This window comes from Opitutaceae bacterium TAV5, assembly GCA_000242935.3.
Lineage (GTDB): Bacteria > Verrucomicrobiota > Verrucomicrobiia > Opitutales > Opitutaceae > Geminisphaera.
The window spans coordinates 7106291-7163961 of record CP007053.1 but is presented as its reverse complement, the minus strand read 5'-3'; the positions used below and the strand labels follow the sequence as shown (position 1 = coordinate 7163961).

General features: G+C 64.6%; 47 protein-coding genes and 1 tRNA gene (1 of these 48 cut by a window edge). 19 read left to right on the top strand and 29 right to left on the bottom strand.

From position 1 onward, the window contains the following. From OPIT5_30255 to OPIT5_30210, 10 genes are all read right to left on the bottom strand, one after another. A protein-coding gene (locus OPIT5_30255) for a TonB-denpendent receptor (GenBank protein ID AHF93811.1) crosses the window boundary here: on the bottom strand, window positions 1–688 show its 5' end (the start). Its footprint begins 1442 nt before the window's first position; the window shows 688 of its 2130 coding nt (coding positions 1–688); it begins with the start codon at window positions 686–688; its stop codon lies off the left edge, out of view. A gap of 183 nt (window positions 689–871) precedes the next feature. Then, window positions 872–1639 carry a hypothetical protein gene (locus OPIT5_30250; protein ID AHF94939.1) on the bottom strand — a complete coding sequence of 256 codons (768 nt, stop codon included), beginning with the start codon at window positions 1637–1639 and terminating at the stop codon, window positions 872–874. Window positions 1640–2104: 465 nt separating this feature from the next. Continuing rightward, window positions 2105–3001 (bottom strand): hemin ABC transporter substrate-binding protein, encoded by an 897-nt coding sequence (locus tag OPIT5_30245; protein ID AHF93810.1) that lies wholly within the window; start codon window positions 2999–3001, stop codon window positions 2105–2107. Between the two features lie 45 nt (window positions 3002–3046). Continuing rightward, the gene (locus OPIT5_30240; GenBank protein ID AHF93809.1) at window positions 3047–3553 is read right to left on the bottom strand and encodes a hypothetical protein; all 507 of its coding nucleotides are present in this window, start codon (window positions 3551–3553) and stop codon (window positions 3047–3049) included. 32 nt (window positions 3554–3585) lie between these two features. After that, window positions 3586–4128, bottom strand: coding sequence for a hypothetical protein (locus tag OPIT5_30235; protein AHF93808.1), 543 nt, complete (start codon window positions 4126–4128; stop codon window positions 3586–3588). Window positions 4129–4153: 25 nt separating this feature from the next. Next, window positions 4154–5557, bottom strand: a complete 1404-nt coding sequence (locus OPIT5_30230; GenBank protein AHF93807.1) for a hypothetical protein — start codon at window positions 5555–5557, stop codon at window positions 4154–4156. After that, window positions 5554–6237 carry a biopolymer transporter TonB gene (locus OPIT5_30225; GenBank protein AHF93806.1) on the bottom strand — a complete coding sequence of 228 codons (684 nt, stop codon included), beginning with the start codon at window positions 6235–6237 and terminating at the stop codon, window positions 5554–5556. The genes OPIT5_30230 and OPIT5_30225 overlap by 4 nt, the downstream gene beginning before the upstream one ends. Before the next feature lie 89 nt (window positions 6238–6326). Further along, window positions 6327–6770 (bottom strand): biopolymer transportern ExbD, encoded by a 444-nt coding sequence (locus tag OPIT5_30220; GenBank protein ID AHF93805.1) that lies wholly within the window; start codon window positions 6768–6770, stop codon window positions 6327–6329. A gap of 43 nt (window positions 6771–6813) precedes the next feature. Beyond that, entirely contained in the window at window positions 6814–7257 is a 444-nt protein-coding gene (locus tag OPIT5_30215; GenBank protein ID AHF93804.1) for a biopolymer transportern ExbD, read from the bottom strand. Window positions 7258–7326: 69 nt separating this feature from the next. Continuing rightward, window positions 7327–7983 carry a flagellar motor protein MotA gene (locus tag OPIT5_30210; protein ID AHF93803.1) on the bottom strand — a complete coding sequence of 219 codons (657 nt, stop codon included), beginning with the start codon at window positions 7981–7983 and terminating at the stop codon, window positions 7327–7329. A gap of 167 nt (window positions 7984–8150) precedes the next feature. On the opposite strand from OPIT5_30210, the gene OPIT5_30205 reads away from it, so the two are divergent. Next, window positions 8151–8226 (top strand) — tRNA-Glu (locus OPIT5_30205). A 50-nt stretch (window positions 8227–8276) separates the two neighbouring features. On the opposite strand, the gene OPIT5_30200 is transcribed toward OPIT5_30205, so the two are convergent. From OPIT5_30200 to OPIT5_30185, 4 genes are all read right to left on the bottom strand, one after another. After that, on the bottom strand, window positions 8277–10061 hold the full coding sequence (locus OPIT5_30200; GenBank protein ID AHF93802.1) for a cation transporter: 1785 nt from the start codon (window positions 10059–10061) through the stop codon (window positions 8277–8279). 203 nt (window positions 10062–10264) lie between these two features. After that, the gene (locus tag OPIT5_30195) at window positions 10265–10849 is read right to left on the bottom strand and encodes a hypothetical protein (GenBank protein AHF93801.1); all 585 of its coding nucleotides are present in this window, start codon (window positions 10847–10849) and stop codon (window positions 10265–10267) included. Window positions 10850–10954: 105 nt separating this feature from the next. Further along, entirely contained in the window at window positions 10955–11530 is a 576-nt protein-coding gene (locus OPIT5_30190) for a methyltransferase (protein AHF93800.1), read from the bottom strand. Between the two features lie 161 nt (window positions 11531–11691). Next, the gene (locus OPIT5_30185) at window positions 11692–12768 is read right to left on the bottom strand and encodes a LacI family transcriptional regulator (GenBank protein ID AHF93799.1); all 1077 of its coding nucleotides are present in this window, start codon (window positions 12766–12768) and stop codon (window positions 11692–11694) included. A 128-nt stretch (window positions 12769–12896) separates the two neighbouring features. Here OPIT5_30185 and OPIT5_30180 point away from each other — a divergent pair, with 128 nt between their 5' ends. The 7 genes from OPIT5_30180 (at window position 12897) to OPIT5_30150 (ending at window position 25398) form a co-directional block, all read left to right on the top strand. Further along, on the top strand, window positions 12897–13751 hold the full coding sequence (locus OPIT5_30180; GenBank protein AHF94938.1) for a hypothetical protein: 855 nt from the start codon (window positions 12897–12899) through the stop codon (window positions 13749–13751). A gap of 24 nt (window positions 13752–13775) precedes the next feature. Continuing rightward, window positions 13776–14429 (top strand): hypothetical protein, encoded by a 654-nt coding sequence (locus OPIT5_30175; protein ID AHF94937.1) that lies wholly within the window; start codon window positions 13776–13778, stop codon window positions 14427–14429. Window positions 14430–14506: 77 nt separating this feature from the next. Further along, a complete protein-coding gene (locus OPIT5_30170; GenBank protein AHF93798.1) occupies window positions 14507–17131 on the top strand; it encodes a hypothetical protein in 2625 nt (874 codons plus the stop codon). Window positions 17132–17172: 41 nt separating this feature from the next. Further along, the gene (locus OPIT5_30165; protein AHF93797.1) at window positions 17173–18297 is read left to right on the top strand and encodes a hypothetical protein; all 1125 of its coding nucleotides are present in this window, start codon (window positions 17173–17175) and stop codon (window positions 18295–18297) included. Between the two features lie 28 nt (window positions 18298–18325). Beyond that, the gene (locus OPIT5_30160; protein AHF93796.1) at window positions 18326–21811 is read left to right on the top strand and encodes a hypothetical protein; all 3486 of its coding nucleotides are present in this window, start codon (window positions 18326–18328) and stop codon (window positions 21809–21811) included. 213 nt (window positions 21812–22024) lie between these two features. Continuing rightward, a complete protein-coding gene (locus OPIT5_30155; protein AHF94936.1) occupies window positions 22025–24181 on the top strand; it encodes a hypothetical protein in 2157 nt (718 codons plus the stop codon). Window positions 24182–24306: 125 nt separating this feature from the next. Next, on the top strand, window positions 24307–25398 hold the full coding sequence (locus tag OPIT5_30150; GenBank protein AHF93795.1) for a beta-lactamase: 1092 nt from the start codon (window positions 24307–24309) through the stop codon (window positions 25396–25398). Here OPIT5_30150 and OPIT5_30145 read toward each other — a convergent pair. The 6 genes from OPIT5_30145 to OPIT5_30120 form a co-directional block, all read right to left on the bottom strand. After that, complete coding sequence (locus tag OPIT5_30145) at window positions 25386–26795, bottom strand: protease Do (GenBank protein ID AHF93794.1); 1410 nt, start codon at window positions 26793–26795, stop codon at window positions 25386–25388. The genes OPIT5_30150 and OPIT5_30145 overlap by 13 nt on opposite strands. Window positions 26796–27089: 294 nt before the next feature. Next, window positions 27090–28070 carry an aldo/keto reductase gene (locus OPIT5_30140; GenBank protein ID AHF93793.1) on the bottom strand — a complete coding sequence of 327 codons (981 nt, stop codon included), beginning with the start codon at window positions 28068–28070 and terminating at the stop codon, window positions 27090–27092. Between the two features lie 152 nt (window positions 28071–28222). After that, window positions 28223–29170 (bottom strand): ribose-phosphate pyrophosphokinase, encoded by a 948-nt coding sequence (locus OPIT5_30135; protein ID AHF93792.1) that lies wholly within the window; start codon window positions 29168–29170, stop codon window positions 28223–28225. A gap of 169 nt (window positions 29171–29339) precedes the next feature. Further along, window positions 29340–30389, bottom strand: coding sequence for a UDP-3-O-(3-hydroxymyristoyl) glucosamine N-acyltransferase (locus tag OPIT5_30130; protein ID AHF93791.1), 1050 nt, complete (start codon window positions 30387–30389; stop codon window positions 29340–29342). A 237-nt stretch (window positions 30390–30626) separates the two neighbouring features. Next, entirely contained in the window at window positions 30627–32033 is a 1407-nt protein-coding gene (locus OPIT5_30125) for a hypothetical protein (protein AHF93790.1), read from the bottom strand. Beyond that, window positions 32030–32233: a hypothetical protein gene (locus OPIT5_30120; GenBank protein ID AHF93789.1), complete on the bottom strand. Its 204-nt coding sequence runs from the start codon at window positions 32231–32233 to the stop codon at window positions 32030–32032. The genes OPIT5_30125 and OPIT5_30120 overlap by 4 nt, the downstream gene beginning before the upstream one ends. A 154-nt stretch (window positions 32234–32387) precedes the next feature. Here OPIT5_30120 and OPIT5_30115 point away from each other — a divergent pair, with 154 nt between their 5' ends. After that, window positions 32388–35126, top strand: coding sequence for a peptidase U32 (locus OPIT5_30115; protein AHF93788.1), 2739 nt, complete (start codon window positions 32388–32390; stop codon window positions 35124–35126). 32 nt (window positions 35127–35158) lie between these two features. Here the strand turns inward: OPIT5_30115 and OPIT5_30110 are convergent, their stop codons facing one another. The 6 genes from OPIT5_30110 to OPIT5_30085 all read right to left on the bottom strand — a co-directional run bounded on the left by OPIT5_30110 (window position 35159) and on the right by OPIT5_30085 (window position 45222). Continuing rightward, window positions 35159–36172 (bottom strand): neuraminidase, encoded by a 1014-nt coding sequence (locus OPIT5_30110; protein ID AHF93787.1) that lies wholly within the window; start codon window positions 36170–36172, stop codon window positions 35159–35161. A gap of 8 nt (window positions 36173–36180) precedes the next feature. Continuing rightward, window positions 36181–36888 (bottom strand): lysophospholipase, encoded by a 708-nt coding sequence (locus OPIT5_30105; protein AHF93786.1) that lies wholly within the window; start codon window positions 36886–36888, stop codon window positions 36181–36183. Between the two features lie 189 nt (window positions 36889–37077). Continuing rightward, complete coding sequence (locus OPIT5_30100; GenBank protein ID AHF93785.1) at window positions 37078–38058, bottom strand: xylose isomerase; 981 nt, start codon at window positions 38056–38058, stop codon at window positions 37078–37080. 15 nt (window positions 38059–38073) lie between these two features. Beyond that, window positions 38074–40995: an alpha-L-rhamnosidase gene (locus OPIT5_30095; GenBank protein AHF93784.1), complete on the bottom strand. Its 2922-nt coding sequence runs from the start codon at window positions 40993–40995 to the stop codon at window positions 38074–38076. Continuing rightward, window positions 40992–43928 carry a hypothetical protein gene (locus tag OPIT5_30090; GenBank protein ID AHF94935.1) on the bottom strand — a complete coding sequence of 979 codons (2937 nt, stop codon included), beginning with the start codon at window positions 43926–43928 and terminating at the stop codon, window positions 40992–40994. The genes OPIT5_30095 and OPIT5_30090 overlap by 4 nt, the downstream gene beginning before the upstream one ends. A gap of 16 nt (window positions 43929–43944) precedes the next feature. Next, window positions 43945–45222: a hypothetical protein gene (locus tag OPIT5_30085; GenBank protein ID AHF93783.1), complete on the bottom strand. Its 1278-nt coding sequence runs from the start codon at window positions 45220–45222 to the stop codon at window positions 43945–43947. On the opposite strand from OPIT5_30085, the gene OPIT5_30080 reads away from it, so the two are divergent. Further along, on the top strand, window positions 45221–45313 hold the full coding sequence (locus tag OPIT5_30080) for a hypothetical protein (GenBank protein AHF94934.1): 93 nt from the start codon (window positions 45221–45223) through the stop codon (window positions 45311–45313). The genes OPIT5_30085 and OPIT5_30080 overlap by 2 nt on opposite strands. Before the next feature lie 21 nt (window positions 45314–45334). On the opposite strand, the gene OPIT5_30075 is transcribed toward OPIT5_30080, so the two are convergent. Beyond that, the gene (locus OPIT5_30075; protein ID AHF93782.1) at window positions 45335–46060 is read right to left on the bottom strand and encodes an N-terminal cleavage protein; all 726 of its coding nucleotides are present in this window, start codon (window positions 46058–46060) and stop codon (window positions 45335–45337) included. A 131-nt stretch (window positions 46061–46191) separates the two neighbouring features. Beyond that, window positions 46192–46986 (bottom strand): hypothetical protein, encoded by a 795-nt coding sequence (locus OPIT5_30070; protein ID AHF94933.1) that lies wholly within the window; start codon window positions 46984–46986, stop codon window positions 46192–46194. A 179-nt stretch (window positions 46987–47165) separates the two neighbouring features. Here OPIT5_30070 and OPIT5_30065 point away from each other — a divergent pair, with 179 nt between their 5' ends. After that, window positions 47166–47987, top strand: a complete 822-nt coding sequence (locus OPIT5_30065; protein ID AHF93781.1) for an AraC family transcriptional regulator — start codon at window positions 47166–47168, stop codon at window positions 47985–47987. Window positions 47988–48376: 389 nt separating this feature from the next. On the opposite strand, the gene OPIT5_30060 is transcribed toward OPIT5_30065, so the two are convergent. Next, on the bottom strand, window positions 48377–49375 hold the full coding sequence (locus tag OPIT5_30060; protein AHF93780.1) for a UDP-glucose 4-epimerase: 999 nt from the start codon (window positions 49373–49375) through the stop codon (window positions 48377–48379). Window positions 49376–49465: 90 nt separating this feature from the next. Between OPIT5_30060 and OPIT5_30055 the strand changes: the two genes are divergently transcribed. From OPIT5_30055 to OPIT5_30020, 8 genes are all read left to right on the top strand, one after another. Next, window positions 49466–50707, top strand: coding sequence for a beta-ketoacyl synthase (locus tag OPIT5_30055; GenBank protein ID AHF93779.1), 1242 nt, complete (start codon window positions 49466–49468; stop codon window positions 50705–50707). A 24-nt stretch (window positions 50708–50731) separates the two neighbouring features. Beyond that, window positions 50732–50989: an acyl carrier protein gene (locus OPIT5_30050; GenBank protein ID AHF93778.1), complete on the top strand. Its 258-nt coding sequence runs from the start codon at window positions 50732–50734 to the stop codon at window positions 50987–50989. Window positions 50990–51062: 73 nt separating this feature from the next. Continuing rightward, window positions 51063–52655, top strand: a complete 1593-nt coding sequence (locus OPIT5_30045) for a phytoene dehydrogenase (GenBank protein AHF93777.1) — start codon at window positions 51063–51065, stop codon at window positions 52653–52655. Window positions 52656–52702: 47 nt separating this feature from the next. Further along, entirely contained in the window at window positions 52703–53296 is a 594-nt protein-coding gene (locus OPIT5_30040) for a mechanosensitive ion channel MscS (GenBank protein ID AHF93776.1), read from the top strand. A gap of 43 nt (window positions 53297–53339) precedes the next feature. Further along, entirely contained in the window at window positions 53340–54635 is a 1296-nt protein-coding gene (locus OPIT5_30035) for a hypothetical protein (GenBank protein AHF93775.1), read from the top strand. 64 nt (window positions 54636–54699) lie between these two features. Beyond that, window positions 54700–55893, top strand: coding sequence for a trans-2-enoyl-CoA reductase (locus OPIT5_30030; GenBank protein AHF93774.1), 1194 nt, complete (start codon window positions 54700–54702; stop codon window positions 55891–55893). Between the two features lie 22 nt (window positions 55894–55915). Further along, window positions 55916–56416 (top strand): D-tyrosyl-tRNA(Tyr) deacylase, encoded by a 501-nt coding sequence (locus OPIT5_30025; protein AHF93773.1) that lies wholly within the window; start codon window positions 55916–55918, stop codon window positions 56414–56416. A 223-nt stretch (window positions 56417–56639) separates the two neighbouring features. Then, the gene (locus OPIT5_30020; GenBank protein ID AHF93772.1) at window positions 56640–57569 is read left to right on the top strand and encodes a hypothetical protein; all 930 of its coding nucleotides are present in this window, start codon (window positions 56640–56642) and stop codon (window positions 57567–57569) included. Window positions 57570–57671: the final 102 nt, after the last annotated feature.

Here is a 57671-nt window from a genome sequence, read left to right as displayed (position 1 = left end):
CGGAGGAAAACGGAACCGTGGCATTGGCGCGGACGCTGCCGCCCCAGCGGTCGGCGACGCGCTTGGTGATGACATTGATCACGCCGCCCATCGCATCGGAACCGTAGAGCGAGGACATCGGGCCGCGGATGACCTCGATGCGCTCGATGGTTTCCAAAGGCGGGAGTTGGTTGCCTTCGCTGACGTAGCCGGCATTGTCGTTGCCCCGGGGAAGGCTGGTGCGGCTTTCGCGCGAGCTGAGGCGTTTGCCATCCACCAGGATCAGGGTGTATTTCGCATCCATGCCGCGGATCGAGATGTCCTTCGAATTGCCGGAGCCGGGAACCACGGTGACGCCGGGGATTTCCATCAAGGCGTCGGTCACTTCGCGGTAAGGCAGAGCTTCGAGCTGCTCGTGGGTGACGACGCTGATCGAGGCGGGGGCATACTTGACCTCCTGCTCACGGCCGGCGGCGGTGATGACGAGTCCGTCGAGAGTCACCGCGGGTTCATTGGACTCCGCCGCCGGAGAGCCGGCTGGCGGAGTTTCGATGACCTCGACCTGCGGTGCCGCAGACGGGGTTGTATCAATTCCGGAGGCCGAAGGAGAGTCGGCTGCCAGTACAAGGCCGGTGAACCCGAGGAATATACCGATACGAAGCCCTTTTCGGGCGAGGGAATATGAGTTGAGCTGGTAATTGCTATCCATGATCAACTCTGAAAACAAGACTCAGTCTCGACAAGGAACCAGCCCGATGACTGTCCATTCGCGGCAAAATCCATTCAATCCGGAGCACAAGGCCGTTTTATATTGCCATATGTTGGCAGCAGGTAAATGCGGTCGGGGAATTCGCCGGTGATCTGGCCGGTGTCATGCCGCCGGCCAAACGGATCAGGCGGGATGCCGGCCTCTCGTATATCCGGGAGGGTGCTTCGTATGTTTCTTGAAGAAGCGACCGAAGTTGGAGGGGGGGTTGAAGCCGAGTTGATACGCGATTTCGCTGATGGTCAGCGTGGAGTAGTGAAGCAGGCGACGGGCCTCGAGCAGGAGGCGATGGGAGATCAGGTCGTTGGGGCTGCGTCCGGTACTCTGGCGCACCGCGCGCGAAAGCGTGGAAACCGAGACCTGCATCAGGGCGGCATAGTCTTTCACCCGGTGCTTTTCGGAAAAATGGTGTTCGACCAGCAGGGAGAATTCCCGGGACAGGTGCTTGGCGGCGGCCTCCGGTTCTTCTCCGGAAGTCCGGTTTTCGGCATGGCGGGCGCACTGGATGAGGATGAACTCGAGCAGGGCTCTCAGGCCGTGGTCCCGGTAAGGGCCCGGGCGTGTATATTCCCGCAGCATGCTTTGGCAGGCCTGGTCGATGCCCTCCCGATCTTCCGGGGGCACCGGGATGATCGGCCGGGAGGTAGCGGGATCGAGAAACGGGAGGCCGGCGTGTTCGCCAGCCAGAGCCGGGCGCGAGGCGAAAAGACGTGTATCGAAGGCGATGATATACCCGCGGACATCCTCGGAAAAATCCCATGTATGCACTTGGCCGGCAGGGATAAAGACGAGCGTGCCAGGCTCCACATCGTAAACTTCGAAATCGCTGTGGTGGCGGATCTGCCCTTCGGTAAACCAGAAAATCTCGAAGAAGTCGTGACGATGGTGATCCATGAACACGGGTTTCCTGTATTTCGCCGCGAAAGCACGAATGGCGCAGAGGCCGTCAAGGCAACCCGGCAGGCGGGGAATGTTCCGCCTGGCTACCCGGGGACGGCGTGCCTGTGGCCGACGAACCGGAGCGGAATATTCAAAAACGGGACGGGAAGCATGCACGATAGCCAAATGACAGGAAACGGAACCAGGACCCAATCCCGGGACCCAAAAGCAAAAACCATGCGAGCCTTCCCCGCGGTGCAGCAGAAAGAGAGGAAAACCCGGGAGGCCGGAGAGCCCGGTCTCCGGAGTCACTCCCGGTCAGGTCGCCCTGCTTCCGGAAGCGGGAGCAAAACGGGACCGGCAGGGATTGAATCCGCGAGGTTTCGTTTTTATGTCCGTGAGGAGTGGACTCTCTCCACTGCCCGCATGGCGCGTTGAGGCTGCGCGGAGGTGGAGAGAGCAAGGGAGGCGGTGGAGGGATTACTTCGACTCCGGGTAGAGCTGGCGGTGGAGTTTTTCGATGTGGTCGGGGAAGCGGGTGCCGATCCAGCGGATGTTGTTGTCCACGGTGAAGGCGGCGCGGTTTTTGCCGGCCGGGGTGAGGTTGACACCGGAGATGGCGAACACGGCATCCATGTTGCCCATGGCGGCGACGCCGCGTTCGAGCAGGATGAGGGCGTCGGGCGAGGCTTGCACGAGGGCTTCGGCGGTGAGGGGTTTGGTGCCGGTGGTGAAGTCGGCGGCATTGCGCGCGCCGGCCAGCTCGATCAGCCAGTGGGAGCCGGTGTTGCGGCCGTAGATGAAGGCTTTGCCGGGGCCGTGTGTGTAGAGGAAGAAGACGTTTTTCTTTTTCGCAACCTTGGCGTTGGCGGCTTCGATGGCCGCCATCCGGGCGTCGATTTTTTCGACGATGGCCCGGCCCTCGGCCTGTTTGTCAAAAATGGAGGCGACAACGGCGACGCGGCGTTTCAGTCCTTCGATGCCATCCTGCGCGGAAGGTTCGAGGACGAGCACGGAAAGGCCCGCGGAACGGAGCTGCGCGGGGGCGGGGTCGAGCAGCACGTCGGCGGTGCCGAGCACGAGGTCGGGTTTGGCGGCGATGATGGCCTCGATGTTGGGACGGTAGGGGTGGCCGAAGTTGGCGATCCCTTTTTCCGCCGCATCGGGAATGATGCCATGCGTGGCGACATCCGTGCCGACGATGCGGGAGGCTTCGCCGAGATCCTGGAGAATCTCATAGTTGGATGTATTGAGAGACACGATACGACGGGGATTGTCGATGGTGACGGTGACGTCGTCGTGGCTTTTCAGGGAAAGGCCGAAAACGGGAAGGCTGAGCGCCGGAAGGAGGAGGGCGGTTAGTATGGTGCGGTGCATGATGTTGGTGACGGGAGGGAGGAAAAGAACAGGGGGAGAAGGGCGTTATGGGCGGGATTGCCCCGGCTGGCCGGTGCGGTCGGCGATGAGGGTGACGAGGCGCTGGTTTTCCAGATCGAGGGTGCGACGGGCGACCTGCGCCTCCTCGAGTTTTTGGGCGGCTTCGAAGACGGCGATGCGGGTGGCTTCGCGGTCTTTTTTGAGTCGGGCGAGCTGTTGTTCGCGTTCGGCGACGGTGGTCTTCAGGGTCGCCACTTCGGCTTCGAGGGCGGCCGTCTCTTCGGCGATGCGGCGACTGTCGGCTTCCCATCTGGCGATGCGTTCGGCTTCGCGACGGGCTTCCCCGGCGGCGCGTTCGGCGGCGCGACGTTCGGCGTCCTCGCGGGCTTTTTTTTCCGCGACGGCGCGCTCGGCGGCGGCGGCGGCTTCGATGCGTTGCTGCTCCGTCTGGCGGGCCAGCTCGGCGGCGGCGGCGTCCTGGGTGTACTGCCAGAAAAGCCCGCCGAAAATGGCGAGGAAGATGACGGGAACGATGATGTAAAGGCGGTTCATCGAATTGCGGAATGCGGATTGCGGAGTGCGGATTATGGAGCGACGGGCGCGGCCGCGGTGAGGCGGGTGGCGGTGGCGGCGAGGCGGGTCCGGTCTTGCCGGGCCTCGGCGAGGTAGCCGGTGAGGAAGGCCTGTTCGGCGGCGATCGCCTTGAGCTCGCGCTGGTATTTTTCGAGGGCGTCGGCCTCGGGCGGGATGTCCTTCTCGAGGCGCTGGAGGGTGCGGACGAGCTGGTCGCGCTGGCTGCCGGCCTGGTCGCGGCGGGCGAGGGCGGCGTCGCGGGCGGCCTCGCGTTCGCGGCGGCGGGCTTCGCGTTCCTCGCGCTCGCGTTTCCGTTTTTCCTGGGCGGCGATGGCTTCGGCATACGCGATGCGGCGGGCCTCCTGCTCGGCGGCGATGCGCTGGCGCTGCTCCTCGATGCGCGCGGCGGCTTCGGTGCGCTGGCGTTCCTTCCAGGTGGCGGCGTGCCGCCAGTAAAAGCCGGCAAAAACGGCGAGAGCGAGCAGGGGCGCGACAGTGTAGAGTGCCGAGGGTCGAAGGCTGAAGGCGGATGATTTGGCGGGCGGGCGGATCATTGGTAATCGGGTGTTTTTTCAGCTTTCAGTTTTTCAGTCCTTCGGTCTTTTCCGTGAGGGCTGCTTTCAGGCGGGCGAGTTCTTCGGGGCGGGAGTCGGGAAACGTGGCGGCGAGATCGACGGCCCTGGCGGCCTCGTCGTAGCGGGCGAGTTCCCAGGCGAGGAAGGCAACCCAGGTGTGGGCGAGGCCGGGTTTTTCGACAGAGCCTTTGGCGAGGCCGGCGCGGGCGGTGGCGAGGGCCTGGTCGGGATGGCCGGCGCTGTAGAGAAGCTGGCTGGCCTGGAGGTCGAGCTGGCCTTCTTTCGGGAAACGGGCGGTCGCGGCGGCGTAGGTTTCGAGGGCGCGGTCGGGGCGCTCGATGCCGAGCCAGGCGGCGGCGAGAAGCTCGTAGTTGCGGCGGGTTTCCTCGATGCGGCCGTCGCGCAGGCCGGCTTCGAGGAGGGCGATGGCGTGTTCGGGTGAGCCGAGGTTGAGGTAGAGGCCGACGAGGTTCTGGTTGTCTTTCGGGGTGTCGAGCGCGCCGTGTTTTTGTGCGCGTTCGATGGCATGGATGGCCCGGAAACTGGCGGAGCGGGCGGCGGAGGGGCGGTCGGGTTCGCCGGCGGCGGCCACGGCGGCGACATTGAGCCAGGCGCCGGCGAGCTGGCTCCAGTAGCCCTTGTTGGCGGGGGCGACGGCGACGAGGCGTTCGAGCGTTTCGGCGACTGCGGCGGGGTGGCCGAGTTGCTGGTGGGCGGCGAGGAGGATGACAAAAAATTGTTCGCCGGGGACCGCGGTGAGGGCGAGGCCGCGCCCGGCGGCGGCGAGGGTTTCGCTGAGGATGGCCTTGTCGGGCGCGGCAGGATCGGCGGTGGCGAGCGCGTAGAGCAGCGAGGCGAGGAAGGACTGGTATTCCGGAGTCGGCGGCGTGGGGGGAGGGGGGGCGGTTTGCCGGAGATAGTCGAGGGCGCGCCGGTAGCCGGCGCGACGGTCGGCGGGCGTGGCGGTGGCGGGCAGGCCGGAGGCGAGGGTGTAGTGGAGCTGTGCGAGGGTGCGGAGAACGTCGAGGCGGGTGGCGGGCGTGAGCCAGGCGGCTTCGCGGGGGGCGCGGGCGGTGTGGGTGGCGTCGAGCGCGAGGATGTTTTCGAGCGGCGGGATGGCGGCGGCCCAGGCGCTTTGCGAGAGGAGCATCTGCGCCTGGAGTTGTTGCAGGACGAAGCGGTCGTAGGTATCGGGTTTGGTATCCGGGAGGAGGCTGGCGATGAGCGCGAGCGCGGCGGGGTAGTTTTTGGCCTCGGTGGCTTCGCGGAGAGGGCCGAGTTTTTCGGAGAGCGCGTAGCTGACCTCCGGCGCCGGGGCGTCGGCCCGGCAGGGAAGGCCGGGCTGAAGGCTGAAGACCGAAAAGAGAAGGGCCACGCGAACGAGCGTCGGAAGGGAGGAAGATGTCATGGCGCGTCTCCCAGGTTGAAGGTGAGGGTGATCTGGACGTTGGACGTGTTGACCGCGGCGCCGCCCTTGCGGCCGGGTTTGAATTTCCAGCGCTGGATCGCCTGGAGGACGGGTTGCTCGAATCCGGGATGACTGCTGCGGAGGACGCGGGGCGCCCGCACCTCGCCGCGCGAATCGACCACAAACGCCACGAGCACCGAACCGGAAACGCCTTCGCGGCGAAGCTGGTACGGGTACTCGGGTCGGATTTGCATGATCGGCACGGGCTTCTGGTCGAGAGAGCCGAAGTCGAACAACGTGCCGAGTCCGCCGGGCCCGGCGGTGCCGCTGCCGGGGCGTCCGGCGGGCACCGCGATCAGGCCGGTGGGGACGGACGGGCCGGGCGGGGGCGGCGGCTGGATGTTTTGCACGAAGGCGGTGGGATCGACGACGACGCTGGGAGTGTCGATCAGCGAAGGGGGCGCAACGGCGTCGGGCGCTCCGCCTCCGGCCTCGGTTTCAGTGTAGTCGACGGTTTCGGGTTCCTCGGGCTCCTCGGGCGGCGGGAGCATGACCTCGAGCGTGGGGATTTCTTCGACCGGCGGCGGCGCGGCCGGCGTGGAGCGCCACTGGCCGCTGAAGGCGAGGCCGGCGTGGAGCGCCACGGAGACGAGGAGAGCGATGAGCAGGTCGCGGGACACGGAGAAATGCGGAATTCGGAATGCGGAGTGCGGATTGACTGAAAGAGGAGGAGCCGTGCGGGTCGGATTCGGTTGCGGTTTTGCGCGCCTCACCGTCCGGTGGCGCGCCAGGCGGTTTCGACGGACACCTGGCTGATGCCGGCGAGGCGGACGTCGTCGAGAATGCGGATGAGGTTGCCGTAGCGGGCGAGGTCGTCGCTGGACACGAGGACGCGCGGGCTCGCGGCGGTGGCGCGGTAGTGTTCGAGGCGCGGACGGACTTCGGCGAGCGGGATGAGTTCGCGGTTCCAGTACGCGCTGTCGTTGGCGGAAACTTGCAGGATCACCGCTTCGTCGTCGGCCGGAGGCGTGGGCGCGGTCTGCGCCTGCGGAAGCGTGACCGGGAGGGACTGGATTTTGTTGAGCGAGAGGGTGAAGAGGACGAAGGTGGCCAGCAGGAAAAAGATCACGTCGATCAGCGGGATGATCTCGATGCGGGCCTTTTTGGCCGGAGCGGCAACGGTGGCGGCGGGTTGCTGGAAAAGGGAGGACACGGCGGAGATGGCGGACAGGGAGCGAGGCGCGTACAGCGGAGGATTACGGTGCGGCTTCGGTTGCAGAACGGATGCGGGTTTCGAAATGGACGCGGGTGAAGCCGGCCTTGCGGGCTTCATCGACGACGTAGCGGACTTGGCTGCAGAGGGCGTTTTCGTCGCCGTTGATGAGGATGCGGGCGTCGGGCGTGGTCTGGCGCAGGGCCTGGAGCTCGGCGAGAAACTGGTCGAGGGTCAGCGGACGTTTGTCCCAGCCGAGCGAGCCGTCGTCGCGGATGGTCAGCGTGACGGCATGCGACGGGTCGCGGGATTCGCCGCTGGCGGCGGCAGGAAGCGTGACCGGAAGACCGCCCGACTTGTTGAGCGAGAGGGTGAAGAGGACGAAAGTGGCCAGCAGGAAAAAGATCACATCGATCAGCGGGATGATCTCGATACGGGCCTTGCGTGGCGCCGGCGCGGCGGCGGAGGACTGGAAAATGGCGGACAACGTCTGGAATGCGGAATTCGGAATGCGGAGGGCGGAGGACGGAATGAGTGAAACCGGGGGGGGAGGGGGTCAGCAGTCGGCGCTCTCGTTTTTCTTGAGGATGAGTTCGAGGGCGTTGGCGGCGTCGGAGATGGCGTGGCGGGCCTGCTCGATGCGGGTGTTGAGGACGTTGAACGGCAGCAGGCCGATGATGGCGATGCCGAGGCCGCAGGCGGTGGCGATGAGGGCTTCGCCGACGCCGCCGGTGATCTGGCCGGCGTTGGCGGCGATGTCGCCGCTGCCGAGCGCGCCGAAGGTGTTCATCATGCCGGTGACCGTGCCGAGCAGGCCGAGCAGCGGCGCGATGGTGATGCAGGTATCGAGGACGGCGATGCCCTGCTGGTAACGGGTGAGCTCCTGGTTGGCGGCGCGGGTGAAGGCGTTGGAGAGCGAGTGTTCGCGGTGGGTGAGCGCGTAAACGAGGATGCGGGCCACGTAGTCGCGGCTCTGGCGGCCGAAGGCGACGGCTCCCTCCGCATCGCGCGCCTCGACTTTTTCCAGCATGGCCTCGACCACCTCGGGCTGGCGGCGGCCGTTCTCGCGGATGAGGAAAATCGCGCGCTCGATGACCGCCGTTACCGCGATGAACGAGACGAGCAGGATCGGCCACATGATCGGTCCGCCGTGGGCGAAAAGCTCCATCGGGGACTTGCCCATGAGAAATGCCAGAGTGCAGGTGGTAGCCATAAGAGTATCGAAACGGTATCAGTTGAGACGGAGTTTCAATAAAAAACTCCAAAACCGGAACGATTGTCATCCGCTTGCGGATTCGCTGGCAAATTTGTTCCGGACCGGGGCCGAACAATCGCTTGACGACCGGCGATAAACCGGAACTGTCTTCCGCTCCACTATACGCCCTCATCGTCTAGCGGTTCAGGACAGATCCCTCTCACGGATCAGACCGGGGTTCGAGTCCCCGTGGGGGTACCAGGTTTTAAAGTAAAAGTCCCGGAAGCCTTTCCGCTTCCGGGACTTTTTGTTCATGCGGCGGGAGCGGGCGCGGGAGTGTCGCCGCCGCCGTCGGGGTCGCCGGTTTCCGGCTGCTTGCGATTCATTTCCCCGCGTTGCGCGGCGAGAGCCGTGATCTGGTCGCGGATGGCGGGGTATTTTTTCAGAAACTGGCGGAAATCCCGCCGGCTGAGCATGAGAAACTTGCTGTAGTCGAGCGCCGTGACGTCGGCCGAGCGGCGGGCGCCGCTCAGCAGGGCCATCTCGCCAAAAAAATCGCCGGCGCGCAGCTTGATCTTGCGGCCCGGCGTGGCGACCTCGACTTCGCCCGATGAGATAAAGTAAGCGGCGTCGGCCTCGTCGCCGGCGCGGATGAGGCGCTGGCCGGGCTGGGCGATCGCAGGATGAAAGTGGAGCACCAGCACCTCGCGCTGTTCGGGCGTGAGGCTGGAAAAGAGCGGAAAGCGCTCGGCCAGTTCTTCGGGGGTGAAAGTCTTGTGCGCGGCCAGCCGTTTTTCCATCTGTTCGCGGGCGGCCGCCAGTTCTCCCTGCAACCGGCCGAAGCGGGCGGCGCGGGAGGCCGGGATGGCCGGGAACCGGGCGATCAGCCGGTCGGCCCCGGCAAACACCAGCGGGCTGACCGTGATCGACAGCAATGCGCCGGCGAGGATGAGGCTGAGGCCTTCCGGAGGCAGCAGATGGTAGCTGATGCCGAGCCCGGCGAGGATGAACGAAAACTCGCCGATCTGGGCCAGCGACGCGGATACGACGAGGGCCGTGTTCAGCGGATAACCGAGCACCAGCACGATGCCGACTGCCGCGATGGCCTTGCCGACGAGAATCACCAGCAGCACGCCGATGACCATGAGCGGCTCGCGCACGATGATCGACGGATCGAACAGCATGCCGACGGATACGAAAAACAGCACCGCAAACGCATCCTGCAACGGCAGCGAGTTGGCCGCCGCCTTGTGGCTCAGGTCGGATTCGCTCAGGACCACGCCGGCGAAAAACGCGCCGAGTGCGAACGACACTCCGAACAGCTTGGCCGAGCCGAACGCGATGCCGAGCGCCACCGCCAGCACCGACAGGGTGAAAAGCTCCCGCGAACCGGTGCGCGCGACCTGGCGCAGGATCCACGGCACCACCCGCGGACCGAAAATCATCGAGATGGCGACGAACGCCCCGACCTTGGCCAGCGTGATGACGAGAGTGAGCAGCAGGCCGGGTCCGCCGCCATCGCCGCCGGCCGCTCCATGCGCGGCGTGGCCATCGACCGGCGCCTGCCCGCCGAGCAATCCGGCAAACGCGGGCAACAGCACCAGCACGAGCACCATCGCGAGGTCCTCGACGATCAGCCAGCCGACGGCGATGCGCCCGTTGGGCGTGGAGACGGCGTTGCGTTCATCGAGCGCCTTGAGCAGCACGACGGTGCTGGCCACCGAGAGGCTGAGGCCGAGCACGAGGCCGGCGCCGAAACTCCAGCCCCAGAGCATCGCCATGCCGGCGCCGATGACGGTGGCGATCACGATCTGGCCGACGGCGCCCGGCACCGCGATCCGGCGCACCGCCATCAGGTCGGCTGCCGAAAAATGGAGGCCGACGCCAAACATCAGCAACATCACGCCGACTTCGGCCAGTTGTCCGGCCAGGGCCGTGTCGGCGACAAAACCCGGCGTGAACGGACCGACGGCCACGCCGGCGAGCAGGTAACCGACCAGCGGAGGCAGTGAGAGCTTGTTGGCGATGAAGCCGAACACGAACGCCAGGACGAATCCCATGGCAAGCGTGGCGATGAGAGCGACGTCGTGTGGCATGGGCGGAGGGTCGGGTGGAGCGGCGGACGGCGGATTGGCAGTAAAACCCGGCGCGGCTACGGGCCGGTTGCCGGCGCTGCGCTGCCGTTTTCCGCACGGGAAGACGGCAGCGGGAAGAGGCAAAAGACGCAACAGGAAGATCGCGGGGACATCCCTTTTCCTTGCATCGTTCGCGCCTCGTTGCGGCTGTTCATAACCGGGAACTACTTTGCGGCCTTGGCCTCGATATTGATCGTCACTGCGACGTCGTCGCCGAGAGCCGCGCCGAGGCCGGAGGGGCCGTTCACGCCGAAGGCGGATTTGTCGATCGTGGTGGTGGCTTCCCAGCCGGAAAGCGTCGCGCCGCCCGGGCCGGGGCCCACGCCGAGGAGCGTGGTCTTGAGGACCACCTCCCTGGTCACGTCCTTGATGGTGAGGTCACCGGTGACATCGAAGGTGTTTTCGCCGGTCTTTTTCCAGGATTTGCTCTGGAACGTGATGGTGGTGAATTTCGCGGCGTCGAAAAAGTCGTCGCGCTTGAGGTGGTCGTCGCGCTTGGCGTTGGAGGTGTCGACGCTGCCGACCTCGATGACCGCCTGCGCCGAACTGGCCTCCGGGCTGGCGGGATCGTAGCTGACGGTGCCGGAGAAAGTCGTGAACTTGCCCGGCACCTTGCTGACGAAGTGGCGGATCGAGAACGCGACGGAGGAGTGCGCGGTATCGATGGTATAGGTCTCGGCGCGGGCGCCGGAGCACAACAGGGCAAAAAAGGTCGCAAGCGCGACAAGCGGGAAACGGCGGGAGATCATAGGCAGAAGTCGGTACGGGTGTGGCAGATTGCCACACGGGAATCAGCATGCGCCATTCCGCAAGGGACTATATGAAAAAAGTGAGCCGTATCGCGGGGTCCGGTCTTACTGCCGGGTTTTTCGGAAAAAGCACACGGTGGGCTGGCGGGCGCCTTTGCCGAGGCGTTTGACGCAGGTCCAGCCGGGGGGCTGCAACTCGAGTTCGCCCGGCATCTCGAACACCACGACCGGATCGGCCCCGGCCGCGAACCAGGCGTCGGCCTCCATGCGGGCAAACAGACGCGGGCCGGTTTCCGGGATGATCCCGTAAGGCGGATCGACAAACACGAGGTCGGGCGCTTCGCCGGGCTGCGGGGACCAGGCGAGAGCGTCCATGGTCACGAGCCGGAGCGCGGCGGGCTCGCGCCGGACGCTGCGGGCGACGGCTTCGATGTTTTGTGCGATGCAGCGGGCGGCGCGGTTGTTTTTTTCGACAAAGACGCCGGCCTCCGCGCCGCGGCTGAAGGCTTCGAGCCCGTAGCCGCCGCTGCCGGCGAACAGGTCCACGAACCGCGCGCCGGGCACGCGGGCGGCGAGGCTGGAGAACACGGCCTGCCGCATCCCGTCGGTGGCCGGGCGCGTGGTGTCGCCTTTCGGTGTTTGCAAGGTGATGCCGCGGGCGGCTCCGCCGCTGATTCGCATAGGCCGGCAGCGTGGCGGCGGCAGGCGCGGATGCGCGAGGCAAAATTCCGGCAGGACTGCCCGCCGCCAGACTAAACGCGGACGCTGCGCCGTCACCTCACCGCGCGGGGTGTCCCCGCAAATCGTAAAAACCTCCGGCGTTTTTATCCGCGGATCGCATGTTACCGGAAGACGTTGTCTGAGGGATGCGGGCGGGTAATCCGCCGCACTGACGGTCCATCGACCCAGTCGCTGGTGATGGAAATTGAGTGCTGGTGTTTGGGAATGCCTCGAGCGTTGAGGTTGATCTGCTCGATGAGCAGATGCGCCGTGGCCTGCCAGTTCTCAAAATAATTCTGTCGAATGCCGGCCAGATCGCTCCAGTCCGGGTCAAGATCGAAATGGGCGAATCCGATGTCTTCGGGAATCCGATACCCGGCGGAACGCAGATACTCCAATGGCTCGTGTTGCACCGCGATGATGACCTCCGGTTTCTGCTTGCGGACCCATTCGAGAAAAATGTCCCGTTGCCATTGCTCGCTCCAGAATGCCAGACGGGATCCTGTTCCCGCCTGGGTCATCCAGCCGAGGTAGGCGGACAAGGCGCGGTACCGGTCACGATCAATCCATCCCGTTCTGGCCATGGCGAAGCCGATCTTGCGGTAGCCGAGCCCGGTCAATCGTTCGATGCAGCATAGCACGTTCAGATGGTGATCGATGCAGGTATAGTGACAGGGCATTCCAGGCAGGGCGGAGCCTTGTGAAACGAGCGCATAATCGTCCCATCCCGCCGCCAGGGCCCATTGAGGAATTGTTTCACAGAAAATCACGCCCGCCGTCCGGCGTGTGCGCAGGGCGGCAAACAGCTTGCGAGGCGATTCTCCAAAGTCGTCCCACCGTAATCGTTCGAACAAAAAGCCTGCGTCTTCGCATATGGCGCGGATTTCATCGGAGAGCGCGTGCCGGGAAATATAGGTGGAAAGCTGTTTTTCGGCTTGCGCGGACATGAGCTGGACGATGATCGCCCGGGCCGTCCGTCGCAGGTGGCCCTTGCGCTGGTTGGTCATCAGCGCCGTCACCATCGGGTTGGGTTTGTAACCGATTTTCCGGGCCGCCGCCTGGACGCGCGCCCGCATTTCCGCGGAGGCTTCGGGACGGTTGCGCAAGGCGTAGCTGACGGCGGCGAGACTGACGTTGGCGAGTTTTGCAATCTGGCGGTAAGTGGGCGTGGCCATGTTTACTTGAACGTGTTCAAGCACACCTGGTTTGCCGCCCCTGCATCGTCAACGGTAAGGATACCTCTGTTCCCATTCCTCCATAAACAAATCAACGCCTGCACCCTGCCATGAACTCGAAATCGTCATCTTTTGTATCAGCCGCCTCCGTCTTGCTTGCGGGAGCGTTTGCCCTTGTTTTCGCCATTCCGCGGGTCGTCGCTGTCGATATGTTCAATGACACGTTCGACAGCGGGTCGGCCAACGACAACGGCTGGTATTTCTCCAACGTCGGTTCGGCGGGCCCGGCCTGGTTAATGGCGTCCGGACGCACCTGGCCCCTGATCCAGGGTGGCGCTTTACAAGCTAGCCCCAGCATCAGCACGTTCGCCCTGAAATCTTTCTCTCCTGTCACACTCGGTAAAGTGAATGATTTTATCTCAGTTTCCCTCGATGTCCGGGTTGGCACCGGCTCTGTCGCCCCGATGAACGTGGGCTTTTATTACAAGGGCGGGGAGCCCATTCAGAGCGACGGTTTTGGCGCTTCCGCGGGCAATCCGCTCGCGGGCAGGACGGGTTACACTTATTCGCAGAACTTTCCGAATGGCGAATCGGGCTCCTACAGGCAGGTGACGGGAGGCGCGGGCACCCAGCTGGACACCACGGTGGCAACCAGGGATCTCGTTCCCGCTCCCAAGTTCACCGACAGCGCTGATCACAACATTGTTTTCACGCTGACTCGCACGGCGGAAGGGCTGCAATTCCAGACCGTGTTCGACGGGACTGTGATGGACAGTCACATCATGACCAGCGTGGTCGGTAGTGTGACAGTGGATACGTTAAAGCTGTTCACGAGCAGCACGGGTGCCACGTCCTTTTACGACAACATCCGCGTGACGACCAATGTGGCCGCAGTTCCCGAGCCGGCTCATGCGGGGATCATTCTGACCGGCGCCGGCGCTGCGGTGACAATTCTGACCCTTCGCCGCAGGTGGCGCGTCCTTCACCCCGCGCCCACAATTCGCTAACGCAACCATCAACTGCCGCGCCCCATGTCATTCTTCAAAACGCAATCCTCGCGGGCCTTTACCTTGGTCGAACTGCTTGCGGTCATCGCCATCATCGGCATTCTGGCGGCCATCCTGATTCCTGTGGTCGGCAAGGTCCGCCAATCGGCGCGGCTCTCGCAATGCCTCGCCAACCAGCGCCAGGTCGCCGCTGCTTACCAACTGTATCTGGGCGATCACAAAAACATGCTCTGGTTGCAAAAAGGAGCGTCGACGACCTTCGTCCAGCCGAACAACGGAAGGTGCGGCACGATGTTCGGCCAGCAAGAGTGGGATATCCATCCCGGCTATCTCACCGTTCTGCTCGAACCCTATGGGCTGCGACGGGCGAAGTGGGACAACTGGCAAGTGATTCCTGATCGCATGACGACCGTCTGGTATTGTCCGTTGATGGCTTCCAACGATGAGATAGGCAAACACGGGACGACCTATCGTTACTATTATCCCGGCCAGCACGCTGGCGTGTCAGATCGCCCGGTGTCGTCGCTGACGGTGGCCGATTTCTGGTCCACAAAACCCTTTCTGTCCGATCACTACGGCAACCATATTAATCCCGGAGGCCCCGTACTGACCAACGAGCGCGACAAAACCGTGTATGCGTTCCTTGATGGTCATGTGGCTTACCGCGCAATGCCGTAGCCGTATCCCCCCTCCACCCCCGTCCACTCACCCGCATGAGGTGCATTCGCTCCCTGTCTCTGCCGTTTGTCGCCGGATTGTTCCTTGCAACCCTGGCCAGCCCCGCGCCCGGCGCGACGACCGCAACAGTCGCAACATCGACGGCGACGGCGACGGCGTCCTGGCGTCCGGAGACGCCTCAAGGCCGCCTTGTCATCCTCGAAAGCGCCTCGCCATCGGACACCGAAAAACTCCATGCGCTGCTCGCCTCCAATCCGGAGCCGGGGCAACGCATCGCTCTGGACACCGTCCCGCACACGGTCTCCGCGATTTCTCCAACCGACCGGCGTCTGGCCAGCACTCTCCGTCGCCCGCCCGCGCCGGCGGTCGAGGTGACGGCGGCAGATGTCGCCCGTGATCTCGGATTGTCGCCCGACAAACTCCCCGCCGCCATTTTGACCACACCGGCAGGCGAAGTGCGCGGCATCTGGACCGCTCCGCTCGATGCCACTGTTTCCGGCCAAATCCTGGCCACGATGAAATCCTCGTCACCGCACGGCGTGCGGGTTTTCCCGCCGCCCCTGCCGCTTCCGGCACGCGCCATCGCCCCGTCTTCCGGAGAGGCGCTTTCCGCCCGCCATGCGCCGGCGCGCTGGCTGACACTGGGAACCTGGGCCGCGCCCGCCGGCCTCTCCCTTTGGGGAGTGGATTACGAACGCGAAGTCCGCCCTCATCCCGGAGAGCCGCAAGTCGTCACTTATTGGGATTCGTCGTGGCACGCTCGCTGGGAGGAACGCGCCGCCTCGGCCGACGGGGGCATTGTCATCGAAAAACTCGCCCGCGATTTCACCTGGCCCAAGGGAAGCGCCTACGCGCACCTGTATATTGCCTCGCCCGCGCCGGCGGAGATCACCCTGAACTTCACGCAAACAGGCCCGGAAGTGCACGGCTGGCTCAATGGCCGGCCGCTCGACTGGCGGCGCGACCCGGCCCGCCGGGAAATCACCGTGGAGGAACGCGGCGTCAGCGACCAAGGCAACGTCGTGACCATTCGCCGGACCGAGGGAGGCTCGGCGCATGACGCGCGCCTCCGGCTCGACGCCGGCTGGAACCGGCTCCTGGTAAAACTCGTCATGCGCCACCGCAAAGAGGAGACGTTTGCGTTCACCGCCCGCTTCTCCGCCGCGGATGCCGCCGTGCTCACCCGGCTCCGCACCAGCACGGCCGATCCCTCGCGGACGGACATTTCCCGTCAGGTGGCCGCCCGTTTCATCCCGCGTGTTTTCACGAACGCACCCTTCAACCTCGTTTATCCGGGAAGCCCGCTCGCGCTCGATGTGGACATCGGCGCCGCCGATCTTCTCGGCGGCACGGTCGCGCCGTTTCTGCCCCAGCCGGCCGGACGGCTTGAACTCACTGTAACCGATTACGATGGCGGCGAGGTTCTCCGCCGGTCGTTGCCCTTTGTGTTGCCCGGACGCGCGTCGTTCGATCTCGGCCCCGCGCCGGCCCGCGGTTACTACGCGACGCACCTGCGCCTCTTCGACAGCGCCGGCAACCTCGTTCACGTGTATCCGCCGGATGGATTCAGCGTCATCGGGGGCACGGCGGCGCAACGTTCACGCAAGGCCGTCAAGAAAATGGCGGTCAATTACTATTACATGGGCAACGGCGACGCCTGGCGGAGCCTGTATTTCCCCTACATGGAGCGCATCGGCATCCTGCAAAATATCGGGGGTCACAACACGCGCGCTCCCGATTTTTACCGCGAGGCCCATGAGCGCGGACTGGGTGTGATCATTGATACCTACGCGCACCGCGACCCCGGCTACGTGCGCGCCTATGTCGAGGAAAGCGCCGCGTGGACGAATACGTTCAAGGCGTTCAACGAGGTGGACATTCAACCCGCCGTGCGCGGCACGCCCGCCTCGTGGGTCGCCAAGGCGAGGCAGGACTACGAAATTATCAAAAAAGCGAACCCCGCCGCGCTCATGCTCGGCGCCAGTCTCGTGCGTCCCGCGGCAGATCCGTGGTTCGAGGAATGCCTCAAGCTCGGTCTCGCCAATTATCACGACGTGTGGGATGTGCATTGTTATCCGCAAAACCCGCCGCTGCTGGGAGGCACGATGTCGAACAGCCCCGACGAAACCGAACTGGGCGTGCTCAAGGTTTACGAAAAACTCGGCTGGAAGAACACGAAACCCTTCTGGATCGGCGAGACCGCCGCCCGCTCCGGGCATGGCAACGACGGTCGCCGCTGGCAGGCCGCCACAAGCGTCAAAATGGCCGCCTGCGCGCTCAGCCGCCCGGATTTTCAGAAGATCGGTTTTCTCGTGCCGTGGCGTTACAGTCGCGGGGAGAGCAGCTACTACATCATGGACATCGAGGCCGGCCACATGCCCGCCGAGGCGGCGTATTACACGGCCAGCGCGTTGATCGACGGCTTCGGCGACGCCGCTTACAAACAACTCGACTTCGGCCCAAATGTGCAGGCCGCGCGGTTCGGGCCGACGATCCTGGCGTGGACGAGCGACGGAGCTTCCCGCGAGGTCACGTTGCGACCGGAGACGCCGCCGCCTTTCGTGCGAGTCGATGTCGTCGGGCGCGTGCAAACGCTGGCCTCTCCGGGCCCTGACGGCTCCGTGCGCATCCCGGTCGGCGACAGCCCGGTCTATGTGCTCTCCAGGGCGGATTATGACCGGTTGACCGCCTCCGTCCCCTGAATCCCTCCCCCCCCAATGCGCACCATTGATTTTTTCAACCCATGAAACACGACGCCAACCTCCATGAAGACTCCCTGCGCCCCGTGCCGATTCTTGTGAATCCGGGCGCGGCGTATGCCACGGCCACGCGCAAGTGGCAGGGCATTCCGGGTATCGAGGCGACCGCAACCGGCGTCCTGTATGCCGCATGGTATACGGGCGGGCACACGGAATGTGAGGCGAACCATGTGGTCGTTGTCCGCAGCCGGGATGGCGGCAGGACGTGGTCCGAACCGTATCTGGTGATTGACCCGCCTGCCAGATACGTCAGGGCCTTCGACCCCGTGCTCTGGCTGGACCCGTCCGGAAGGTTGTGGATTTTCTGGGCGCAGACCTTTGTCCGCGTCGGTGAGGGAGCGCCGCACGGGGGCGTCGTTCATAACGGACGCTCCGGAGTATGGTTCATCCGGACGGACACGCCGGACGCCGGGCAACCCGCATGGACCTCTCCGCGGCGCATTGCCAACGGCGTCATGATGAACAAACCCACTGTGCGCTCCAACGGGGAGTGGCTTTTGCCCACCTCTATCTGGACCGAACACGGGCCGCTCCTTCCGGAACTGGCGCACGAACGTTATCCCAACATCACCGTTTCCACCGATGGCGGCGAAACGTTTTCCCTGCGCGGCGGGGCGGATGTCCCCTGTCGCTGTATCGACGAACACATGCTGGTGGAGCGGCGCGACGGCTCGCTCTGGATGCTGGTGCGGACGCTTTACGGCATAGGCCAGAGCGTATCCGTTGATGGCGGCGCGACGTGGCGCCCGGGCTGGCCAACCGATATCGCCAGCCCTTGCACGCGTTTCCACATCCGCCGCCTTGCCAGTGGCAGGTTGTTGTTGCTTCACCACTACAATTTCACGGGGAGGTCGCACCTCACGGCGTCGCTCTCCGATGACGACGGGCGGACCTGGCATGGCCGCCTGCTCCTGGACGAACGCGCCGAGGTTTCCTATCCCGATGCCGGCATCACGCCGGACGGACGCATCCATGTCATCTACGACCGCGAGCGTTTCAAGGCCCGCGAAATTCTGCTGGCAAGCATCACCGAGGCCGAAATCGCGGCAGGCAAACCCGGCGACTCCGGCAGCTTCCTGAAACACATCGTCGACAAAATCGAAAACTGACGCCAGTCCCCCCCCGCCACCACCCCATATGTATATTTTCAAGGTTTATCTCATGACAAAAACATCCCTGCTTCTGAACGTAGTGTTATTTGTATTATATTGCGGCGTCGGTGTCGCGGAACCGGCGGTGACGAAGCCGGTTTTCCCTGTAGCAACCGAGGCTGGAGACGTCTCGGTATTTCTTGACGCCTCCGGAGATCCGAAAAATGCGCCCGACGGCGGGAAGACACCGGTGCTTTCCGGCGAACTTGTGACGCACGATGCCGACACAACTCCTGTCGCATGGCAGGATGGCGTCCGTGTGCGCTCCTTTCTCAAAAAAGGATGGCATAATACAAAGGCAAAATTTCGCTGGGAGCTGCCTGTTGCCGCCGGAGCGCCTGTTTTGCCCGCAGGACGTTATGAAGTGTGGGCGCGCTATGCACAAAGCGGCCAAGCGTCGCAAAACGTAAGCATATACGTTGGCGGGCAGGACAATAAAGCGGGCGAGGAACGCCTGAAATCCGTCCACAATGTTCCCAATTGGGAATTGCAATGGAGCAAGGCGGAAAAGACTTTGTTTATAACGGACGAAGACAAATTTATAGAGATTGAGACAAGCGGATTTGCCGCGCACCAGAAAAATATTGCCGGTTTCTGGTTGTTGAAAATCGCTGACTGGCCTGCCGGAATCACCTCCGCTGGCTGGCGCTTGCGCCAGAAATTGACCATCCAGCCTGATGCAAAAAAAGTGACGGCGCGGTTGGTTGTCATTGAAGGCAAAACCGCCGCAATGTCCGACCCGGCGCTGTCGGCGATTGACGCCACACTCAATGCGCAACCTGCTCTACGCGAGCAAGTCGCAGTCTCCGTCATTCCCGGTGAGTTTGCGGATGCCGACACGCTGTCCGACGCCGCGAAATGGCGCTGGACCGAGATTGGTCGCAGGGACATGGACCAGCGCGAAAACGAAACTGCCGCCGCCCTTGCGCAACGTCTCTCACTAAAAGTGTTGCCTGCCGTGGTACTCACCACGCCCGCGCAGCAGATAATAAAGACATGGGAAGGGCCGTTTACCGCCGAAAATACCCGTGTCCTGCGCGAGGAAATCCACGCCGCGCTCGGGAACGGGACGCCGGTGGCGGCGGCGGAGGCAGCGCCCGCAGGAACAAGCGCGACGCCGGCCATTGCCGATGCTGCGCGGATGCCCGAGTCGGGTGTTCCGGAGCAATGGCTGGTGCTTGGCACCTGGGCCGGGCCCGCGGGGCTGGGTATGTGGGGGCTTGATTACGAGCCGGTTGCGCGACCATCGCCCGGCGACCCGGAGATTGTCACCTGGTTCGATCCTTTCAGACGGAAGCGCTGGGCAGTTCACAAGGCGGACGCGAGCAAAGGCGGGCGCGTGATTGTCGAAAAAATTGCCCCGCCCTACCTCCCTTGGGCAGGTGGCGCCGCGTATGCGCATCTTTATATATGGTCGCCAGATGCGCGCCGCGTCGCGCTTTGCCTGGCGCACACGGGGGACGGGACGGCAGGCTGGCTCAATGGCAAGACCCTTGCGTGGAAGGCCGACAGTTCGCCCGCCGCCGCGAACGCCATAAAAACCCTTTCCTCCGATGCCTCAACCACTGGCAATGTGGCGGCCACGAGCGACCAGGGTGGCAGCGTCACGGTGAAAAAAACGTCCGCCGGCAGCGCATGGGAAACGCCGCTCGAACTTGAACGGGGCTGGAACCGGGTGCTTGTCAAAATATTCAGCAGTCAGGCCAAGGACGAGACACTTGCTTTTTCGTCGCGCTTTGTCCCGGCCCGCTCCTCCGCGTCCGCCTCCGCCGCCGAGGTTGCGCGGACGATGGCCGGATTGCGTGTTTCCTGCCGGAATCCGGCGGCAGCGGAGGATGTTCTTGCGGCAGCGGGACGTTTTGTACCACGCGTAAAAACTTCCGATGCTCACAATCTCAACCTTGTCCCGCAAAACCAGCCTGCACTCAGTATAGAGGTGGATTTGCAATCCGAGGACCTGCTCGCCGGAACGGTCGCGCCGTTTCGCCCCTGGCGCGGGCAACTTGAACTGCGGATGACCGATTACGACGGCGCTGAAATTTATCGCCGCACACGGTCCGCTGTCTTCCCCGGCGTATTTTCGTTTGACCTGCCGTCCCCCCCCTCCCTCCCGCGTGGTTATTACGCACTACAACTCAATCTGCTTGATGCCCGCGGAAATATTATCCGGGCCTGCGCTCCGGACGGTTTCAGTGTTGTCGGTGGCACCATCGCGCAGCACGAACGCCAGCCGTTCAAAAAAATGTCGGTGAATTATTATTACATGGCGCAGACCGGCCACTACAAGACGCTTTATTTCCCCTATATGGAACGGGTTGGCGTCTTTCGCAATCTTGGCGGAAGCATCTTCCCGCATGATGATTTCTTCAAGGAAGCCGCCGCCCGCAATATCGACGTCATGGCCGATCTGGATTTGCATACCGATCCGAAGATCATCGAGGACTTTGTGCAGCGGACAAAACCCTTTGTGAGCGGCTTCAAGGGGACCAACGAGATAAATATCCGCTACAAGGTGCGTGGTTCTCCCGAGGCCTGGGTCGCCAAGGCAAAGCGCGAATATGAAATCGTCAAGCGCCTGGCTCCCGATATGATAATGACAGGCGCAAGTTTCGGTTCGCATTTTGACTCGTGGTTTGAGGAATGTCTGAAACTCGGTTTGGACAAGTATCACGATGTTTGGGACGTTCATACTTACCCGAAGGATCCGCCGGCGCTCGGCGGCAGCATGTCAAACAATGACCTGGAGACGGAGTTTGGTGTGCTGCGTGCCTATAAAAAATTGGGCATGAAAAACACGAAGCCCTGGTGGATAGGGGAAACAGGAGCGCGAGCGAGTCATGGCCACGATGGCCGCCGCTGGCAGGCAGGGATGCTTGCCAAAATGGTCGCCTGCTCGCTCAGCCGCGATGACTTCCAGATCGTCAGTTTTCTCGTCCCGTGGGATTATCCGCGCGAAGGACCGGGAACGAGAATGCACGGCTATATAATAGGCGACATGGGTTATGCGCATATGCCCGCCGATGCCGCCTTCTATACTGCCAGCGCTCTCATTGACGGATTTCCTTCCCTTCGGGTTCCCTCGGCAACCGGCGGAGGTCAGGCGGACAGCGACGGCAAGGCCGCGTGGCAAAAACCGGGCTGGCTGAAGTGTGATTACGAGCGGCTGCGCGGTTTTCCGGGCGACGCACCGGTTGTGCAGGCCGCCCGTTTCGGACCCACCGTCATGGCCTGGACAACCGACAACCGTCCGCGCAAGGTCTCGCTTCCGTTGGCAAAATCCGGTGCAAGCGCAAACGCCCTCGCCATCATGCCGCACGTGATTGTTGACGTGATTGGCCGCGCGCGCGCTTTGGCTGCCAATGACATCACTCCCGCCAGGGACGGCGCCGGCGCGATCGCGAACGTCACTATTGATGACAGTCCCGTTTACATCCTTGCCCGCGCCGAATATGAACGGCTCACACGATTCTAGAAACACGAGTCCAGCCTCCACGAAGAATCTCCGCATCCCATGCCGACTCTTGTGATCCCGGAAACCGGGCCGACCGCAGGCGGGCCGGCAACATGGGCTCGCGGACAATGGATCGGCCCCGCGCCCTGGCAACTGGACGCCGCGCCCGTTCAGCGGCATCCCGTGGCATTCCGCCACGAGGTCTCCCTGGAGGGTGAATGTCGTAGCGTAGTTGTGAATACGACTGCGTCCCATGTTTACAACCTGTGGGTGAACGGGGCCTGGGTGCTTTCCGGACCGGCGCGCGCGTTTCCGCGCTACCGCTTCCTTGACCGGCTCGACATCACCCGCTGGCTCAAACCCGGAGCCAACACGATTGCCGCCGTCGTCCTGCCGCCAACGGGCGTCACCGGGTATTCATGCCCGACGCGCACCGGTTTTTTCCTCGCCGGAGAGATCACCGGGACGGACGGCCATGCGCGCGCGTTCGGCAGCGGGGAGGGGTGGCGGACCTGCGTTGCGGACTGGATTGATTCGCACGGTTTTCTCACCTCCTTGCCGACAGGCCATCAGGAGCATTGGGACTTGGCTGGCGAACCGGAAAACTGGCTGACCGCGAAGGATGACACGCTGGATTCCGACAAATGGCGGCCCGCCCGTTTGCTGGGCGGAGCAGGGACGCCTCCCTGGGATTTTTTGCGTGAACGTCCCGTTCCTCTGCTGGCAGTCGAGCATCTGCACGCGCGCCATGTCTGGAGCGGCCAGGATGACCGTGGAATGGAACCAGGCGGCAACCTTTGCCACCGTTTTCCCGAACGAATGCGCAATGCCTCCCGTGTTGAACAAACCTGGGACGGCATTTCGCCGTTGGAAAATCGCGAGGTCAATCTGTGGGTTTTTGATCTCGGGAAAACCCGTCCGCTCCGCGCGGGCATCAGGGTGGTTGATGTGTCGGGAAACGTGCGTCTGGAATTTTTTTACGATCTGGCCTTTGACGGAAAACCCTCGGTGATGTCCGGGTTCCACGGTGAGCAGGAGGGATTCTGCGACTCCATGATCCCCGTGCGCGGCGGGGACGTGTGGCAGACATTGCAACCTCGCGGTTGCCGCTTCGTGACCATTCGGGCGGCCGGGCCCGGGCGTTGCCGGTTCATTCCGCAATTCAACGGGAGCGAGTATCCGTGGCCGGCAAAAGTCCGGTTCGAATGCGAGAGGAGCGATTTTACGAAATACTGGCAAATGTCGGCGGAAAGTCTCCGTTCATGCTCCTCGGATGTGATTGTGGATACATGCGCGCGCGAAAATGTGCTCTGGACATTCGATGCCTGCGTGAGCGGCAAGGCATCTTTTTATACATTCGGCGATGCCCGCCTGTGGAGACATTGCCTCTGGTTGATTGGCGAGGGGATCGACGGGAATGGCATCCCGTCGTCCGTTGTTCCGGCGCAGGCGAGTTTCATGGTGTTGTTCGACCATGCTTTTCAGTGGGTGTCCAGTTGCCGGGATTATTACCTGATGACTGCCGACAGGGATTTTTGGCCGGAGGTCCGCCAACCGTTGGCGAGATTTCTTGCGCAATGCGAACGCCACTACGTCGAGGATATTTTTGTACCGCCCGCTTTTGCCTGGCACTGGATGGATTGGGCGCCGCTGGACAGGCGTCCGTTTTCGTTGCCCGTCAATGCGGCGTCACTCCACGCATTGGCGGCTGCCGAATGGCTCGCCAACGAAAATGATGATACCGAAGTTGCGGCCCTGGCGGCCCGACGCAAGCGACTCCTGCAAGCCGCCATCGAACGGTTTTACGACCCGTTGGCGGGACTCTGGCGCGACCACCTGGAACCGACGGTGAATCCCGGATCGCATAACACATTTGGTCATATTCCTGCCGGGCAAACGTTAACCCACAGTCTTCACGGGAATTTGCAAATGGCAGCTTTCCTTGAGGAAAAACGACGCGATGTCCTGCTGAAAAATGTTGCCCGATGGTTGACTACCGCGGGCGCCTCGCGGGCGTCCATGGGGCCGGGTTGGTGGCAGTTGCTGTTGCAGCCTCTCGTCGCGAATGGCTATGCATCCGATGCGATTGCCTGTCTTGACGAGACGTGTGGGCGGCAGGCTGCGACAGGCAGTCCGACGTGGGCAGAGGGAGCAACACCATCGGAATTCAATACTGCCCATGCGTGGGGGGCCTCGGTCAATTCGCTCATCGTTGAAGGTTTTCTGGGGATACAGCCAGCCGTGCCAGGATGGGCAAACGTGCGTTGCACTCCTCGAATAAAGGAAGATTTTCTTTATCAGATCGAAACGGTTTCCGGGTTGATCGAAATTTCGCAATCGGCAGGAAAACTGGATGTTAACCTCCCTTCTTGTCTGACCAGCGGCCAGTGATCTCCTTGAAACGCTCTCCCGGACTGTCGCTGAAAATCCGGAACGCCCGCGTCACGTATCCCGGTGCGCCATCGCTCCGTCTTGCCGTCGCCGGTACCCGGTGGTCTCATCCTGGCCTCTCCGCCATGCCTGTTCACCGGTTTCCCGTTTCCGATCATTGCGACGGTTTTCGTTTCTTCAACGCCCGCGATCACGTCGGCCGGAATCTCGCCGACGTGTTGCGGTGGAAATTTGCCGGGCAGCGCGAGCCTTGGCCGGCCCGGGTGAACATCGCGCCGGTCGCGCCGCCCCCGCCGCCGGAGCGCGGGTGGCGGGCGACGTGGGTCAACCATGCCACGTTTTTGCTGCAATCGCCGGCGGGCAACCTGCTCACCGATCCGGTCTGGGGTGACCGGTGCGGCCCGCTGGGATTGTCGGGACCGCGCCGGGTGCATCCGCCGGGCGTAGCCTTCGGGGCGCTGCCGCGGATCGATGCGGTGCTGCTCAGTCACGATCATTATGACCATTGCGACCTCGCCACCTTGCGGCGGCTCTGGCGGGCGCACCGGCCGCTGGCGATCACGCCGCTCGGCAACGGCGCGCTGCTGCGGCGGGCGGGTTTCACGCCGGGCCGGATCGTCGAGCTCGACTGGTGGCAGGCGCACCTGCTGCCGGCAACAGGCGAAGGCGGCGGCGGCACGGAGGGTATCCGGATTACGGTGACACCGGCGCATCACTGGAGCAACCGCCTGAGCGGGGGGCGCAACGGCCGGCTTTGGGGCGGTTTTTATGCCGAACCCGGGCTGTCGGCGGCGCAGGGAGAACGGGCCGGGCGGGAGGCGACGCTGTATTTTGCGGGCGATACGGGTTACGAGGAGGGGCTTTTTCAAAAAATCCGCGAGCGGCTCGGCGCGCCGGACCTGGCGTTGTTGCCGATCGGGGCGTACGCGCCGCGCTGGTTCATGTCGGTGCACCATTGCGATCCGGCGGATGCCGTGCGCATCCATCGCGAGCTCGGCGCGCGGCAGAGCGTTGCGATGCACTGGGGGACGTTTCAGTTGACGGACGAGGGGCGGGAGGCGCCGCCGCAGGAACTGGCGGCGGCGCTGGCCGAGGCGGGCGAACCGGCGGAGCGTTTTGTGACGCTGACGCCGGGCGGGAGTGTCGATTGCCGGAGCGGCGGTTTTTCTGCCAATCCGCCGTCCGGGCGCGACGGGAACGGAGGTTATTTCACCTGAACAGGCAGGCGCACGAGGTAGCCGCGGGTGTAGACCAGCAACTGGTTGGCACCCTTGCGCACGGCCTTGCGCGCGGAATCGGCGTCGCTCACGGGCTGGTTGTTGATCTCCACGATGAGCAGACCTTCGCCGAGCCGGCCGTTGTAGGGCGAGTCTTCCGCCACCGAGGTGATGACCACGCCGGCCAGGTCCTTGGGCGCGCCGATCTGGCGGCGGGTTTCATCGGTGAGCGGCTCGACACGGACGCCGGACAGGATTTCGTCGCCGCCGGTGTCGGAGAGCGCGCCGAGCTTCACGGTGGCGGTGTGTTCCTTGCCGGTGCGCAGGTAGGTGACTTTCACCTCGGTGCCGGGGGCGAGCGAGGCGATCTGCAGGCGCAGGTCGCGCATCGATTTCACGGGCCGTTCGTTGACGGCGGTGACCACGTCGTTGCGGCGCAGACCGGCCTTGCCCGCAGGGCTGTCGGAGGGGATGTCGTTGATGATGATGCCGGTCGTGCCCTTCTTGAGCCCGGCGGCGTCGGCGATTTCTTCGGTGACGTCCTGGCCCTGGATGCCGAGGTAGCCACGCTGCACGCCGCCGGTTTCGACGAGACTGCGCATGATGCCGGCGGCGAGGTTGGCCGGGATGGCAAAACCGATGCCGATATTGCCGCGCGAGGGCGAGATGATGGCGGTGTTGATGCCGATCAGGCGACCCTCGGCGTCGACGAGCGCGCCGCCGGAGTTGCCCTGGTTGATGGCGGCGTCGGTCTGGATGAAGTTTTCGTAGCCGTCGCCGTTGCCGATAATGCCGAGGCTGTTGCGGCCGGTGGCGGAGACGATGCCCTGGGTCACGGTCTGGCCGACGCCGAGCGGGTTGCCGACGGCGAAGACCACGTCGCCGACGCGGATCTTGTCGCTGTCGGCAAAGGTGATCGCGGGCAGGTCGGAGGCCTCGATCTTGATGACGGCGACGTCGGTCTTGGGATCGGCGCCGACGAGTTTGGCGGTGAGTTCGCGTCCGTCGGAAAGGGCGACCTTGAGCTCGTCGGCGCCGTCGACGACGTGGTTGTTGGTCAGGATATAGCCGTCGGCCGTGGCGACGACGCCGGAGCCGAGGCCTTCCTGCTTGTAGTCGCCGCCGCCGCCCGGGATCTGGTCGCCGAAGAAACGGCGAAAAAGCGGGTTGATCTGCTGATGGACGGTTTTGCTCGAATACACCGAAACGACGGCCTTTTGCACCGGCTCGATGACGTCGGCGTAACTGGTGACGACGCCGCCGGAGGTTTTGGCGAGAGGGGCGTCATCGGTTTTGATCTGCGGCGACTTGCTTTCCTCTTTGGCGACGACGGCGAAGGTGAGTGTCGCGCCGGCCATGGCGGCCAGCAGGAGGGTCAGGATGTTTCGGATTTTCATAAGTCGGTTTTTTAACGCGAATGGAGAATCGACCGCCGCCGGTGCGCAAGGTTCCCGCCTGTCGGATGCGGTGCGTTGCCGGGGGGGGGAGGGGGATTTTCGATTTTCGATTCCTGATTTTCGATTGGCTACGGTCGCGTCGCTCTCAAACGGTTGCACCGCCCCAATAACTGATGTTACGCGAGGGAGGGGAAGTGGCCTCCAGCAGATGCGGGCGAGACGCCCGCGCCACGACGCTCCGCATCACATCAGTCCAATAATCGAAAATCGGAATCGAAAATCCTCCCGTTCTGCTCAGGGCATTTTGGCTCCGCGGGCGGCGGTGAGCAGGGCGTACCATTCCTCGCGCGAGAGCGTGATGTGTTCGGCCTGCGCGCTCGAGGCGATGCGTTCCGGCCGGGTCGTGCCGACGACGGGCCGGATGCCCGCCGGGTGCCGTAGCAGCCAGGCGAGCGCCAGCGCATCGATGCCGACGCCTTTTCCAGCGGCCATCGTCTTGAGAAGCGCGATGACGGGTTGCAGGGGATCGTCCGCGGGCAGGTCGGTTTTGAGGAGTCGTCCGCCGCCGACCGGGCTCCAGGCCTGCACGGTGATGTCGTGCAGGCGGCAGTAATCGAGCATGCCGGTGGCGAGCAGGGAGACGGAGCCGCGCTGGTTGGCGAGGAAGCCTTCGGTGATCATCGGGGCATGGGCGAGGCTGATCTCGAGCTGGTTGGCCACGAGGGGTTGCCTGGCGTATCGGCGAAGGAGGTCGATCTGCGGTCCCGTGTGGTTGCTGACGCCGAAGGCCCGCACCTTGCCGGAGGTGTGCAGGGTGTCGAACGCCCGCGCGACTTCTTCGGGCTCGACCAGGCAGTCGGGCCGGTGGAGCAGGAGGGAATCGAGCTGGTCGATGCCGAGCCGTTGCAGGATGCCGTCCACCGAGCGCAGAATGTGATCGTGGCTGAAATCGTAGCGCGCCGGCACGCCGGGCACGGGATCATCGGCGAAACGAATGCCGCATTTGGACTGGATGACGATGCGCTCGCGCAGCCCGGGATGGGCGCGAAGGTAATCGCCGAAGACTTTTTCGGATTTGCCGCGACAATAGATGTCGGCGTGGTCGAAGAACGTCATGCCGGCAGCCAGCGCGGCGTCGAGTGCGGCGAAGGCGGCGCGGCGTTGCTCGTCGGTGAGCGGAGACGCGTCCCATGCGCCTCCGATTCTCATGCACCCGTAAATGAGGCGCGAGGTGGACGGGGCGGGGGAGGTGCTGGCGGATGCGGCGGATGACATGTCAAAATCGGGATGGAGCGTTGAGGACGGGAATTGGACGTTTGAAGTTGGACGTTTGAAGTTTGGAAAACCGGTCTTCGCCGTCGCTTTCCGCCCTCCGGGCTCGACTCCAAACTCCAAACTCCAAACTTCAAATTCCAAACTTCCAATATTCAGAATCCCTTCACCTTGAACAGGCTGGTGACGCTCTCGTTGTTGTTGATGCGCATGATCGCCTCGGCGAGGAGCGGGGCGATGCTGAGCACCTTGATCGGGAGGTCGCGCGTCTCGAGCGGGATGGAGTTGGTCGTGATGAGCTCGTCGAGGCCGCCGGTGCGAAGGCGTTCGTAGGCCATCGGGCTGAGGAGCGCGTGGCTGACGGCGGCGCGCACGGAGATGGCGCCGTTGGCGCGGAGGAGCTTGGCGGCGTTGACGAGTGTGCCGGCCGTCTCGGTGATGTCGTCCACGATGAGCACGTCCTTGCCGGCGACCTCGCCGACGACGTTGACGGATTCGACGGTGGTGGCGCTGGTGCGTTTTTTCCAGACCATGCCGAGGCCGGCGCCGAGGATGCCGGCGTAGGCGGCGGCCATCTTCATGCCGCCGACGTCGGGGGAGCAGACGACGAGGTTTTCGGCGCGGAAACTTTCCAGGTACTTGAAGAAGACGGGCGAGGCGAAGAGGTGGTCGACGGGGATGTCAAAAAAACCCTGGATCTGCTGCGAGTGCAGATCCATGGTGAGGATGCGGTTGGCGCCGGCGGCGACGAGAAGATTGGCGACGAGCTTGGCGGTGATGGGGACGCGGGGCTGGTCCTTGCGATCCTGGCGGGCGTAACCGTAGAAGGGAATGACGGCGGTGATGCGTTTGGCCGAGGCGCGGCGGGCGGCGTCCATCATGATGAGGAGCTCCATCAGGTGGTGGTTCGTCGGCGTGCAGGTGGATTGCACGATGTAGACGTCCTTGCCGCGGATGTTTTCGTTGATTTTCACGAACGACTCGCCGTCCGGAAAACTGGTGACGACCGCCTCCCCGAGAGGCACGCCGATATGCTGGCAGATTTCCTCGGCCAGGGGCCGATTGGAATTTCCGGAGAAGACCTTGAAGTGCGGTGCGCTCATGAAGGAGGTGGTGTGCTGGAGGAGTGAGGGACGGAGAGGGACGAAATGGACAGGAAGGGACGAAGGTGAATGAAGGCGGACGGAGGCGAAACGGTGGCCGGTGTGTGTTGCGGAAAGGGTGCAGGCTGACACGCAAGGGCCAGGCGGCGGAAGTCTTTTTTGGGTATCGTCAGGTCTTCGGTTTCAGTTCGGCGACCTGGGCGGCCAGCGAATCGACCTTGCGGAAGAGGTCGGGCAGGCGCTGGTGGAGAATGAAGAGCCGGCGTTCCAGCATGTGCGGAAGTGATGGAGTACCGCTGAGATAGGTGCCCGGTTCGGTGTTGATGTTGATGCCCGTCTGGCCGCCGGCCTTGGTGCCGCTGGCGAGGGTGAGGTGGCCGGCGACGCCGGTCTGGCCGCCGAGGATCACAAAATCGCCGAGCGTGGTGCTGCCGGAGATGCCGACCTGGGAGCAGAGGATGCAGTGCTTCCCGACGACGACGTTGTGGGCGATCTGCACGAGGTTGTCGATTTTGGTGCCTTCGCCGATGACGGTGCGGCTGAAGCGGGCGCGGTCGATGGTGGTGTTGGCGCCGATCTCGACATCGTTGCCGACAAGAACGGTGCCGATCTGGGGAATCTTGGCGTGACGGCCGGCGGTGAATTCGTAGCCGAAGCCGTCGCTGCCGATAACGACGCCGGCATGGAGCCGCACGCGGTCGGCAAGTTCGCAGTACGCAGCCACATGGGTGTGAGGGGCGAGCCAGCAACCGCCGCCGATGCGGGCGGCGCGGTCGACAAAAACCTGGGCCTGGAGGTGGGTGTTTTCGCCGATGACCGCGCCTTCCCCGATCACACAGAGCGGGCCGATCGTGGCGCTGGCGGCGATCTGCGCGCCATCGGCAATGATCGCGGACGGATGGATGCCGGGGTGGGGCCGCGGCCAGAGCCGGCTTTCGATGACGGCGCAGAGCGTGGCGAGGGAGGCGGAGGGGGACGGGACCTTGAGGAAGAGCTGGTTGTCGGCGGGCGCGGCGTCGTAGTCTTCGGGGACGAGAACGACGGAGGCGGCGGTGGTGGCGACCTCGCTCTTGTACCTGGGGTTGCCAAGAAACGAGAGGTCGCCGGGCTGCGCGTCGCGGAGGGCGGCGATGGAGCGGACGGTTTCACGGGTGGAGCCGAGCGTGGCAACGGGCTGGAGGAGGCGGATGATCTCGTCGGCGCTGAAGGTGAGTTTCATGGAAAGAGAAGACCCAAGGGCGAAGGTCGGGCGCGGGCAACGGTTTTTGCGGATCCGGTGAAGAGAGGGATGTCACCCAAAGTGAGGTCAGGGGCAGCGTGCATGTGGCACGGCCATCCTGGCCGTGGACGGCGCGCAGCGCCGCCTGTGTCCGGTGCAAGACACGGGCAGGGATGCCCGTGCCACCCCGGAATCATGGGCAGGAAGCCCGTGACTGGAGTTTGGCGCATGCGAGATTCAGTTATGGGAGTAGAACAAGGCGGATGCGAGGTCGGAAGAGGGTTTATGGGACTTCTGATCCGGGGAGGGGCGAGAGCAGAAGTGGGATAAACTCTCGCGGCGGAGGTGGGGCGACCACAGTTCGACGCGCAGTTGGTTGATGAGCAGGCCGGTGGTGGCGCGGCGCGGGGGTTCCCCACGTCGCCATTTGGCCAGAGGCACCGAGGGCGGCAGTCCGTGCGGGCCATAGGTGCGATGGGCGGCGAGCAGCAGCAGGGCATACGCGGCCACCGCGCAGGCTGGCTGGCGGCGCACCGCCTCGGGTTCGCGCACCTGGGCCTCGCTTACGCCGAGCAGGCACTTTTCGTCGCGGAAGTTCACCTCGATATCCCAGCGCCACAGGTATTCCTGCAGGATGTCTTCGAGCGCCACGTCCGCGTCGGTGCAGATGAGGTAGGCGGGCTGGCGGTAGAGCAGCTTGCTGTCTTTCCTCAGCCGGTGGCCCAGGGGGGCGATCACCACCACGCGAACCAGCGTATCCACTCCGGTTATACGCGCGAGCACCGGGCCTTGCGTCTTGATCTTAAAATCGTGGCGCTTTTGCGCCGCGAAGGCCGGCACCCGGAGCCAGTCCACGGTGTCGTCGGTGCGCAACTGTTCCGGCGTGGGCAGGGTGTCGCCATACCTGCGGGGGCGTCCGTTTTTGCCGGGCCGCCCGTCGCAGGGCGCGTAGAGCCTGGTATCCTTGCGCACCCGGCCGATCAGGACGGTGTTCTCCGGCAGCCGGCGCAGCAGGGTGCGGTTGGTGAAGCGTCCGTCGCTCACCCAGTGGATCGGTCGTTCGGTCACGGTGCGCAGGTGCTCCATGCGTCCGGCGGCGACTTCGTTGATGCTGGCCTGTTTGCGGGCCTCAACATAGGCCTTCTGCGTTTGGGCATCGGCGTGGCGCGAGGGCTTTTTGGGCAAAGGGGCCTCCTGCCAGTCCACCGGCACCAGTCGGGCCGAGCCGTCGGCGGCGGGAATGGCGGCGGAGAACTGAAGCACGCGCTGGCCCCGGACGAAGTTGATGTTGAAGGGCGGGCCGAGCGGGTCCTTGCGCCAGCCGCAGCCGGGGATGCAGCGGCCGGTTTTGCGCGTGATCGAGTCGTCCAGCGCGACCACCCAGGGCCTGTCGGCATCGGTGGCCGCCAGCGCTTCGCGTCGCACATGCGCGAAGATCGGATCGACCGGCAGGCGCTGCAGCAGGCGATACTCCGCCGACCAGTCCCGGTGCTGGGAGCCGGCGGTGCTCAATGCCCCGGTCACCGTGTGCCGGCCCAGATTAAGCAAGCCGGCCAGCCATTGGGTGCGTGCGCGGCTAAAATCCTCCGGCGAGGCAAAGACCGGGGCAAGGCCGTCGAGCAAATAATCGAAGGCTTCGCTCAACGTGCCGTTTTTTTTACCGGGACAGGACCGGGCGGAACCTCCCGTCGCGAAACGATCAGATGGCCCTTGTCGTGGATCGTCCACTCGACGGTCTCACCCTTGGCGAAGTCCATCGCCTGGGCGATGGGGGCGGGGAAGTTGATGTAATACTGCGAGGTTTCCTTGCGCTGGATGCATTGAACTTTGGTTGGATAGCCCATGAAAAAAAACTAGTATTAAAACTAGACTATTGATCAAGCCTTTCCTCCTGGAAAACTAGTCGGTGCCAAACTCCAGTCATGGGCAGGATGCCCATGCCACTTCCGCGCCGTCCCTGACCTCACGTTGCTACTTGCCGACGGGGAGCGGGCGGGCATGGTGTGCCCGCTCATGCCGTCACTGACCAACGACGCTTCCTTGCCCGCGACTGTCTCCGGCCACCGGCTGCCGGTGCGCCCGGAGTTGCTCGCGCCCGCCGGCGACTGGGAGTGCGCGCGGGCGGCGGTCGAGAACGGCGCCGACGCCATCTATTTCGGGCTGGAGCGGTTCAACGCGCGGATGCGCGCGAAAAATTTCACGCAGGCCGACCTGCCGGCGCTGATGGCGTTTCTGCACCGCCGGGGCGTGCGCGGTTATGTGACGTTCAACACGCTCGTCTTCGCCGACGAACTGGCCGATGCGGCCGATTACCTGCGCGGCATCATCGCTGCGGGCGTCGATGCGGCCATCGTCCAGGACATCGGCGTGTGCCGGCTCATCCGGCGGCTGTCGCCCGATTTTCCGATCCACGGCTCCACGCAGATGACGGTGACCAGCGATGCCGGCGTGGCATTTGCCCGCGAACTCGGCGCGAGCCTCGTCGTGCTGGCGCGCGAAAACTCGATCGCGGAAATCGACCGCATCCAGGAGGCGCAGCGCGCGGCGCAGGCGGCGGGCCAGGGCGCGCCGCTGCCGCTCGAGGTATTCGTGCACGGGGCGCTTTGCGTGGCGTACTCCGGGCAGTGCCTCACCAGCGAATCGCTCGGCGGCCGCTCGGCCAACCGCGGCGAGTGCGCGCAGGCGTGCCGGTTGCCCTACGAACTGTTTTCCGACGGCGAGAAGGTCGATCTCGGCGACCGCAAATACCTGCTCAGTCCGCAGGACCTCGCCGGACTCGACGTGCTGCCGGAACTCGTGCGGGCCGGCGTCGCCTCGCTCAAGATCGAGGGGCGGCTCAAGAGCCCCGAATACGTGGCGAGCATCACCCGCGTTTACCGGCAGGCGCTCGACCGCGTGCTCGGCGAACCGGCGCGGGCGGAGGTGGGCGCGGGGAAAGCGGCAGAAAACGCGGCCTTCGACGAAAGCCGGGAGCGCTACGAATTGCAGATGGCGTTTTCCCGCGGGCTTTACACGGGCTGGTTTCGCGGGATCAACAACCAGGAACTGGCGCACGGGCGATTCGGCACGAAACGCGGGGTGTTTCTCGGCGAGGTGCAGCGTCTGGTCGCGCCCGACGGCGTGCTCGTGCGGCTGGAAGCGCCGCTCAAGCCGGGCGACGGCGTGGTCTTCGACGCCGGCACGCCCGAGGCGGGCGAGGAAGGCGGACGCGTTTACCAGGTGGAACCGCAATCGCCGCCGCGCGACGGCAGAGGCGGCAGCACCCGCCCCGGCGCGGCCGGCGGCCTGACGCTGGTGCGGTTCGGGCGGGATGACATCGACTTTCGCCGGGTGCGCGCCGGCAACCGCCTCTGGAAAACCGGCGACCCGGCGCTCGACCGCGAATTGCGGGCGACGTTCGAGGGCGAAAAAATCCGGTTCCGCCGCGTCGTGGCGATGGAAGTCCACGGGCACGCGGGCGCACCGCTCACGCTGATCGTCAACGACGGCGCGGGGCATGTGGTGCGGACGGATTCCACCGTGCCACTCGCCGCCGCCGACCGGCAGCCGCTCGACGCGGAGCGGCTGCGCGACCAGCTCGGCCGTCTCGGCGGCACGCCCTTCGCGCTCGGCGAACTCGACGTGCGGCTCGAAGGCGCGGTCATCCTGCCCATCAGCGAACTCAACCGCGTGCGCCGCGAAGCCGTCGCCGCGCTCGAACGCCTGCGCGCCGCCCCGCTGCGCTGGACGTTGCGCGAGCCGGCGGCAGACGAGGCGCCGTGGCGGATTCGCAGTGGAAAGGTGGATACCGACGACGTCCCGGCTGTCGCGGCGGGACCGGAGATCATTCCGGTGATCCGCAGCCTCGGCCAGCTCGACGCCGTGCTCGGCTGCGAGGGCGTGCGGACGGTGTACTGCGAATTCGAGAACCCGAAATATTACCGCGACGCCGTGCGGCGTTTCCGCGAATGGCAGGCAACCGGACTCCGGACTCCAGACCCTGAACCCGAAACTCCGGATGGAGGAAGCTCCGCGTCCTCCATCTGGGTGGCCCCGCCGCGCGTGCACAAGCCGGGCGAGGAATGGATTCTCAAACAGGTGCGCTCCAGCGAGGCCGACGGCTACCTCGTGCGCAACCACGAGCACCTGCGCTATTTCGCCGGCGACCGCAAACGGGGCGATTTTTCGCTCAACGTCGCCAACCCGCTGACGGCCGAGTATCTGGTTTCCCGTTACGGACTGGAGCGCGTCACCGCGAGCTACGATCTCAATATCCACCAGCTCGACGCCCTGCTCGGCGCGGCGCCCGGCGCGTGGTTCGACATCACGCTGCACCAGCACATGCCGATGTTTCACATGGAGCATTGCGTGTTCTGCGCGTTTCTCTCGGAGGGGCGCGACTATCACGATTGCGGGCGGCCCTGCGAAAAGCACCGCGTGCACCTGCGCGACCGCGTGGGGGCGGAGTTTCCGTTGCGGGCCGACGCGGGTTGCCGCAACACCGTTTACAACAACCGGGCGCAGACGGGAGCCGAGTTTGCCCGCCGGATGCTCGATCTCGGGGCGCGGCATTTCCGGGTGGAGTTCATGCACGAGGAGCCGGGCGACATCCGCCGCACGCTGGAGCGTTATCGCCAGCTTCTGCGCGGCGAGATCTCGGGGGCGGATTTGTGGCGCGAGCTCCGGCTGATCAACCAGCTCGGCGTCACCCGCGGCCAGCTCGACGCCGCGCCGAGGGTGATTTTCCGGAAGACGTGAAACGGGGCGGCCGGCATGGGCGCCGCAGGGATTTACCCGACAAGGCCGGAGGGATCGATGGCGGCGTGTTTGATGCGTTCGCGTTTCCACGTCCAGGTCATGTGGAGGTGGCCATCGGCGGTCTGGATGATGGCGGGGTAGCTGTATTCGCCGGGTCCGGTTTCGAGGTCGAGAACCCGGGTCCAGCGGAGGCCGTCACTGGACAGGGCGAGCGAAAGGGGCGAGCGTCCGCTTTCGGTCGGATTGCAGATGAGGGCATGGCGGCCGTCGGCCAGGGTGACGGCATCGGTGCCCGAGTCGGGATTGGGAACGTCGAGAAAAGCGATCTCGCTCCAGGTGCGACCGGCGTCGAGCGAGTCGGTCGAAAAGAGGCGTTTGACGAGTTGCGTGCGGCCGATGGCCTGCAGGCGGCGGCCTCCGTCGTGACGGAGGATGCTGGGCTGGATGGCGCCGTAGTCGATGCCGTCATTGACCGGCGCGGTGCGGGTCCAGGTGCGGCCGGCGTCGGCGGTGCGTTCGAAGTGGACGCGCCAGCCGGTGGTCACGGATTCTTCGGTGCTGGCGGGACAAAGCCAGGTGCCATCGGGGAGTTCGACGGGTTTGTTTTTGACGGGACCGCAAATGCCTTCGGGGAGACGGCGGTGCGAGGCCCATGTGTGGCCGCCATCGGCGGACGTGGTCATCATGCCCCACCAGGTTTGCGGGGTTTTGCCGACCTTGTAGAAGAGGACGAGCGGCGCGCCGGGCGTGTGGCGGGGCTGGAAGAGGACGGGATTCCAGCAGGCGTAACGGAGCACCTGGCCGTCTTCGGTGGTGTGCTGGATGCCGTTGGCGACTTCGACCGGCTCGGTCCATTGGCCGGTGGCGGCGTCGAGGCGGGCGAGCCAGATGCCGACGTCGGGGAAACATTCGCGTTTGCCGCCAAACCAGGCGGCGACGAGGCCGTGTGGCGTCTCGGCAAGGGTCGAGGCGTGGCAGGAAGGAGTCGGCGCGGTCTCGAAAATGAATTCGGCGCGCAGCGTTGGATGGGTGGCGGTGGCGGGCATGGACGTGTTCAGACGGCGGTTGCGAGGATGGTCTGGAAGAGGAGGTCGGCGGCGAGGCGGTGGCCACGGATGTCGGGATGGTTGAGGCCGTTGCCAAGCCAGTCGTCGGTATCGGCGCCCGTGTCGCGGAGACGGGTCCAGGAGGCGTGGATGTCGGCGAGCGGGGTTCGGGTGTTGCGGGCGATGTCGCGGATTTTTTCGGCGTAGAGAGCAAGGGCGCCGTCACATTGGGTGCGCAGGATGGAGTCGGCGAAATCGAGATGGCGGGGATGGATACGGGCAGGGTTTCGGCGCGTGGCCATGAAAGGAGGCGTGAGGAGAACGATGTCGGCTTCGGTTTTTTCCCGGATGGCGGCGATCGTTTGCGTGAGGGCGGCTTCGAAGCCGGCGAGTTTTTCGGGACCGCCGAGCGAATCGTTGAGCCCAAAGGCAATGAGCACGAGGTCGGGCTGATGGCGGATGACGTCGCGGTCGAGCCGGGCGAGGGCCTGCGGAGCGCTGCTGCCGCCGACTCCGGCGTTGAGCGTGGAAAAGGTGGTCGTGGGATAATGCTGTTCGAGCCGGGTTTGCAGGAGGCGGTGGTAAACCGTGTCGGGAGCGAGCCGTCCGTATTCCATGGCCCCTTGCGTGACGCTGTCCCCGAAAGCCACGATGAGGACGGGGGCGGCGGTGACGTCGAGGGCCTTTTCGCGGATGCGCTGGTGGAAGCGGTGCATGGGAAGCAATTTCAGATTAACCACAGAGACACAGAGGCACAAAGAACAATCCGGAGGCAGAAGGGATGGAATGGCTGCAAAAAGATTCAAAAAGAAGGCCGGATGATTTTTCAGGCATTTCGCGCTCCTTCACGATGACCACATCCTCCGTGGTCTGCACCCGGTGCCTTTGTGCCACGTTCATCTTTTTCAGGAGCGGGCGAAGAGGAGTTCGCGGAGGTAGCGGGTGGTGGCGGTGGCGTCACCGGCGGCGATGAGTTTCCGGAGATCGGCGCGGCGGGCGTCGGTGAGGAGGGTTTCGAGGTCGCGGAGGAAGGCGACACTTTCACGGACGGCGGCGGCGCCGTCCTCGCGGTAAGGGTATTGGTCCATCGAATACCAACCGGCGTAGCCGGTCTCCCGGAGCCAGTGGAGGAGTTCGAGGTATTCGACAACATGCACGGAGCCGACGATCATGTCGTCGTCCCACGAACGGTAGTTGTCGTTGAAGTGCATGTGGAACAGCTTTTCGCCGTAATGCTGGAGCAGGACGGCGGACTCGGCCACGTTCTCGCCGGCCATGAAGGCGTGGCCGACGTCGATGCACACACCGACGTTGGACAGGCCGGTTTCGCTGGCCATGAGGAGCGTGTCGGCGGCGCGGGCGTGGAAGGAAAAATTGCGCGGCTCCTTGGGCTTGTATTCGAGGGCGTAGCGCAGATCGGGAAACTCGCCGGCCACGGTGTGGATGTTTTCGGTGAGGTGGGCGCGCTGGGTGCGGTAGTCGGCGGTGAGCGGATAATCGTAGCCGTCCTGCCCGAGCCAGAGGTTGATGAGCGGGCATCCGATCTGTTGGGCGATGCGGGAGACGGCGCGGCATTCTTCGAGCGCCTGGCGGCGGGTGTCGGCGGATTTGGCCGAGAGGCTGCCGAGTCCCCAGCGTTTTTGCGAAAACAGGTCCGGGATGATGGAAACGCAGGCGAGACCGGCGTCGGCAAGGAGGGCGTGAATGTCGCGGGCGTTTTGTTCGGTGATGTCCCAGGTGCCGACGAGTTCGATGCCTTCGATGCCGGGGATGGCGGCGGCCTGGCGGATCAGTTCGGACTTGGGCGGCACGTCCTTGTAGCCGGTGGGAAGGAAGCGGTCGCAGGTGTTGCCGAGATTGCCGAGGATGACGGAGTAGCGGTTCATGGGAATTGAGAATAATCAGGAGGTAAGAACTACAGACGGCACAGGCTGGAATGATCGTGTGAGGGTGATGCCGGGCGGAGCTTCGATGGCGGCATCGAGGCGGCCGTCGTCCTTGCGACGCCAGCTCACCCGTATCCATCCATCGGTGACAGGGAGGGCACCCTGAAAGGAGTCGAGATCGGCGGGCGGGCGCGGATCGAAGCGGAATTCATGCTGCCCCGGAGCCGTGGCGGTGAGGCCGAGCAGGTATTTGACGTAGTACTTGAGAATCCAGGTGGCGAAGGGATGGCAGCGGCTGCGGGTCGGGAAGTCGGGATCGCCGGAGTATTCGGGGAAGTGTTCCCAGGCAGTCCTGTCGCCGGCGGCCAGCATGGGCGTCCACTTGTCGCGGATGAGCTTGAAGATGGTTTCGACGTCGTCCCGCCGGTCGAGGAATTCGAGGAGGTAGAAGAGACCCATGGGGCTGCCGAAGGGAAGGAGCGCCGGGTCCCTCGTCTGGAGCCGGCGATGAAACCGGGTATGCCATTCGGGGGAGCCTGCGCCATGAAGGGCGAGCGCGGCGTTGCTGACCTGGCTGCTGACGGGCGAAAGCGTGCCGTCCGCATGGAGGCTGTCGGCATAGGCGTCGCGGTCGGAAGACCAGAGATGACGGTCAATAGCGCTACAGAGGCTGGCACGCGCGGCCTGCCAATGAGTGATGCAGGTCTGGAGAATTTCAGATTTCAGCTTATCAGTCTTCAGCATTTCCTCCGCGAGGTATTCGCCGGCCTCGAGCGCACCGAGGAGAAGGGCCTGTTCGGCGGAGACGACATCGTGCTTGTCGTCGCGACCTTGCGCCCAGTCGGCGAGGTGCCAGCCATCGTGAGGATCACGCCAGCGGAGGAGACCGAGGGCAGGGTCGATCATGCCGAGAGCCTCCTCGAGGCCGCGGGCGACCTGGGGGAACACGCGCCCGACAAAGGCGCGGTCGGCGGTGTGCCAGTGGTAATCGCGACAGAGGAGGATCCAGTGGAAGCTGAAAACGGGAATGCGATTCTCCCAGGTGCTGGGAGCATGTGAACGCACAAGGCCGGGATAAAGCGGGTCGCGGGTGTAGTGCTCGATGGTATTCCGCAGAACCGGCAGATTGCGGAAAGTGGTGAAGTCGGCGAGGGTGCCGAGGCGGTTGTCGAAGTTCCAGTTGACGGCCTCGTAGGTGGGACAGTCGGTGAGCGTGTCGTCGGTGGCGGCGTACAGAGTCTGTTCGCAGAGGGCATGGATGGCGTCGAGCGCGACATCGCCCGTGCGGATGGAGGCGGCGGGAAGGTTGCCGCAGTGGGCGGAAAGGATGCGAAGATCACGAATTTCTACGGGAGCGTCTCCTTGGTGATGGACGCCGATGTAGCGGACGCCGTAAGCGAAAAAGCTTTCAAAATGCTGCCAGCCGTCGCGCAGGCGGTAACGGATGGCGTTGTTGAGGGGGCCGGGCCAGACGATGCGGAGGGGCGCGCCGGGCGCGAGGGATTCGAAGAACGAAAAGATGAGGGTGTCGCCGGCCTTGCCGAAGGCGGAGAAAGCAAGCCATCCGTTGTGGATCGCTCCGAGATCGACGATGAGGCGGACAGCCGAGCCCGGGCATCGGGAAGGGGGAAGGGTAAATAACGAGGCGGTCGGGGAAGCGGGCGGGACGCCCGCGCCACTTGTCCGCCTGGCGTTGGCGACGAGATCCTGGGGATTGGCGTCAGTCAGCGTATGCTGCGGGTCCATGTCCGGATAGGGGCCATGTGCCATGAGTTCCTGCGCGGCGGGAGAAAGCTCGCGTTCGTCATCGGATAGCAGCGGGCGTTCATCCGCGAGGAGGACTTGAAAGCCGCCTTTCCCGAACGGGTTTTCCGGATACACCGGATGGGGTGCAAAGGCCGCCAGATTGGCATACTGGAAATGATCGCGTTCCACATGCACGCCGACGAGGCGATTGGCTCCCTGGTGCAGACGCAGCGTTTTCGGGGTCGGGTCGCCGGGCCACCGTCCCCAGCCGGAACTGTGGACAAGTTTTTTGTCGTGGAAAAACCAGATGACCTGGCCGGCGGTCGGCACGAGTTCGATTTCCTGGTCGCACTCCGAGATCAGGTCGGTGACGATGAGTGCGGGCTGTTGAAAGAGGTTGCAGCGGCCCTGCTCCTGCTCGTTCACGAGGTAGGGTTTTATCCGGAATGTGCAGGAAAAGTTGGGGAACTGCACGTCGTCGCAGGCGATGACACGATTGGGCGAGATCGGCGTGCGGGAGGGGAGCGGCACGGGGCGGGGCAGGAGCCTGGCGCGATGATCCACAAGGGTGGCGGGACGCCAGGAAGTGGCACGGGCTTCCAGCCCGTGTGACTGGATGGATGAGGGACGCACCGCCAGTTCGCCATGCGAAGATTTTTCGTCACCTCCCGAACATGGGCTGGAAGCCCATGCCACTTCTGCATTCGCATCCACATCCTCGATACAGGGCATCATCCACCTCCGGACGGTGCGCTTGAGGCGTTGCGGGTCGCGTTGCACAAGGGTCGCAGGATCGCTGGGGATGACGCTCCCGTCGGGCAGCTCGATCTGGAAAATCAGCCCGGCTCCGTCCGGGCAGGCGTTCATGGTGCCGACGCCGAGGGCGTGGACGAGCACTCCCAGGCGGTTGTCGCCCTCGCGCAGCAGATCGGACGGCGAGAGATCAAAGGTATCCACAAACCGCTCGCCTTCCGGCGACTTGGCCGGACCGTGACCAAGCACGCGGTCATTGAGCCAGACCTGATAATACGACTCGGCGGTGATGCGCAGGCGGGCGTCGCCGGATGTCCGGATTTTTTGGAGGAGGGCGGGTCCGACGCGAAATTCGCGACGGGCGAGCAGATCGTATTGCTCGATTTTTCCGGGATCGGAGTCGTCCCAGATCCAGCGGGCGGAAGGGTGAAAGGTCATTGTGAAAGGAGCCGGGTGATCCATTCCGGTTTCAGATGGGGAGGAGGCTGCGCCGAGTTTCTGGCGGCAGGCCCGGCGGGCGTGGCGGAGACGATGAGGAGGCGGTCGCGAGGGTTGAGCTTGGCCCAGACGTTGCCGCTGGAATCGCGGGCGAGCGCTTCATCGCCGGGATAGAGCCGGAGCGGCTGGAATTCGCCCTCCGAACCCGGGAGCGGAAGTGTCTGGCCCGGGGAGGAAAAGTGACGGGCAAGCCGGGCCGGCGTGTCGGCGCCGGCAGGCCAGCGGCCGAGATAGATGACATGCTTGCGGGCATCCATCATCCGGTCGATGTCCCCTGTGTAGTATTTTGCGAAGTACGGATCGGCCAGATTGACGACGACCGGGTTGGCGTCGGGGACGGGCACGCCGGAACTGACTGCCCAGAGGGCATCGGGACCATCGCCGGCGAGGCGTGCGGACTGGGAAAAGACGGAAGGCGGGTCGCGGTAGATGCAGTTGTAACGGGTCCAGAGCTTGCCGTTGGAGCGCCACCACCAGGACTGGCCCTCCGGGAAAATGAGCCCGTAGCGGGTCCAGGCGACCGGGGGGTCGGCACGAAGGCGGCCGGCAATTTCGCTGGCCCAGCGCAGACGGTCGGGCTGGTCGAGGAGGACGTGGTTTTCCCATTCCTTACCCGGAAGGCGCCAGCCGAAGAGATAGATTCCTTTCGCGCCGGTGGAGACGGTTTCCCGGACGATGCGCTCGAAGGTCGCCTTGTCGGGCCAGCTGCGCACTCCGAGGTTGCCGGGCTTGGCGCTGTAGCCGAGTTCGGTCGCCAGAAGCCACGTGGTCTGCGCGGCAAGGTCGGCTTCGGCGCGGCCGCTGAGTCCGCCGTAGGGGACTCCGCTGCCGTTGTCGGGATAGAGTTCCAGGCCGATGCCGTCGATGCCGCCGGGGGAACGGGGAATGCCCTCGGTGGAAACCCAGGGCGAGACACGCTTGATGATCACGGGAACATTGACGCGGGTTTTTATGTAACGGGCAATTTCGTCGCGCTTGCGGGCGTAGGATTCCCGGACTGCCTGAAGGTAGTCCATCCAGCTCGCGCCTTCGTCGGTCGTGGTGTTAAAAATCTTTCCGGTCTGCGGATCGACGAGCGTGACGGTGTTCTGTTGACGGTAGCGGGGCGAATCCAGATCGCGGAACGGAACGAGGCGGGATGCTTGCGAAAAATCGACGAGGGCGGCGCGGGGAAGGCTCCAGGCTGCGGCGAGGGCGGCGATATCGCCGCGATAGCGATTGCGGAGCCAGCTTGCGTAGTCGGTTTCAAATGACGGAGAGGAAACCCGCACGGTTTCGTGGCGGTTGTTGATGCCGCCCTCGTTGCATTCGGGATCGACAAAAAAGCGAAGTCCGGACCCCCAGTCGATGTGACTGATCCAGTCGAGTCCGGCGAGGGTTTCGTCGAGGCGCTCCCAGACATTGGAGACGCGTTTTCCCTGCTGGAGGGTGTTGGCGAGGACGTAATAGTCGCCGGGAGAGAGGTCCGGGATATCCAGCGTGACGCGCTGTTTTTTGGCGGAGTTTTCCGATTCCAGAATCTGGGCGATCTCCATGCCTCCGGCGACCGTTTTGACTGCGGAGGAAAAGGGAATGCGGCGGGCGGAGCCGGCGCCGGAAGCGGGGATGACCAGAAGTTCGGTGAGGGGGACTTGCGGGATTTCGGCTTCGAGTTTTCCCGGGAGGGAAGCGCGGGCGCGAATGAGGCCCTGCGAGGTGGAAGAGTAGATTTCCCAGGCGGCGAAGGGCTTGGCGCCGGTAGTGAGTTGCCAGCCGAAGTGGATGCCGCGACGGTTGAATTCGTCCACAACAGTCTGGACGAACCATTCGGGGGACGTCAGGCCGACGCCGGCATTGACGTAGAGGTCGCGGAAACCGGCAGTCTGGAGGGTGTCGAGATGGCGGGCAATGGCGACGCGTTCGGCGGCCCGCTCGCGAAGGGTGGCTTTGGCAGGGAAGAGGTAGAACATGCCGCCAAAGGGAATCCACGGGACGCCGTTCCAGTTGAGCGTATGCGTATCGTCGGCATGCCAGTAGTGCCGGGTGCCGTCGGCCCGGGTGTAGACACCGTGGGCGATGGGTTTCCGGGTGGCGTCTGGCGGTGCCACGACCGTGAAGCTGACGGGGACGGGATCGCTGGCGAGGGCGGTTTCGCCTATGTGAAAGCGCAGGATGCCGGAGGAGATTTCCCGCCAGCGCGGTTCGTCCGGAAGGCGGATCCGCATTTTTCCGGTGTCACCCGGGATCGGATACGAGGCGGTGGCCATGAGCGCGCCGGATGTATTGCCGGAGCCGGCGGCAAGGAAAAACCAGGCTTCAAGGCGGGACTCTCGCTCGACGATTTTGGGGATCGTGATTTCCCAATCCCGGCCGGAGCCGGATGCAGAGAGTTTTTCCGGGACGACGGGCGGGGGCGGATTTCCGCGAGTCAGGTCGAAGGTGAGTTCACCCCGGAGTTGCTGGCCGGGGAGGGCCGAGGATTCGAGCCGATAGCGTCCGTCCGGCAGGTCTTCGGGAACGGCGAGGGCAAAGGGGACTTGTACGGATGGATTGCGCACCCAGACGGGACTGCGCGCCGGTACGAAGGAAACGGAAGAGGCGATCGGCTCCTGGGCAGGGGAGCCGGGGCCGGCCACGATGCGGTAAAGATGAAACTGGATGCGGGTAGCCTGCGCGGCGGGAACGAGCGTGAGCGTCCCGGCGAGCGTGGAAGCGCCTCTGGTAAAGGATGAGCCGATGCGCCATGAGAGAATACTGACCACATCGGCAGGTAATTCGCCGGAAGAATCGGTGGCCGGAGCCCCGGGTGGCATCATGGCGTGGGAGAAAACGGCGGCGAAGGTGGCGGGGAAAAAAGCAATAACCCGGATGAACAGGCGCGGGAGAGGAAACATGGTGAAAAAATCGTTTTCAGGTATCGGTGTTCTCGAAGTGTTCGCCGCTCACGATGCAGCCGCGGGCGTCATGAAGATTGAAATACCAGGCGGTGGCGCCGGCCGGGATGGAGGCGGCCGCTGTGCTTGCAGCCGCATCGATGGCAGCGGGAAGGCTTTGCCAGCGGCGGGCCGGCCAGGAGCCGGAATCCGTCGTATAAACTAGCTCGACACGGGCGACGGGAACGACTGCCGCAGCGTCCCACCGGATGTCATGGGCGGTCTGCCTGATGATGCGCGGGAGCGGGGTGCCGTCGCGGAGGAGGGCGTCGGCGAAGCGCGTGACCTCGACGGGGTCGCCGGCCGGAGGGTGGTCGTGCGGCATGCGAATCTTGAGAGAGCGGGTGACGGAGCGGCCGGTGGTGGCGGCCAGACGCGTGGTCTTGCGCCAGGAGTCGGGGCGGAAGTGTTTGTCGTTGGTTCCGTTGACGAACAGGAAAGGCGTGCGGGCGGCGGGAGTGGCGCTGGCCGGGAGGCCGAGGTATTGCGCCGGATCCCAGAGGGCAATCCAGCGCGCAATGGCGGCGGGCGGGGTTTTCTGGAAATCCGTTTCGAGCCAATACGAGTTCTCTCCGAGAAAACCGCAGCCGTAAACGGGGGCGGCAAACCGGAATCGCGGGTCGAGGCTGGCGGCGATTTCGGTGAGAACGCCTCCCCAGGAAATGCCGGTGATGCCGGTGCGTCGGGGGTCCACGGCAGGTTGCGAGAGCAGGAGACTGTGGGCGCGGATGACCGCGGCCACGGCATGGTACGGCCACTGGTTTTCCTCGGGATCGAGTGCGCGGGCGAATCCACCGCCGGAGAAAGGCACGCCGGAGTGCGGGTGACGTTTCGTTTTGAGCTGCATGCCGTCGGACGTCACGGGCATGGCTCCGCACGTGTCCATGGCGATGGCGGCATAACCGCGGTCCATCCAGAGCCGGACCCAGTTGCGGTAAGCGGTGCCGCCGCCGCCGTGGACGAGGACGATGCCGGGCAATTTCTGCGCGGAGACGGCGGCGGCCGACGGGATGCCGAGCCAGGCGAAGACACGGGTGGGTTTCCCGTTCCAGGGGATGCTGTCGAAGAAGAGTGGAGTGATGCCGTCGGCCGCAGGGAGCGCGGGGTCGTTGACCGGATAGGTGCCGGGCGGAGTGAGGAGCGAGGCGAGGTCGCGGGAGAAGGGAGATGCAGATGGCCCGGACGAGGAGGGCGAGGGGAAACGGCGAAGGGTTTCGGTGGGGACGGAATCCTGTGCGACAGGGCCAGCGGACATGAGGCTGACGGGAAGGGTGAACAGCAGGGAGAGAACGGTTATTCTTCGGGCGGGCATGATGATGTCGTGGGCCGGTGCGGAGTTGACCTGATCCCGGCGGGACGGGAACCGGTCAGGGGCGGTTGTCCTTGATGAGCTGTTGCTGGTGGTCCTGGTCGGCGAGTTTGATGGAGCGGACGGAGCCGTCGAAAAACAGGTAGTTGCGGTAGGTCTCGTGGACCGGCGTCTGTGCGTACCTCGGGTGTTGGCCGGTGGTTTCTCCGGTGCCGTCTTTCCAGTCGGTTTCGAAGAGGGCGGCGGTCATGGAGGGGCTTTGGATGCGACCGAGTTGCAGGGGCGGGGATGCGGGAATGCTGGCGCTCTGCGGCGTGCCGAAATAAAGAACGTTGGCCTGGAAGGGAGCAGAGAGGCTGGAACTGGATTCCTTGAGGCGATCCCAGACGGGGCAGCGGAAGACTTTTGTCTCGCGGGCATTGGAATATCCGGAGGGAGGGGCGGATTCTCCCATGTAGGGGGCCAGAAAACCGGCGAGGTTTTCTTCCCGGATGTTGCCGGAGGCGTCGGAGCTGATCGTGGTGCCCTGGGGACGATAGATGGGGCCGGGGAGCTTGTCGCCATTGTCTGCAGCGTAGCCGGAGATGGCGGCTCCGATCTGGCGCATGTTGGAAACGCAGGTGATCGCGCGGGCTTTGGAACGGACGGCGCTCACGGCGGGGATGATGATGGCGGCAAGGATACCAATGATGGCGATCACGGTGAGCAGTTCGATGAGTGTGAACGCCGAGCGGGCTGGAGAACGGTCGTGCATGGTACGGGGCCGGGGTTGGTACGGATTCATGATCGGAGAGGTAAAATACGGGGGGAAAACGGAGAAAAAGAGACTGGACGGGGAGGAGCAACAGATCCGCCAGTCTGGTTTCGACAGCGCGGACCTGCGACCGGAAAACGATGCAGGGATTCCGGGGCGGATTACCGTGAACGCCGGCGGAGCAGGGCGACGCATCCGGCGGCGATTGCGCCAAGCAGGGCGGCAATGGTGGCGGGCTCGGGAATCTGGGAGGCGTTGATGCCGCCGAGGAGCAGGGTGGTGGCGGCGGTGCCCGCCGTACCGCTCGACTGGTTCAGGGTGAGGCTCATATAGAGCGCGGACTGCCAGCCGGCATTGGCGGGGGTGGTGAGCAAGCCGGACGTGTTGACGAGCGCGGTGCCGGTCTGGTCGTAGAGGGCGAGCGACCAGGTGGTCGCCGTGAGCGAGATGGCGATGGAGCTGTAACTCAGGCTGAGTTCGCTGGCGGTTGTGGTGCTCCAGACCGTGGTGGCGGCGCCTCCGTCGCGCAGGACGAGCTGGGCGTTGGCCGTGCCGTTCTGCGCGAAGTAGAGGGAATTGCTCCGGCCGTAAATATTGGCATTGGCGTTGTCGGGCGTGATGCCGAGCAGGAAGGTGGTGGTGGCGCCAGCGGACTGGATGGCGAGATCGTTGAATACGATGTCGACCGGCTCGCTGCCGGTGAAGGGGTTCAGGTCGCTGCTGGCGGCCTTGGTAATGGCGCGGACAGTACGGGTCTCCGCCGGATTGACGATGGCGGTTTCGGTAGCGAGTTTCAGGCTGCCTTCGGCGACTTCGGCATCAAGGGCGCCTGCGCCGGCCTTGTAGGTAACCCAGGCGTCGAGCCCGGAGAAGTCTTCGGTGAACGCGGCCGTGGCGAACGGGGCGACGACGAGGCAGGCGAGAGCGGCTGCGAGAGAGGGGAGCGCGTGTTTCATGGAGCGTGCGGGTGTGGGTGTTGGTGGTTCGGGTGATCGGCGGTGGGCGAGAGCACCCGTTTCGATGCTGATCATGGTATCCTCCGGAGGGTTCGCCGACAATTGGCGTGAGTCGCCAAAAGTGGTATAAAATCAACATCGCATTGCGGGCGTTTTGCTTCTCTGTTTTCGCAATCCTCATGGTACCCCCGCTCTTTCGTTCCCCTTGTCATGCGATCCCGCTCACCCGGCCCCCGTCGATTCTGCGGATGTCCGGACGGCGCACGCATGGGCGCCACGGCGCGGAACGCTATCGGCTCGACCGGTTCTGGTGTCTCAATCTGTTTCAGGGGGAAGGAGAACTGAGCATCGATGGCGACGTGTTTCCGTTTCACCACGGATATGCAGGCATCACGTGGCCGGATGCGGATCTCGTTTACACCTTTCGGAAACCGACGGTCAAAACATGGGCTCACTTCATTCCGGAAACGGAGCCGGACGGGCGTGCCGTGGACATCCCGGTCATGCAGGACCTGGGCAGGGAATTCGAACCGCTGCGGGCGGAGTTGCAACGGGTGTCGTCGCTTTACCGGGCGCAGCCGGAGCGGGCAGTGGCGCGGCTTTGGGATATCCTTTGGCAACTGGTGCCCGAACAGCCGTCGGGACGCGAAGCTGGCGGAAACTGGCGACATCCCATCGTGGCCCGGGCCATGGATGAAATCGACATGCACCTGGCGGAAACCATCGAGGTCGAGGCGCTCGCGGGAGAGCTCGGCGTCTCGCAAACACACCTCAACCGCCTGTTCAAGGCGGCGGTGGAAACCACCGTGGGCGACTACATCCGGGGGCGCCGCATGGAGACAGCCCTGCATCTGCTGCGGCACACGACGATGTCGATCAAGCAGATCGCCTGGCAGGTGGGGATTCCGGATGCGCAGCATTTCAACAAGGCCGTGCGGCGACAGTTCGGGCAACCGCCGAGCGCGCTGCGGACGAATCCTGACGAGAAACCGGTGAGATAAGCCGGAATAACCGTGCCCCGAATGTCTTTGATTTTACACAAAGATCGCGAAGGGCCTGGAGTGGCTTTGCCGCAACCGAAGGAGCAGATAGAATAGCCACGAAAAACACGAAAAAACACACCGCGCATGAAATCCTCCATCGCGCTTATAAGCGCGCGGGAGATTCCCGTCGGACAGAAGGGATTTTTGTGTTTTTTGTGGCCATCCCGGTTTGAATCCGGAACGCATCCGCACCGAGGAAAATCATGCGCTTCCGCGCACGATTTTTCAGGGTAGCTTGCGAAGGAAGATAACCGGCAATCCTTCGCGCCCTTCGCGCTCTTTGTGTAAAAATCCGGAAGATTGGGGACGTTGGTACCAGATGGAGTCGTGGCCGGAGCAGCGGGGCGTCAGTCCTGCTTTTTCGGATACCCCTTCGGGTTGGCCGAGTGCCACTTCCAGGCGCTGGCGACGAGCGACCCGATGTCGTGGTACTGGATCTTCCAGCCGAGTTCGCGCTGCGCCTTCGTCGAGTCGGCGTAGAGTGCGGGCGGGTCGCCGGCGCGGCGGGGCGCGACCGAGTAGGGGACTTTTTTGCCCGTTACCTTTTCCACGGTGCGGATGATCTCCAGCACCGACACCGGCGTGCCGGTGCCGAGGTTCCAGGTGAACACCTTGCCCGGCTCGGCCAGCTTGTCGAAGGCGGCGATGTGGGCGCGGCTCAGGTCGTCCACGTGGATGTAGTCGCGCAGGCAGGTGCCGTCGGGGGTGGGATAATCGTCGCCGAAGAGCTTGAGCGGCGGGTGGTCGCCGGTGGCGGCGCCGATGGCCAGCGGGATGAGGTGCGTCTCGGGCGAATGGTCCTCGCCGATCGTGCCGTCTTCGGAGGCGCCGGAGGCGTTGAAATAGCGGAAGACCGCCGCGCTCAGCCCGTAGGCGTGCGCGAAGGCGTGCAGGGCGTGCTCCACATCGAGCTTCGTCTGGCCGTAGGGGTTGATGGGACTGGTCGGCGAATCCTCGGTGATGGGCATCTTTTCGGGAATGCCGTAGGTGGCGGCGGTCGAGGAAAAGACGAATTTCTTCACGCCTTTCGCCAGCATCGTCCGCAGCAGGTGGAGCGTGGAAACGACGTTGTTGAAATAATACTTCATCGGGTCGTTGACCGACTCGCCGACGAAAATGTAGGCGGCGAAGTGCATCACGACCTCGATTTTTTCCTTTTCGAGGATGTCGCCGACGAGCGCCTCGTCGCCGAGATTGCCGACGTAAAACGGGATGCCGGCGGCCACGGCCTCGCGATGGCCGAAGACCATGTTGTCGAGCACCACGGGGCGGTGCCCCGCTGCGACGAGTTGGCGAACACAATGACTGCCGATGTAACCGGCACCTCCGACGACGAGAACGTTCATAAGCGTTTTTTCAGGCAAGACTGCGGAATGTGAAGGGAAGCGAAGCTTGTATTGCGCCGCCCGGCGGGTTGGCTAGCCTGTTTCTCAATTATGACGCCCAACACCTCACGCATCGTCATCACCGGAGTCGGCCTCGCGGCCCCCAACGGCAACAATCTGGCCGAGTTCCGGCACAATCTCCTCAACGGCGTGGCCGGCGTGGAGCCGCTCGAGGTGCGCTACATGGGCAAACTCATCGCGGGCATCTGCCACTTCGATCCGCTGCGTTACCAGAAAAAGAAGGAACTGCGCGTCGGCACCCGCGCCGGCTCGATCTCGATCTACTGCGCCCGCGAGGCGCTCGCCGACAGCGGCATCGCCTGGGAAAATGTTCCGAAGGACCGCGCCGGCATCTACATCGGCATCACCGAGCACGGCAACGTGGAGACGGAAAACGAGATCTACGCGATTTCCAAATTCGGCTACGACACCAAATTCTGGTCGCACTACCACAACCCGCGCACCGTCGCCAACAACCCGGCGGGCGAAGTCTCGCTCAACCTCGGCATCACCGGCCCCGCCTACACGATCGGCGCGGCCTGCGCGGCCGGCAACATGGGCCTGATTCATGCGGCCCAGATGCTGCGTCTCGGCGAGGTGGATGTCGCGCTCTGCGGCGGCGTCAGCGAAAGCGTTGGCACCTTCGGCATTTTTGCCGCCTTCAAGTCCCAGGGCGCGCTCGCCCATCACGAGGACCCGAAAAAAGCCTCGCGCCCCTTCGACAAGGCGCGCAACGGCATCGTCATTTCCGAGGGCGGCTGCATCTACACGCTCGAACGCCTCGAGGACGCGCAGGCGCGCGGCGCGAAAATCTATGGCGAGATTTCCGGCTACTGCGTCAACAGCGACGCCTCCGACTACGTGCTGCCCAACCCCGCCCGCCAGTCCGAATGCGTGAGCCGCGCCATCGAACGCGGCGGCCTCAGGCCGCAGGATATCCACATCGTCAACACGCATGCCACCGCCACGCCGCAGGGCGACATCCAGGAGTGCCAGGGGCTCGGACAGGTGTTCACGGATTGTCCGGAGACGTTCATCAACAACACGAAGAGTTTTATCGGCCACTGCATGGGCGCGGCCGGCGCGCTCGAACTGGCGGGCAACCTGCCGTCGTTCGACGACCTCACCGTTCACCCCACGATCAACGTGGATGACCTCGATCCGCAATGTGCGTTGCCCAACCTCGTCATCGGCCAGCCGCGCAAGGTGGCGAAGGTCGATACGATTCTGAATAATTCATTCGGGATGCTGGGGATAAATTCCACGTTGATTGTGAAGCGATTTGTCGCCTGATTCTGACCCCTTAACTGAATTCCAATGACCCAAGACGAATGCAAAAAGATAGTCCTCGAAATCATCGCGGACATCGCTCCTGACGAGGACATCTCCAACCTCAAGCCCGACGTGCGTCTGCGCGACCAGCTCCAGCTCGATTCGATGGATTTTCTCGATATCGTGATGGAGCTTCGCAAGCGCCACAACATCGAGGTGCCGGAGGCCGACTACATGCAACTCGCCAGCCTCGACAGTTGCGCGAACTACCTGACGCCGAAGTTCACGGCGCTGGGCAAATAACCGCAACCGCGCTCCGGCGACACCAGGTTTCCGAAAGCCGGGAGGCCCTTCTGCCTTCCGGCTTTTCTGTTCCATGACCATCGCACCACACTACGACGTCGCCATCATCGGCGCCGGGATGTCGGGCCTCGCGGCCGGCATCCGGCTGGCGCACTTCGGCAAACGCGTGTGCATCTTCGAACGGCACAACGTCGTCGGCGGGCTCAACAGTTTTTACAGCATCGCCGGCCGCAAGTACGACGTGGGCCTGCACGCCATGACCAACTACGTGCCGCCCGGCGTCCGCGGCACGCCGCTCGGCAAGCTCCTGCGCCAGCTCCGCATCGATCGCGACGAGTTCGCGCTCTGCCCGCAAAAACGCTCGCGCATCGCTTTCGCGCCCGGCGGGCCGGACGGCGGCCAGGTCTCGCTCGCGTTCACCAACGACTTTGCCGTCTTCGAGAGCGAGGTCGCCCGCGCCTTCCCGGCGCAGATCGACGGCTTCCGCCGGCTCGTCGGCGTCGTGAAAACATACGACGACGTCTCGCTCGGCGCTCAGCCCGAATCGGCCCGCGCCGTCGTGCGCCGCCACGTCACCGACCCGTTGCTGGAGGACATGCTGTTTTGCCCGGTCATGTACTACGGCAGCGCGCAGGAGCGCGACATGGAGTTCGGCCAGTTCGTGATCATGTTCAAGGCGCTCTTCCTCGAAGGGTTTGCCCGGCCGTTCGACGGCGTGCGCGTGATCCTGCGCGTGTTGCTGGAAAAATACCGCGCCGCCGGCGGCGAACGCCGGATGAAGTGCGGCGTCCGCCGGATTGTCTCCCGCGCCGGCCGCGCCGCCGCGCTCGTCCTCGACAACGGCGAGGAAGTCACCGCCACGCACATCATCAGCACGATCGGTGCGCCCGAGACGGAGGCGCTCGTCGCCGGGGGGAGCCCCGGTCCCGAATCTGAAATTTCAAATCCGGAATCCCGAATGGCCGACGCCGTGGCGAAGCCCTCGCATCCGCCCGGCCGCCTCAGCTACTGCGAGACCATCACCGTGCTCGACCGCCAGCCGGCCGCGCTCGGCTGGGGCGATGACACCATCGTGTTTTTCAACGACGGCAACCGCTTCGCTTACGAACGCCCGGCGGACCTCGTGGACACGCGCAGCGGCGTCATCTGTTTTCCCAACAACTTCGAGTTCGGCGCCGATCCCGCCACCGGCGCGCCGCGGCAACTCGCCGACGGCTGGCTGCGCTGCACCTGCCTTGCCAACCACGACCGCTGGGCCGCGCTTGCCGCCGCCGATCCCGCCGGCCGCCAGGGAACCGCCTACCGCGAGGCGAAGCGCGTGTGGTTCGCCGCCATGCAGGCGAGCGCCCTGCGCTTCCTCCCGCCGCCGCGACTGACGGCTCGGGCGGCAGCAGGCTCCGCCGCCAACGCCGCCGCACACGACGACGCCGGCGTGTTGGCCGCAGCCACCGTCGCCACCGACATGTTCACGCCGCTGACGATCGTGCGCTACACCGGCCACGCGCAGGGTGCGATCTACGGTTCGCCGCGAAAACTCCGCGACGGCCGCACCGCCCTGGGAAATGTTTACCTGGCCGGCACCGACCAGGGGTTTCTCGGCATCGTCGGCGCGATGCTCAGCGGCATCTCCATGGCGAACTTCCACGTGTTACAGGCGCGGGCGTAGCGGGAAAAGAGCTTGCCTGCGCCGGCCACCTTTCCGGAGTTGGCCGCATGCAAGTCGATTTCCTGTCCAATTTCTCCTCCTTCTGGCACACAATTCTGGCGGTCTGGCCGGTGTTGATCCTGATCGTGGCGCTTGCGCTGGCGGCCAATTTCGTACTGCAGCATCTCTCCAGCCTCGTCGCCGCGCGCACATCGTCGATCTTCCTGCAACCCCTGAGGCGCGGCGGACAGGTGAGCGTCGTGGTCGTGACGGTGGTCGTCATCATGGGAGTCCTTGGCGTCAATCTTGGCGATATCTGGACCCTCCTCGCCACAATGCTGGCGATGATCGCCATCGGATTCGTGGCGGTGTGGAGCGTGCTCAGCAACGTCTCCTGCACGATGGTCATCCTCATGTCGCGGACCTTCGAGGTCGGCGACGAGATCGAGTTCACCGATCCGGCCGGCGTGCGCGGCAAGGTGGTCAACCTCAACTTTGTCTACACGACGTTGCAGGACCAGGACGGGCGACTGATCCAGGTGCCCAACAACATGTTTTTCCAGAAAATCATCAAACGCCGCCTTGATGGGCAGGGCGCCCTGTCGCTGGCCGAGCAACTGGAGCGCAAACCCGACGCTCCGGTGAAAAAGCAGGAGGGATGAATTGCAGTTGCGACCGGGCTTTCAACCCGGATGCTTGGCCCTCATGACAGGCAATGCTGCTGAGCACGAGGCCGCCGGCATGGTCGCGGAAATGCCGGGACTGGACGGAGCGTTTTCGTTTTCCGAAAACCTGCTCCAGAAGATCTGGTTGCGCGGTGATTTCGACCGCGCGTCCCTGCAAACCGCCGACGGGCACCCGCTCCGCATCGTCCATCCGGGGCGGTGGAACCGGCTGGCGGGTCCGGATTTTCGCGAAGCGCGCCTGCTGCTCGACGGCCAGCCCCTGACGGGCGATGTGGAGTTGCACCTGTACACCGCCGACTGGCAAGCGCACGCCCACGCGCACGATCCGGCCTACGCGGATGTGGTGTTGCATGTGGTGCTGTTTCCGCCCGCCGCGCACGAGACCTTCACAGCGGGCGCGCAGGGACGGCGCCTGCCGGTGCTCGCGCTGTTGTCGTACCTCCATCAGGATCTGGAAGCCTACGCCGCGGAGGAGGCGATCGAGGCGCTTGCCGGCCGCCCTGTCACCGAGCTGCGCGCGCTCCTGGCAACGCTCCCGCGCGAGGCGCTGTCCGACGGCGTCGCGCTGCACGCCGAAAAACGCTGGCGGCAGAAAGTCCGTTTCGCCGGGCAGCGCATCACCCGTCTCGGTTGGGAGGCCGCCTGTCACCACGCCGCGCTCGAAGTGCTCGGTTACCGGATGAACCGCTCGCCGATGCTGGCCGTGGCTGCGGCCTTCCCGCTGGCAGCCTGGCGGGCGGCACCGGATCGCACCGCTGCCGCTGCCCGGGACGCGGAGCGCGAGCGCTGGCAACAGCGCGGTGTGCGTCCGGCCAACCGCCCGCGCGTGAGGCTGGCGCAATACGCCCGCTGGATCGCCGCCGCGCCCGACTGGCCGTCGCGTTTGCGGGAGGCGTGGCCGCGCCTGCAAGCGGCTGCGGCGAGCGCCGCGGAGCAGGGCAGGGGAGACGACTGGCGGGTGGCGGCGGCACGCCGGCAGGCGAAGCTGCGTCCGTTACGCGAGGAACTGGCCCGGCTGACCGGCGCGGAGGCGCCCGGCGGCGGCACGCGGCTCGACACCTTTTTCTGTGACGCCGCCTTTCCGCTGCTCGCCGCGCAGGCGGAGGCGGACGGCCCTGGAGCGGGCTCGGCGCAGGACCTCTGGCCGCTCTGGCGTATCTGGCTGCCGGGCGACCAGCCCGACGAACTGATGGCCTGCCTTCGTGAAACCGGCCTGTCGGGCGGACGCGACAACCCGGCCTGCCACGGCGTCTTCCAGGGCCTGCTCGGCTGGCTGCTGGCGCGCAGCCCGGTATTCCGGACCGGGACGAAGTGACGGAACGGCGGACCAAACTTGCTACTTGTCACGTCCCGCCGGTCTTTGAAACTCCGGCGTTCATATGGTCATAAAACCCAAGGTTCGTGGATTCGTCTGTATCACCGCCCACCCCGCCGGCTGCGCCGCCCATGTGCAGGAGCAGATCGCGTACGTAAAAAGCCGGCCGCCGCTGAAAAACGGTCCGAAAAAGGTCCTCGTGATCGGCGCCTCCACCGGCTACGGACTCGCCTCGCGCATCGGCGCCGCCTTCGGCTCCGGCGCGGCCACCATTGGCGTGTTTTTCGAGCGTCCCTCCGATGTCGACAAGACCGGCACGCCCGGCTGGTACAACACCGCCGCCTTCACCGCCGCCGCGAAGGCCGCCGGCCTCTACGCGCGCAACTTCAACGGTGACGCCTTTTCCGACGCGCTCAAGGCCGACGTGCTCGCCGCCATCAAGGCCGACCTCGGCCAGGTGGACCTCATCGTCTATTCGCTCGCCTCACCCCGCCGCACGCATCCGAAGACCGGCGTCACCCACAAATCCGTGCTCAAGCCCGTCGGCCAGCCCTACACCAACAAGACCGTCGACACCGACAAGGGCATCGTCAGCTCCGTGACCATCGAGCCGGCCAGCGAAGCCGAGATCGCCGACACCACCGCCGTCATGGGCGGCGAGGACTGGGAAATGTGGATCAACGCCCTCGACGAGGCCGGCCTCATCGCGCCCGGCGCCACCTCCGTCGCGTACTCCTACATCGGGCCCGAAGTCACCTGGCCGATCTACAGGAACGGCACCATCGGTCTCGCGAAAAACGACCTCGAGCGCGCCGCGAAAGCCATCGACGCCACACTCAAGACGCACGGCTACGGCCGCGCCTTCATTTCGGTCAACAAGGCGCTCGTCACGCAGGCCAGCTCGGCGATCCCCGTCGTGCCGCTCTACATTTCGATCCTCTACAAGATCATGAAAGCGAAGGGCACGCACGAAGGCTGCATCGAGCAGATCCAGCGCCTCTTCGAAAAACAGATGTACGGCGGCACGGGCCTGGAATTCGACGACGCCGGCCGCGTGCGCATCGACGACCTGGAGATGCAACCCGACGTGCAGGACGAGGTGCAAAAAATCTGGCCCGAAGTGGCGACGGAAAACCTCGACGCGCTGACCGACATCGCCGGTTACCGCGCCGAGTTCCTGAAACTCTTCGGCTTCGGGCTGCCGGGCATCGATTACGACGCCGACACCGATCCGCACGTGCCGCTCTCCGTCGGGTGAACGGCCGGAGAAAGGCGAACCGGTGAGAGCGGTGGTGCAGCGCGTGTCGTCCGCGTCCGTCACGATCGGCGGACGCGTCACGGGCCGGATCGGCCGCGGCCTGCTCGTGCTCCTCGGCGTGGCCCGCGACGACACCGAAGCCGACGGCGAATGGCTCGCGCAAAAACTGGCGCGGCTGCGCATTTTTCCCGACAACCCTGACAACCCCGATAATCCCGACGGCCCCGGGCCGATGAATCGCAGCGTGGCGGAGCCGGCTGTCGACGGGAGCGGCGACGGCGGCGTGCTGGTGGTGAGCCAGTTCACGCTGTTCGCGAGCACGAGGAAGGGCACGCGACCGTCGTTCGACGCGGCGGCGAGGCCGGACCTGGCGCGTCCGCTTTACGAAAAATTTCTCGCGCAGATGGAGGCCGCGCTCGGCGGTCGCCGTGTGGAGCGGGGCGAATTCGGCGCCGACATGCAGGTGGCGCTGGTCAACGACGGGCCGGTCACGCTGGTGATCGACACGAAAGCCCGGGAGTAGACGGGTGTAATCGGGCCGGATTGGCAGAGAAGTGGCACGGGCATCCTTGCCCGTGGACGGCGCGAAGGGCCGCCTTCCGGAACACGGGCTGGAAGCCCGTGCCACTTCATGGGCAAGGATGCCCATGCCACCCTCACTTCCGGTTACACCGCTCCGGATCCCCCCGGCCTCCCGGCCAGTTGACTTCGCCCCGGGTTACACCCGAAGCTGGCGCATGCGGAAAATGATCTTCGTCACGGTGCTGGTTGGTCGCCTGTTGCCGGCCTTGCTCGCCGGGACGGCGTGCGCGCAGGCCGTGACGGTGTTGCCGCTGTCCTGGCCCACGAAGCTGGCGGCGGCTCCGGTCGATGCCGAGCTGGAGGACCGCGTCCGGCAATGGCTCCCGGCGGTGCGGCTGGCGGTAAGGACGTTGCCGGAATCGGCGGTGATCGGGCTTGCCCTCGGGCAGGCGGAATTGCTCGGCCTGCCGAAGGAGCAGGCGGCGCAACTGGGCCGCCTGGTCTCCCGGCGTTACGAACGGATCGCGCAGGCGCCCGGTTTCAACACGGCGCCGGGTGCGCTCGACTACTGCCTTTCGGAGACCCGGCCGGCGTCGGGCTTCGCCACGCTGGTGGTCCCGGCGGGAGCGAACGCGCGATCGCGGACGGTTGTATTCCTTCACGGATACGGGGGCAGTTTTTTGTGGTATGCGCATTTCCTCCACGAGGTGTATCCGGACGCGATCCTCCTGCTGCCGGCCTACGGGCTGAGCGGGGCGACCGTGCCGGCGGCCTATGTCTCCGAAGCGAGACGGGCGGCGGAGCAACGGCTGGGGTTTCCGCTGGCGCGTCCGCAACTGGCGGGGTTGTCCGCAGGGGGATTCGGCGCGTGCCGCCTGTTTGCCGCGCGACCGGAGGAGTACGCTTCGCTGACCGTGCTCGCGGCGTATCCGCCGGAGGATACGCTGCGGCTGCTGGCGGCGGGCCGGCAGATCCGGTTTCTGGCCGGGGCGGCCGAAGGGTTTGTCGTGGAAGGCGTGTGGCAGCAGTCGCTCGATTTTCTGCATCGGCGAGGCGTGCGTTTTGACGCCGCGACGATTCCGGGTGCCGATCACTTTTTCCTGCTCACGCATGAGCAGATCAGCCGCACCTGGCTGCAACGGCAGGGGGAGTGAAGGTAGCATGGGCATCCTTGCCCATGAAGTGGCACGGGCTTCCAGCCCGTGTTCTGCGGGCGTCCCGCCCGCATCCACTCTTACCCTTTCTCGTTCTCTCAC

Excerpts from the sequence above, each read along its gene's own strand:
- OPIT5_30250 (AHF94939.1), bottom strand. The coding sequence starts at position 1,639 with ATGGATCACCATCGTCACGACTTCTTCGAGATTTTCTGGTTTACCGAA.
- OPIT5_30245 (AHF93810.1), bottom strand. The coding sequence starts at position 3,001 with ATGCACCGCACCATACTAACCGCCCTCCTCCTTCCGGCGCTCAGCCTT.
- OPIT5_30240 (AHF93809.1), bottom strand. The coding sequence starts at position 3,553 with ATGAACCGCCTTTACATCATCGTTCCCGTCATCTTCCTCGCCATTTTC.
- OPIT5_30235 (AHF93808.1), bottom strand. The coding sequence starts at position 4,128 with ATGATCCGCCCGCCCGCCAAATCATCCGCCTTCAGCCTTCGACCCTCG.
- OPIT5_30230 (AHF93807.1), bottom strand. The coding sequence starts at position 5,557 with ATGACATCTTCCTCCCTTCCGACGCTCGTTCGCGTGGCCCTTCTCTTT.
- OPIT5_30210 (AHF93803.1), bottom strand. The coding sequence starts at position 7,983 with ATGGCTACCACCTGCACTCTGGCATTTCTCATGGGCAAGTCCCCGATG.
- OPIT5_30200 (AHF93802.1), bottom strand. The coding sequence starts at position 10,061 with ATGCCACACGACGTCGCTCTCATCGCCACGCTTGCCATGGGATTCGTC.
- OPIT5_30195 (AHF93801.1), bottom strand. The coding sequence starts at position 10,849 with ATGATCTCCCGCCGTTTCCCGCTTGTCGCGCTTGCGACCTTTTTTGCC.
- OPIT5_30190 (AHF93800.1), bottom strand. The coding sequence starts at position 11,530 with ATGCGAATCAGCGGCGGAGCCGCCCGCGGCATCACCTTGCAAACACCG.
- OPIT5_30175 (AHF94937.1), top strand. The coding sequence starts at position 13,776 with ATGTCATTCTTCAAAACGCAATCCTCGCGGGCCTTTACCTTGGTCGAA.
- OPIT5_30165 (AHF93797.1), top strand. The coding sequence starts at position 17,173 with ATGAAACACGACGCCAACCTCCATGAAGACTCCCTGCGCCCCGTGCCG.
- OPIT5_30160 (AHF93796.1), top strand. The coding sequence starts at position 18,326 with ATGTATATTTTCAAGGTTTATCTCATGACAAAAACATCCCTGCTTCTG.
- OPIT5_30150 (AHF93795.1), top strand. The coding sequence starts at position 24,307 with ATGCCTGTTCACCGGTTTCCCGTTTCCGATCATTGCGACGGTTTTCGT.
- OPIT5_30145 (AHF93794.1), bottom strand. The coding sequence starts at position 26,795 with ATGAAAATCCGAAACATCCTGACCCTCCTGCTGGCCGCCATGGCCGGC.
- OPIT5_30140 (AHF93793.1), bottom strand. The coding sequence starts at position 28,070 with ATGTCATCCGCCGCATCCGCCAGCACCTCCCCCGCCCCGTCCACCTCG.
- OPIT5_30135 (AHF93792.1), bottom strand. The coding sequence starts at position 29,170 with ATGAGCGCACCGCACTTCAAGGTCTTCTCCGGAAATTCCAATCGGCCC.
- OPIT5_30130 (AHF93791.1), bottom strand. The coding sequence starts at position 30,389 with ATGAAACTCACCTTCAGCGCCGACGAGATCATCCGCCTCCTCCAGCCC.
- OPIT5_30120 (AHF93789.1), bottom strand. The coding sequence starts at position 32,233 with ATGGGCTATCCAACCAAAGTTCAATGCATCCAGCGCAAGGAAACCTCG.
- OPIT5_30115 (AHF93788.1), top strand. The coding sequence starts at position 32,388 with ATGGTGTGCCCGCTCATGCCGTCACTGACCAACGACGCTTCCTTGCCC.
- OPIT5_30110 (AHF93787.1), bottom strand. The coding sequence starts at position 36,172 with ATGCCCGCCACCGCCACCCATCCAACGCTGCGCGCCGAATTCATTTTC.
- OPIT5_30105 (AHF93786.1), bottom strand. The coding sequence starts at position 36,888 with ATGCACCGCTTCCACCAGCGCATCCGCGAAAAGGCCCTCGACGTCACC.
- OPIT5_30100 (AHF93785.1), bottom strand. The coding sequence starts at position 38,058 with ATGAACCGCTACTCCGTCATCCTCGGCAATCTCGGCAACACCTGCGAC.
- OPIT5_30095 (AHF93784.1), bottom strand. The coding sequence starts at position 40,995 with ATGACCTTTCACCCTTCCGCCCGCTGGATCTGGGACGACTCCGATCCC.
- OPIT5_30090 (AHF94935.1), bottom strand. The coding sequence starts at position 43,928 with ATGTTTCCTCTCCCGCGCCTGTTCATCCGGGTTATTGCTTTTTTCCCC.
- OPIT5_30080 (AHF94934.1), top strand. The coding sequence starts at position 45,221 with ATGAGGCTGACGGGAAGGGTGAACAGCAGGGAGAGAACGGTTATTCTT.
- OPIT5_30085 (AHF93783.1), bottom strand. The coding sequence starts at position 45,222 with ATGTCCGCTGGCCCTGTCGCACAGGATTCCGTCCCCACCGAAACCCTT.
- OPIT5_30075 (AHF93782.1), bottom strand. The coding sequence starts at position 46,060 with ATGAATCCGTACCAACCCCGGCCCCGTACCATGCACGACCGTTCTCCA.
- OPIT5_30070 (AHF94933.1), bottom strand. The coding sequence starts at position 46,986 with ATGAAACACGCGCTCCCCTCTCTCGCAGCCGCTCTCGCCTGCCTCGTC.
- OPIT5_30065 (AHF93781.1), top strand. The coding sequence starts at position 47,166 with ATGGTACCCCCGCTCTTTCGTTCCCCTTGTCATGCGATCCCGCTCACC.
- OPIT5_30060 (AHF93780.1), bottom strand. The coding sequence starts at position 49,375 with ATGAACGTTCTCGTCGTCGGAGGTGCCGGTTACATCGGCAGTCATTGT.
- OPIT5_30055 (AHF93779.1), top strand. The coding sequence starts at position 49,466 with ATGACGCCCAACACCTCACGCATCGTCATCACCGGAGTCGGCCTCGCG.
- OPIT5_30050 (AHF93778.1), top strand. The coding sequence starts at position 50,732 with ATGACCCAAGACGAATGCAAAAAGATAGTCCTCGAAATCATCGCGGAC.
- OPIT5_30045 (AHF93777.1), top strand. The coding sequence starts at position 51,063 with ATGACCATCGCACCACACTACGACGTCGCCATCATCGGCGCCGGGATG.
- OPIT5_30040 (AHF93776.1), top strand. The coding sequence starts at position 52,703 with ATGCAAGTCGATTTCCTGTCCAATTTCTCCTCCTTCTGGCACACAATT.
- OPIT5_30035 (AHF93775.1), top strand. The coding sequence starts at position 53,340 with ATGACAGGCAATGCTGCTGAGCACGAGGCCGCCGGCATGGTCGCGGAA.
- OPIT5_30030 (AHF93774.1), top strand. The coding sequence starts at position 54,700 with ATGGTCATAAAACCCAAGGTTCGTGGATTCGTCTGTATCACCGCCCAC.
- OPIT5_30020 (AHF93772.1), top strand. The coding sequence starts at position 56,640 with ATGATCTTCGTCACGGTGCTGGTTGGTCGCCTGTTGCCGGCCTTGCTC.